The 43,915-nt window shown below is 70.9% G+C and carries 43 protein-coding genes, 4 tRNA genes and 2 pseudogenes; 12 read left to right on the top strand and 37 right to left on the bottom strand.

Annotated features, from left to right (window positions below; genetic code table 11):
• Positions 1-122: 122 nt before the first annotated feature.
• The 7 genes from rplJ to SZN_RS02095 all read right to left on the bottom strand — a co-directional run bounded on the left by rplJ (position 123) and on the right by SZN_RS02095 (position 4,667).
• Complete coding sequence (gene rplJ, locus SZN_RS02125; RefSeq protein ID WP_007491033.1) at positions 123-653, bottom strand: 50S ribosomal protein L10; 531 nt, start codon at positions 651-653, stop codon at positions 123-125.
• Positions 654-942: 289 nt separating this feature from the next.
• The gene (locus tag SZN_RS02120; RefSeq protein WP_007491031.1) at positions 943-1,749 is read right to left on the bottom strand and encodes an SCO4651 family lipoprotein; all 807 of its coding nucleotides are present in this window, start codon (positions 1,747-1,749) and stop codon (positions 943-945) included.
• A gap of 130 nt (positions 1,750-1,879) precedes the next feature.
• Positions 1,880-2,605: a 50S ribosomal protein L1 gene (gene rplA, locus SZN_RS02115; protein WP_007491030.1), complete on the bottom strand. Its 726-nt coding sequence runs from the start codon at positions 2,603-2,605 to the stop codon at positions 1,880-1,882.
• An 83-nt stretch (positions 2,606-2,688) separates the two neighbouring features.
• Complete coding sequence (rplK, locus tag SZN_RS02110) at positions 2,689-3,123, bottom strand: 50S ribosomal protein L11 (protein ID WP_007491029.1); 435 nt, start codon at positions 3,121-3,123, stop codon at positions 2,689-2,691.
• Between the two features lie 166 nt (positions 3,124-3,289).
• Complete coding sequence (gene nusG / locus SZN_RS02105; protein ID WP_007491028.1) at positions 3,290-4,126, bottom strand: transcription termination/antitermination protein NusG; 837 nt, start codon at positions 4,124-4,126, stop codon at positions 3,290-3,292.
• Positions 4,127-4,206: 80 nt separating this feature from the next.
• A complete protein-coding gene (gene secE / locus SZN_RS02100) occupies positions 4,207-4,488 on the bottom strand; it encodes a preprotein translocase subunit SecE (protein WP_007491027.1) in 282 nt (93 codons plus the stop codon).
• Between the two features lie 106 nt (positions 4,489-4,594).
• Positions 4,595-4,667 (bottom strand) — tRNA-Trp (locus tag SZN_RS02095).
• A 282-nt stretch (positions 4,668-4,949) separates the two neighbouring features.
• Between SZN_RS02095 and SZN_RS02090 the strand changes: the two genes are divergently transcribed.
• Together SZN_RS02090 and SZN_RS02085 are read left to right on the top strand one after the other, a co-directional pair.
• Positions 4,950-6,176, top strand: coding sequence for a pyridoxal phosphate-dependent aminotransferase (locus SZN_RS02090; protein ID WP_007491026.1), 1,227 nt, complete (start codon positions 4,950-4,952; stop codon positions 6,174-6,176).
• Between the two features lie 132 nt (positions 6,177-6,308).
• Entirely contained in the window at positions 6,309-7,340 is a 1,032-nt protein-coding gene (locus tag SZN_RS02085) for an adenosine deaminase (protein ID WP_007491025.1), read from the top strand.
• Positions 7,341-7,429: 89 nt separating this feature from the next.
• Here SZN_RS02085 and SZN_RS02080 read toward each other — a convergent pair.
• The 9 genes and pseudogenes from SZN_RS02080 to SZN_RS42225 all read right to left on the bottom strand — a co-directional run.
• A pseudogene (locus SZN_RS02080) lies at positions 7,430-8,503 on the bottom strand (UDP-N-acetylmuramate dehydrogenase); the annotation flags it as partial.
• Between the two features lie 377 nt (positions 8,504-8,880).
• Complete coding sequence (locus SZN_RS02075) at positions 8,881-10,332, bottom strand: DHA2 family efflux MFS transporter permease subunit (protein WP_007491022.1); 1,452 nt, start codon at positions 10,330-10,332, stop codon at positions 8,881-8,883.
• Positions 10,333-10,415: 83 nt separating this feature from the next.
• Positions 10,416-10,967, bottom strand: coding sequence for a TetR/AcrR family transcriptional regulator (locus SZN_RS02070; protein WP_208865746.1), 552 nt, complete (start codon positions 10,965-10,967; stop codon positions 10,416-10,418).
• Positions 10,968-11,078: 111 nt separating this feature from the next.
• Positions 11,079-11,507 carry a MaoC family dehydratase gene (locus SZN_RS02065; RefSeq protein ID WP_007491018.1) on the bottom strand — a complete coding sequence of 143 codons (429 nt, stop codon included), beginning with the start codon at positions 11,505-11,507 and terminating at the stop codon, positions 11,079-11,081.
• 5 nt (positions 11,508-11,512) lie between these two features.
• Entirely contained in the window at positions 11,513-11,974 is a 462-nt protein-coding gene (locus tag SZN_RS02060) for a MaoC family dehydratase N-terminal domain-containing protein (protein ID WP_007491015.1), read from the bottom strand.
• Positions 11,975-12,130: 156 nt separating this feature from the next.
• Positions 12,131-12,295 (bottom strand): 50S ribosomal protein L33, encoded by a 165-nt coding sequence (gene rpmG, locus SZN_RS02055; protein ID WP_003948671.1) that lies wholly within the window; start codon positions 12,293-12,295, stop codon positions 12,131-12,133.
• A gap of 89 nt (positions 12,296-12,384) precedes the next feature.
• Positions 12,385-12,457 (bottom strand) — tRNA-Met (locus tag SZN_RS02050).
• Between the two features lie 46 nt (positions 12,458-12,503).
• Positions 12,504-12,576 (bottom strand) — tRNA-Thr (locus tag SZN_RS02045).
• Positions 12,577-12,764: 188 nt separating this feature from the next.
• Positions 12,765-13,163: a hypothetical protein gene (locus SZN_RS42225; RefSeq protein ID WP_007491013.1), complete on the bottom strand. Its 399-nt coding sequence runs from the start codon at positions 13,161-13,163 to the stop codon at positions 12,765-12,767.
• Here SZN_RS42225 and SZN_RS02040 point away from each other — a divergent pair.
• Positions 13,081-14,283: an amidohydrolase family protein gene (locus SZN_RS02040; protein WP_244313270.1), complete on the top strand. Its 1,203-nt coding sequence runs from the start codon at positions 13,081-13,083 to the stop codon at positions 14,281-14,283. The genes SZN_RS42225 and SZN_RS02040 overlap by 83 nt on opposite strands.
• A gap of 375 nt (positions 14,284-14,658) precedes the next feature.
• Positions 14,659-15,315 carry an NAD(P)H-binding protein gene (locus SZN_RS02035; RefSeq protein WP_043727505.1) on the top strand — a complete coding sequence of 219 codons (657 nt, stop codon included), beginning with the start codon at positions 14,659-14,661 and terminating at the stop codon, positions 15,313-15,315.
• Positions 15,316-15,459: 144 nt separating this feature from the next.
• Here the strand turns inward: SZN_RS02035 and SZN_RS42220 are convergent, their stop codons facing one another.
• Positions 15,460-15,672: a hypothetical protein gene (locus tag SZN_RS42220; protein ID WP_078508376.1), complete on the bottom strand. Its 213-nt coding sequence runs from the start codon at positions 15,670-15,672 to the stop codon at positions 15,460-15,462.
• An 86-nt stretch (positions 15,673-15,758) separates the two neighbouring features.
• Positions 15,759-15,840, bottom strand: a tRNA-Tyr gene (locus tag SZN_RS02030).
• Positions 15,841-16,055: 215 nt separating this feature from the next.
• Between SZN_RS02030 and SZN_RS02025 the strand changes: the two genes are divergently transcribed.
• The gene (locus SZN_RS02025; protein WP_007491008.1) at positions 16,056-16,544 is read left to right on the top strand and encodes a YajQ family cyclic di-GMP-binding protein; all 489 of its coding nucleotides are present in this window, start codon (positions 16,056-16,058) and stop codon (positions 16,542-16,544) included.
• Positions 16,545-16,718: 174 nt separating this feature from the next.
• Here SZN_RS02025 and SZN_RS02020 read toward each other — a convergent pair whose 3' ends face one another.
• Entirely contained in the window at positions 16,719-16,985 is a 267-nt protein-coding gene (locus tag SZN_RS02020) for a GlsB/YeaQ/YmgE family stress response membrane protein (protein WP_007491006.1), read from the bottom strand.
• 136 nt (positions 16,986-17,121) lie between these two features.
• On the opposite strand from SZN_RS02020, the gene SZN_RS02015 reads away from it, so the two are divergent.
• Positions 17,122-18,396 (top strand): APC family permease, encoded by a 1,275-nt coding sequence (locus SZN_RS02015; RefSeq protein ID WP_007491004.1) that lies wholly within the window; start codon positions 17,122-17,124, stop codon positions 18,394-18,396.
• 109 nt (positions 18,397-18,505) lie between these two features.
• Here SZN_RS02015 and SZN_RS02010 read toward each other — a convergent pair whose 3' ends face one another.
• The 15 genes and pseudogenes from SZN_RS02010 to SZN_RS01940 form a co-directional block, all read right to left on the bottom strand.
• Positions 18,506-19,072, bottom strand: coding sequence for an SMI1/KNR4 family protein (locus tag SZN_RS02010; RefSeq protein WP_007491003.1), 567 nt, complete (start codon positions 19,070-19,072; stop codon positions 18,506-18,508).
• A 229-nt stretch (positions 19,073-19,301) separates the two neighbouring features.
• A complete protein-coding gene (locus SZN_RS02005) occupies positions 19,302-20,225 on the bottom strand; it encodes an aminoglycoside phosphotransferase family protein (protein ID WP_007491002.1) in 924 nt (307 codons plus the stop codon).
• Between the two features lie 57 nt (positions 20,226-20,282).
• Positions 20,283-21,153 (bottom strand): annotated as a pseudogene (locus SZN_RS02000) (IS110 family transposase).
• 312 nt (positions 21,154-21,465) lie between these two features.
• A complete protein-coding gene (locus tag SZN_RS01995; protein ID WP_007491000.1) occupies positions 21,466-21,861 on the bottom strand; it encodes a YccF domain-containing protein in 396 nt (131 codons plus the stop codon).
• The gene (htpX, locus tag SZN_RS01990) at positions 21,858-22,718 is read right to left on the bottom strand and encodes a zinc metalloprotease HtpX (protein WP_007490999.1); all 861 of its coding nucleotides are present in this window, start codon (positions 22,716-22,718) and stop codon (positions 21,858-21,860) included. The genes SZN_RS01995 and htpX overlap by 4 nt, the downstream gene beginning before the upstream one ends.
• A 241-nt stretch (positions 22,719-22,959) precedes the next feature.
• On the bottom strand, positions 22,960-24,483 hold the full coding sequence (locus SZN_RS01985) for an NADH-quinone oxidoreductase subunit N (RefSeq protein WP_007490997.1): 1,524 nt from the start codon (positions 24,481-24,483) through the stop codon (positions 22,960-22,962).
• On the bottom strand, positions 24,480-26,054 hold the full coding sequence (locus SZN_RS01980; protein ID WP_007490995.1) for a complex I subunit 4 family protein: 1,575 nt from the start codon (positions 26,052-26,054) through the stop codon (positions 24,480-24,482). Before SZN_RS01980 ends, SZN_RS01985 begins: the two co-directional genes overlap by 4 nt.
• A gap of 6 nt (positions 26,055-26,060) precedes the next feature.
• Positions 26,061-28,055, bottom strand: a complete 1,995-nt coding sequence (locus SZN_RS01975) for an NADH-quinone oxidoreductase subunit 5 family protein (protein ID WP_007490994.1) — start codon at positions 28,053-28,055, stop codon at positions 26,061-26,063.
• The gene (nuoK, locus tag SZN_RS01970; protein ID WP_007490993.1) at positions 28,052-28,441 is read right to left on the bottom strand and encodes an NADH-quinone oxidoreductase subunit NuoK; all 390 of its coding nucleotides are present in this window, start codon (positions 28,439-28,441) and stop codon (positions 28,052-28,054) included. Before nuoK ends, SZN_RS01975 begins: the two co-directional genes overlap by 4 nt.
• Positions 28,441-29,049 carry an NADH-quinone oxidoreductase subunit J family protein gene (locus tag SZN_RS01965; protein ID WP_007490992.1) on the bottom strand — a complete coding sequence of 203 codons (609 nt, stop codon included), beginning with the start codon at positions 29,047-29,049 and terminating at the stop codon, positions 28,441-28,443. Before SZN_RS01965 ends, nuoK begins: the two co-directional genes overlap by 1 nt.
• The gene (locus SZN_RS01960) at positions 29,046-29,597 is read right to left on the bottom strand and encodes a NuoI/complex I 23 kDa subunit family protein (RefSeq protein WP_007490991.1); all 552 of its coding nucleotides are present in this window, start codon (positions 29,595-29,597) and stop codon (positions 29,046-29,048) included. The genes SZN_RS01965 and SZN_RS01960 overlap by 4 nt, the downstream gene beginning before the upstream one ends.
• 2 nt (positions 29,598-29,599) lie before the next feature.
• The gene (locus tag SZN_RS01955; protein ID WP_007490990.1) at positions 29,600-30,568 is read right to left on the bottom strand and encodes a complex I subunit 1/NuoH family protein; all 969 of its coding nucleotides are present in this window, start codon (positions 30,566-30,568) and stop codon (positions 29,600-29,602) included.
• Positions 30,565-32,310, bottom strand: a complete 1,746-nt coding sequence (locus SZN_RS01950; protein WP_007490989.1) for an NADH-quinone oxidoreductase subunit C — start codon at positions 32,308-32,310, stop codon at positions 30,565-30,567. The genes SZN_RS01955 and SZN_RS01950 overlap by 4 nt, the downstream gene beginning before the upstream one ends.
• A complete protein-coding gene (locus tag SZN_RS01945; protein ID WP_007490988.1) occupies positions 32,307-32,963 on the bottom strand; it encodes an NADH-quinone oxidoreductase subunit B in 657 nt (218 codons plus the stop codon). The genes SZN_RS01950 and SZN_RS01945 overlap by 4 nt, the downstream gene beginning before the upstream one ends.
• Entirely contained in the window at positions 32,954-33,376 is a 423-nt protein-coding gene (locus tag SZN_RS01940; protein WP_007490987.1) for an NADH-quinone oxidoreductase subunit A, read from the bottom strand. Before SZN_RS01940 ends, SZN_RS01945 begins: the two co-directional genes overlap by 10 nt.
• 573 nt (positions 33,377-33,949) lie before the next feature.
• Here SZN_RS01940 and SZN_RS01935 point away from each other — a divergent pair.
• From SZN_RS01935 to SZN_RS01910, 5 genes are all read left to right on the top strand, one after another.
• Positions 33,950-35,158 (top strand): sensor histidine kinase, encoded by a 1,209-nt coding sequence (locus tag SZN_RS01935; RefSeq protein WP_007490986.1) that lies wholly within the window; start codon positions 33,950-33,952, stop codon positions 35,156-35,158.
• A gap of 122 nt (positions 35,159-35,280) precedes the next feature.
• Complete coding sequence (locus SZN_RS01930; RefSeq protein WP_007490985.1) at positions 35,281-36,663, top strand: sensor histidine kinase; 1,383 nt, start codon at positions 35,281-35,283, stop codon at positions 36,661-36,663.
• Positions 36,664-36,970: 307 nt separating this feature from the next.
• Positions 36,971-37,642, top strand: coding sequence for a response regulator transcription factor (locus tag SZN_RS01920; RefSeq protein WP_043727496.1), 672 nt, complete (start codon positions 36,971-36,973; stop codon positions 37,640-37,642).
• A gap of 322 nt (positions 37,643-37,964) precedes the next feature.
• The gene (locus tag SZN_RS01915) at positions 37,965-39,896 is read left to right on the top strand and encodes a 2-oxoacid:acceptor oxidoreductase subunit alpha (protein WP_043727492.1); all 1,932 of its coding nucleotides are present in this window, start codon (positions 37,965-37,967) and stop codon (positions 39,894-39,896) included.
• Positions 39,889-40,968, top strand: coding sequence for a 2-oxoacid:ferredoxin oxidoreductase subunit beta (locus tag SZN_RS01910; protein ID WP_007490982.1), 1,080 nt, complete (start codon positions 39,889-39,891; stop codon positions 40,966-40,968). The genes SZN_RS01915 and SZN_RS01910 overlap by 8 nt, the downstream gene beginning before the upstream one ends.
• A gap of 285 nt (positions 40,969-41,253) precedes the next feature.
• On the opposite strand, the gene SZN_RS01905 is transcribed toward SZN_RS01910, so the two are convergent.
• The 3 genes from SZN_RS01905 to SZN_RS01895 form a co-directional block, all read right to left on the bottom strand.
• Positions 41,254-41,436 (bottom strand): hypothetical protein, encoded by a 183-nt coding sequence (locus SZN_RS01905; protein WP_007490981.1) that lies wholly within the window; start codon positions 41,434-41,436, stop codon positions 41,254-41,256.
• Positions 41,437-41,591: 155 nt separating this feature from the next.
• Positions 41,592-42,206: a DUF6082 family protein gene (locus tag SZN_RS01900; RefSeq protein WP_007490978.1), complete on the bottom strand. Its 615-nt coding sequence runs from the start codon at positions 42,204-42,206 to the stop codon at positions 41,592-41,594.
• Positions 42,207-42,436: 230 nt separating this feature from the next.
• The gene (locus tag SZN_RS01895) at positions 42,437-42,844 is read right to left on the bottom strand and encodes a winged helix-turn-helix transcriptional regulator (RefSeq protein ID WP_043727484.1); all 408 of its coding nucleotides are present in this window, start codon (positions 42,842-42,844) and stop codon (positions 42,437-42,439) included.
• 91 nt (positions 42,845-42,935) lie between these two features.
• Here SZN_RS01895 and SZN_RS01890 point away from each other — a divergent pair, with 91 nt between their 5' ends.
• Positions 42,936-43,793 (top strand): NAD(P)H-binding protein, encoded by an 858-nt coding sequence (locus tag SZN_RS01890; protein ID WP_007490974.1) that lies wholly within the window; start codon positions 42,936-42,938, stop codon positions 43,791-43,793.
• Positions 43,794-43,915: the final 122 nt, after the last annotated feature.

Here is a 43,915-nt window from a genome sequence, read left to right as displayed (position 1 = left end):
GGGTGAGAGCCACGATGGCTTTCCTTCCACTAATTCGGCTGGTGCCGGATGTACATGTATGGCGGGCGTACGTTGGCCCGCTACGACCGTCGCCTCAGGCGGCGGTCATGATGCGAGCCGAATTACTCGGCACCGCCCTGCTCGTCCTGCTTGGCACGAAGCGCGTCCACGGTGCGGACGAGCTTCGACGGGAGCGCCTGGAAGACCTGAGCAGCCTGCGTCTGCTTGCCCTTCATGGCGCCCGCCAGCTTGGCGAGCAGAACCTCGCGGGACTCGAGGTCCGCAAGCTTCTTGATCTCGTCGGCGGACAGCGCCTTGCCGTCAAGGACACCGCCCTTGATGACGAGATTCGGGTTGTCCTTGGCAAAGTCGCGCAGACCCTTCGCCGACACCACCGGATCACCGGTGACGAAGGCGACAGCCGTCGGACCGTTGAACAGGTCGTCCAGCGTCGAGATCCCGGCCTCGTTGGCCGCAATCTTGGTCAGCGTGTTCTTCACCACGGCGTACTGGGCGTTCTCACCGAGCGAACGACGCAGCGTCTTGAGCTGCGCCACGGTGAGACCGCGGTACTCGGTCAGCACGGCAGCGCTGGAGTTGCGGAACTGCTCCGTCAACTCGGCCACTGCGGCAGCCTTGTCGGGCCTCGCCATAGAGTCTCGGCCTCCTTCCGGGTGATTCGGACCGCGCGGACCCGAAGGAGGACTGGGGAAAACGAAACGCCCCGGGCGCAGGAGCTCGGGGCGGACTCGACCGGCCGCACACGCTGGACGCGTCTGCTCCGGGAGTTCTTCCACACTCACCTGCGCGGGTCGTCCGCATTTCAGCGGATCCTTCGGCCACCGCACCCTCTTGCGAACGTGCGGCAACGACCAGCGGTCTTTGGCTTCTGTAGGAGAGTACGGGACGCGGTCCCGTCGAGCAAATCCGCCCGTACGGGGCTCAGCTCCCCTTCTTCTCCAGCAGGTCCTTGAGGTCCGCGGTGTCCGCAGCCGGCGGTCTGGCGGCGACGACCTTCACGCCGTAGTCGCGGTAGTACGCGGTCTGGGTCAGCCGGCCGGTGGCCGTGAGGCCCTTCTCGACCTTCTTCACCAGCAGGCTCCGGCCGTCGACCCATATGTCGACGGACTGCTCGGTGGCGCCCGCGCCGGGCACCGTGCCGGAGTAGTGCGTGGTCCGCGTGCCCCGGACCGCCTCCACGTCGACCCGGCGGACGTCCGAGGCGGACAGCAGGCGCTTCACCGAGGTGTGCGGGGCGGTGCCCCGCATCTGGGCGGCGAGGTCGGCTCCGGAGCTGCCGGCGAGGCGCTCCAGGTCGTCGTAGGCGTACTTGATCCAGTGTTTGCCGCCGGTCCTGCGGGCGAACGCGTCTCCCATGCGGGCGTAGTACGCGTCGGGAAGGTAGCGGGCCTCCATGGACGTGGCGCCGAGCGCGCGCATCGTCTCGGCCGTCGTGCCGCCCGTGTACCGGATCCGCAGGGTGCCGGTGAGGCCGTCCCGCCAGGCGAGGGCGCCGCCGGACGTCATGGACAGCGTCGAGCCGACCGTGGTCGTGGACTCGACCCGGGCCGACTCGGCGCGGGCGGTGGAGCGCTCGACGGCGCGCAGGGCCTCGGTCACCGCGCGGGCGGGGGCCTTGCGGTCCGGCTCGGCGGGCGCACCGGAGGTGGCGGTGCAGCCGGCCAGGGCGGCCAGCGCGGCCGGCAGGGCGATCCGGAGCGCGGACCCGCGTGCCCTCGTCCTCGTCATGCGTCCCCCTGTCACCCGTCCCGTGAGTGAACGTTAACCCAGGGCACGGGCGAAACGACGGGAGAAAGGGGACGGACCCCGCACCCGTGAGGGGTGCGGGGCCCGTCGTCGAGCCTGGTGAGCCGGTGGCTCAGACCGCGGCCGGGTCCTCCTCGACGAGGAGGTTGCGGGTGCGGTTCGGGTCGACGGGAACGCCGGGGCCCATCGTGGTGGCGATGGCGGCCTTCTTGATGTAGCGACCCTTGGCGGCGGACGGCTTCAGACGGAGGATCTCCTCCAGCGCGGCGCCGTAGTTCTCCACCAGCTTGTCGTCGTCGAAGGACGCCTTGCCGATGATGAAGTGCAGGTTCGAGTGCTTGTCGACGCGGAACTCGATCTTGCCGCCCTTGATCTCGGTGACGGCCTTGGCCACGTCGGGGGTGACGGTGCCGGTCTTCGGGTTCGGCATCAGACCACGCGGGCCCAGGACGCGGCCGAGGCGGCCGACCTTGCCCATGAGGTCCGGGGTGGCGACGACGGAGTCGAAGTCCAGGCGGCCCTTCGAGACCTCGTCGATCAGCTCGTCGGCGCCGACGATGTCGGCGCCCGCGGCACGCGCGGCCTCGGCACGGTCACCGGTCGCGAAGACCAGGACCCGGGCGGTCTTACCGGTGCCGTGCGGAAGGTTCACGGTGCCACGGACCATCTGGTCGGCCTTGCGCGGGTCGACACCCAGACGGAAGGCGACCTCGACGGTGCCGTCGAACTTGGTCGTGGACGTCTCCTTGGCGAGACGGACGGCCTCGAGCGGGGCGTAGAGCTTCTCCCGGTCGATCTTGGCGTCCGCAGCGCGGAGAGTCTTGCTGCGCTTGCTCACTACTGCTCCTGTGTGTCTCTAGGAGTCGTGGTCGGGGCCGAGCAGGCCCTCCCACGTATCTGCCGGTTGTGCGGGGGGTGAGGTCAGCCCTCGACCGTGACGCCCATGGAACGCGCGGTGCCGGCGATGATCTTCGCGGCGGCGTCCAGGTCGTTGGCGTTGAGGTCGGGCAGCTTGGTCTGGGCGATCTCGCGGACCTGCGCCTGGGTGATCTTGGCGACCTTGGTCTTGTGCGGCTCGCCGGAGCCCTTCTCGATGCCCGCGGCCTTGAGGATCATCTTGGCGGCCGGCGGCGTCTTGGTGATGAAGGTGAAGGAGCGGTCCTCGTAGACCGTGATCTCCACCGGGATGACCCAGCCGCGCTGCGACTCGGTCGCGGCGTTGTAGGCCTTGCAGAACTCCATGATGTTGACGCCGTGCTGACCCAGCGCGGGGCCGACCGGCGGAGCCGGGTTCGCGGCACCGGCCTGGATCTGGAGCTTGATGAGCCCCGTGACCTTCTTCTTCTTGGGAGGCATTGCTCTCCGGTTCCTCTCTTCGGGTCCTACCCGCGCCCGGATGGCTCCACCGGACGCAGGCATACCGCACAACGATAACGGGTATGGATGCGCGGCCAAAAACCGAGCAGGTCAGACAAGCTGTGACAGCTCGTCTGACCTGCTCGGAAGCTCGTTCCTGAAGACGCTAGTTCTTCTGGATCTGGTCGAAGCTCAGCTCGACCGGGGTCTCGCGGCCGAAGATCTCCACCAGGCCCTTGACCTTCTTGGAGTCGGCGTTGATCTCGTTGATCGTGGCCTGGAGCGTGGCGAACGGGCCGTCGGTGACGGTGACCGAGTCGCCGACCTCGAAGTCCAGCACCTGGACCTCGACCTTGCGCTGCGGCGCCGGCTTGCCCTCGGCCTCGGCTGCCTCGCGGGCGGCCTTCTCCTCGGCCTCCGGGGCGAGCATCTTGACGATCTCGTCCAGGGTCAGCGGGTACGGGTCGTAGGCGTTGCCCACGAAGCCGGTGACGCCCGGGGTGTTGCGGACGACGCCCCAGGACTCGTTCGTCAGGTCCATGCGGACCAGGACGTAACCCGGGAGCTTGTTCTGCCGGATGGTCTTGCGGTCGCCGTTCTTGATCTGGACGACCTCTTCCTGCGGCACCTCGGCCTGGAAGATGTAGTCCTCGACGTTCAGCGAGACGGCGCGCTGCTCCAGGTTGGTCTTCACGCGGTTCTCGTAGCCGGCGTAGGTGTGGATGACGTACCACTCGCCGGGCAGCGTGCGCAGTTCCTCGCGCAGGGCGGCGACGGGGTCGACCGGCTCGGCCTCCTCGACGGCCGCTTCTTCGGCGTCCTCGGTCTCCTCGGCGTCTTCCGCGTCCTCCACCCGCAGCGCGGCCTCCTCGGCCGGCTCCCCCGCCTCGGCGTCGGCAGCCTCGACCTCGTCCAGGTCCTCGTCCGCGCCCTCGACGATGTCGAGCTCGTCTTCCACGGACTCGTCCGGCCCGACGGTGTCGTTCAGGTTCTGGTCAGACACGGTGGCTGCTTCTTCCTGGATACATAGGGGTGGAACATGCGAAAGGGGCGCCCGTTGACACGGCGCCCTTCGCTCTTGGCTCAGCCGAAGACGTACTTGGCGACCTTGTCAAGCCCATAGTCAATCACGGTCACCAGGCCGATCATGATGACGACGAAAATGATCACCACAGTGGTGTACGTCGTCAGCTGGTTGCGTGTCGGCCAGACGACCTTCCGGAGTTCCGCGACGATCTGGCGGTAGAACAGCGCGAGCCGCTTCAGCGGGCCCTTCTTGCCGCGCTTGCCACCCTTGCGCGTCTTCTTCTCCGGAGCCTCGTCCTGGGCATCAGGCATGTCGATGGAGCCCACGGCGTCCGTCACTCGTCCTCACCTGATTCCGGGTCGTGGCCGTGCCGCGCCCGGTCTGAGCCGCACGGCGATGCATTGCTGTACGTACAAACGCACTCCTGGCGAAGGGAGTGTCTAGCAGGGCCGGAGGGACTTGAACCCCCAACCGCTGGTTTTGGAGACCAGTGCTCTACCAATTGAGCTACGACCCTTTGTGTGTCCCCCAACGTACCGCATCCGGACGAGTGCTCGGTGTGCACCGTCCGTCGGCGGGCTGCCGAAGGCCAACGAGGTGTGAGTGTACGTGGTCCGGGGCCGCCCGTCGAACAGAAAGCGGCCGATGGGGGCTCGGGTGGCGGGAGATCGCCGGTGCGCGGTGGGCGGGTGGCGCAAGATCGCCCTGGCCGAGGCCCGGATCCGGACGGGTGTTCAGGGATGTTCAGTCCGTGAAACCCGTGTGCCGGGCGCGTTTCCTGTCTGAAACGATGGGTGCCATGAGCGCTGCAACCCCTCCGACCGAGCGCCGGGTCTCCGCCCGAGTCGGCGCGATCTCCGAGTCCGCCACCCTCGCCGTGGACGCCAAGGCCAAGGCCCTCAAGGCCGCCGGGCGTCCGGTGATCGGCTTCGGCGCCGGTGAGCCCGACTTCCCGACCCCGGACTACATCGTCGAGGCCGCGATCGAGGCCTGCAAGAACCCCAAGTACCACCGCTACACGCCCGCCGGTGGTCTTCCCGAGCTGAAGGCCGCGATCGCCGCGAAGACGCTGCGCGACTCGGGCTACGAGCCCGACGTCTCGCAGATCCTCGTCACCAACGGCGGCAAGCAGGCGATCTACGAGGCCTTCGCCGCGATCCTCGATCCGGGCGACGAGGTCATCGTCCCGGCCCCCTACTGGACCACCTACCCGGAGTCGATCCGCCTCGCCGGCGGTGTGCCGGTGGAGGTCGTCGCCGACGAGACGACCGGCTACCGGGTCTCCGTCGAGCAGTTGGAGGCCGCCCGCACGGAGCGGACGAAGGTCGTCCTCTTCGTGTCGCCCTCCAACCCCACCGGCGCCGTCTACAGCGAGGCCGAGACCGAGGCGATCGGCCGCTGGGCCCTGGAGCACGGGCTGTGGGTGCTGACGGACGAGATCTACGAGCACCTGGTCTACGGCGAGGCCGCCGCGGTCTCCCTGCCGGGCCTGTTCCCCGAGCTGCGCGACAAGTGCGTCGTGGTCAACGGCGTCGCCAAGACGTACGCCATGACGGGCTGGCGGGTCGGCTGGGTCATCGGCCCGAAGGACGTGGTGAAGGCCGCGACCAACCTCCAGTCGCACGCGACGTCCAACGTGTCCAACGTGGCGCAGGTGGCCGCCCTCGCCGCCGTCTCCGGCGACCTGGACGCCGTCGCGAAGATGGGCGAGGCGTTCGACCGCCGCCGCAGGACGATCGTGCGCATGCTCAACGAGATCGACGGCGTGCTCTGCCCCGAGCCCGAGGGCGCCTTCTACGCCTACCCGTCGGTGAAGGCCCTGCTCGGCAAGGAGATCCGCGGCAGGCGCCCGCAGAGCAGCGTGGAGCTGGCCGAACTGATCCTGGAGGAGGCCGAGGTCGCGGTCGTCCCGGGTGAGGCGTTCGGCACGCCGGGCTACCTGCGGCTGTCGTACGCGCTCGGTGACGAGGACCTCGTCGAGGGCGTCAGCCGGATCCAGAAGCTGCTGGCGGAGGCGCGGGACTGACGTCCTGAGCCGCTGCACGCGCGGGTGCGGGCCGTCTCCCTTCCGGGGAGGCGGCCCGCTTCTTCGTGCGAGCAAGACCACGAAAGGCGAAACGGCTACCGGGACGCCGGGCCCGTGCGGCAGGATCCTGGGATGGAGCGTGTACGTGATGTCTCTGAGCTGCCGAAAGCCCATCTGCACCTGCACTTCACCGGGTCGATGCGGCCGGCGACCGTGCTGGAACTGGCCGACAAGTACGGGGTGCGTCTGCCCGACGCCCTGACCGAGGCCCTGACCAGCGGTGAGCCGCCGAGGCTGCGGGCGACCGACGAGCGGGGCTGGTTCCGCTTCCAGCGCCTGTACGACGCGGCGCGCTCGTGCCTGCGGCAGCCGGAGGACATCCGGCGGCTGGTCAGGGAGGCCGCGGAGGAGGACATCAGCGACGGCTCGGGCTGGCTGGAGATCCAGGTCGACCCGACGTCGTACGCGCCCCGGCTGGGCGGTCTGATCCCGGCGCTGGAGATCATCCTGGACGCGGTGGAGACGACGTCGCGGGAGACCGGACTCGGGATGCGGGTGCTGGTCGCCGCGAACCGGATGAAGCACCCCCTGGACGCGCGGACCCTGGCGCGTCTGGCGGTCCGCTACGCCGATCGGGGCGTGGTCGGCTTCGGGCTGTCCAACGACGAACGCCGGGGCATGGCACGGGATTTCGACCGCGCGTTCGCCATCGCGCGCGAGGGGGGCCTGCTGTCGGCGCCGCACGGGGGTGAGCTGACGGGGCCGTCCTCGGTGCGGGACTGTCTGGACGACCTGGACGCGCACCGGATCGGCCACGGGGTGCGTGCCGCGGAGGACCCGCGGCTGCTGAAGCGGCTCGCGGACCGGGGCGTGACCTGCGAGGTGTGTCCCGCGTCGAACGTCGCCCTGGGGGTGTACGAGAAGCCCGAGGACGTGCCGCTGCGAACCCTGTTCGAGGCCGGTGTCCCGATGGCGCTGGGCGCCGACGACCCCCTCCTCTTCGGGGCGCGGCTGGCGGCGCAGTACGACATCGCGCGCCGGCACCACGGGTTCAGCGATCAGGAGCTGGCGGAGCTGGCCCGGCAGTCGATCCGTGCGTCCGCCGCTCCCGAGGGGACCAAGGGGAAGCTGCTGGCCGGCGTGGACGACTGGCTGACCGGCTGAGGGGGTGAGAGGTCGACTGGTTGCGGGGTCCGCGTGGGCTGAGTGGTCCGCGTGGTCTGAGTGGTGAGGGGTCTCAGTGCTTTTCGCGGCTACAGGCTTACGCCTACCGTCACCGGCTCGTTGACCAGTGTGATGCCGAAGGCCGCGTGGACGCCCTCGACCACCTCGCGGGCCAGCGCGAGGAGGTCCTCGGTGGTCGCCGCACCGCGGTTGGTGAGGGCGAGGGTGTGCTTCGTCGAGATGCGGGCGGGGCCGGTGCCGTATCCCTTGGTGAAGCCCGCCTTGTCGATGAGCCAGGCCGCGGAGGTCTTGGTGTGCCCCTCCCCCGCCGGGTACGCCGGCGGTTCGACGCCCTTGCCGAGGCGCTCCTCCACGCGCGCGCGGAACGCGGCGAACTGCTCCGCCGTGAGGATCGGGTTGGTGAAGAACGAGCCGGCCGACCAGGTGTCGTGGTCCTCGGGGTCGAGGACCATGCCCTTGCCCGCACGCAGCCTGAGCACCGTCTCGCGGGCGGCGGTCAGCGGTACGCGCTCGCCTGCCTCGACGCCCAGGACACGTGCCGTCTCCGCGTAGCGGATCGGCGCGGAGAGGCCGTCGGCGTCCTCCAGCCGGAAGCGGACGCGCAGGACGACGTAGCGGTCGGGGTCGGACTTGAAGCGGCTGTGGCGGTAGGAGAAGGCGCAGTCGGCGTTGGGGATGACGACCGTCTCGCCCGAGCCCCGGTCGTAGGCGATCACCTCGGTGATCGTGGAGGAGACCTCCTGACCGTACGCGCCGACGTTCTGGATCGGGGTGGCGCCCGCGGAGCCGGGGATGCCGGCCAGGCACTCGATGCCGGCCAGCCCGGCTTCCACTGTGCGGGCGACGGCGTCGGTCCATACCTCGCCGGCCGCCAGTTCGAGGGTGGTGCCGTCCAGTTCTACGCCCTTGGTGGCGATGACCAGTGCGGTGCCCTCGAAGCCCTTGTCGCCGATGACGAGGTTGGAGCCGCCGCCGATGAGGAGCAGCGGGGTGTCCGTGGCGTCGGCCTCGCGTACGGCTTCGATCACCTCGGCGTCGGTGGTGGCCGTCACGAGGCGGGTGGCGGGGCCGCCCAGGCGGAAGGTGGTGAGGGGGGCCAGGGGGGCGTCGTGGAGTTCCTGCACGGGCTCAAGAGTACGAGACGGGGTCGCTGCCGCTGGGGGGTGAGGGGTGGGGCGGGGAGGTGGGGGCGCCTGTGCGGGTCGCGTGCGGTGCGGTGGTTGCGCGTGCGGTGTGTTGTGGTGCGGGGCCGTGGCGGGCGGGGTGTCCGTCCTCGGTCCGGCGGTTCCGTGGCTTGGGGAGTGCGGCCCCTTTTGACGCCGGACGCTGCGGGCGGGCACCCCCAGGCACGTCCCCTCCTCGCCGGCCGCGGGCGCCTGCGCCTCCGGGCCGGGTGCCTCCTCGCCGCACGCGGGCGCCTGCGCCTCCCCCAGTGCCGTTCCCTCTCGGGGGATGCGGCCGGCGCCCGGCGCGCGCGGTGTACGTGCGTGCCGGGGGTCCGGGTGTGCGGGTGTGCGGGTCAGGCCGCTGTCTGTACGGGATTCCGCCGGGGGTGATCGGCCCTTGGGCGGGCGGTGGGGTTGCGGCGGGGGGCCGCCAGGGTGGCCAGGGCGGCTGCGGCCACTACGGCCGCTCCGGTGATCAGGGCTGGGCGCAGGCCGTCCACGAAGGTCTGGCCGGTCTCGTAGCCGCCCTGCGCGGCGAAGATCGAGGACATCACGGCGATGCCGAGCGCGCCGCCGACCTCGCGCAGGGCGTTGTTGGCGCCGGAGGCGATGCCCTGTTCGGAGGGGCGGACGCTGGACATGACCAGGTTGGAGGCCGGGGCGAAGAACAGGGCCATGCCTACGCCGCTGATGATAAGGGCGGGCAGCTGGGCGGCGTAGGAGACGTCGACGGTGACCACGGAGGCCATGTAGGCGAGGCCGGCCGCCTGGAGGAAGAGGCCGGTGGCCACTACGGGGCGGCCGCCGATGCGGTCGGAGAGGATGCCGGCGATCGGCGCCACGAGCATCGGCATGCCGGTCCACGGGAGCATGCGCAGGCCCGCCTCGGTGGGCGAGTAGCCGAGTACGCCCTGCATGTACTGGCTGAGCAGGAAGATCGACCCGAACATGCCGAGGAACATCAGCATGCTCGCGGCGTTGATCCCGGCGAAGGCCCGGGAGCGGAACAGGCGCATCGGCAGCATCGGGTTCTTGGCGCGGATGCTGTGGAGGACGAAGCCGGCCAGCAGGGCGCCGCCGGCGAACAGGGCGGTCAGGACGAGGTTCGAGGTCCAGCCGTCGGCGGGGCCGCGTACCAGGCCGTACACGACCCCGAACAGGCCGCCGCTGGCCAGGAGGGTGCCCACGAGGTCGAGCGGAGCGCCGGTGCCGTGCGACTCGGAGAGGCGCAGCCGGGCGAGCGGGAGGAGGGCGACGCCGAGCGGAACGTTCAGCCAGAAGATCCACTGCCAGGAGATGTGTTCGGTGAGGCTGCCGCCGATGAGGGGGCCGGAGGCGATCGCGAGGCCGTTGACGGCGCCCCAGATGCCGTACGCCATGCCGCGTTTGGCCGCGGGTACGGCCGCCGTCAGCAGGGTCAGCGTCAGCGGCATCATGACCGCGGCGCCGGCGCCCTGCACGGCGCGGGCGGCGATGAGGGAGTCGATGCCGGGGGCGAGGGCCGCCGCGGCGGACGCGGCGGTGAAGATCGTGATGCCGACCAGGAAGAGCCGGCGGCGGCCGAACCGGTCGCCCAGGGCCGCGCCGAACATCAGCAGGACGGCGAAGGTCAGCGTGTAGGCGCTGACCGTCCACTCCAGGTCGTCCAGTGCGCCGCCCAGATCCTCGCGGATCGAGGGCAGGGCGGTGGTGACGACGAGGTTGTCGAGTGCCGCCATGAATCCGGCGACGCTGGTGATGACCAGGGCCCATACGGCTCCGCCCGGCCGTGGTGTCCGTGTGTCGTGCTGCTCGTGGTGTGGCATCGGTCCCCCTGCGCAGTGAGTAGTTATTGATCACTAACTTTTGTGGTCATGCGTGAGCGCCACGGGATGCTCCGCGTGTCTTCCTACGGGCGCGTCGGCGGCTGCATGCCTGCCCAGACCCGGTGGTCGGGCGGAAAGCCCATGGCCACCAGGCAGTTGATGAGCATTCCGTACGCCATGAAGGTCGTCGTCTCGCCGTCGTCCGCCCCCAGCGGCAGGTGGACGGTGTCCCACAGCCGCATCCAGCCGGCCCGGACGGCCTCGCCGAACTCGTGGTCGCCCTCCTGCTCCGCGGCCGACACGGCGAGGTACATCTGCATCTGCATCATCAGCCGCTCGGGCTGCTCGGAGACGACCTTCCGGTACGCGTCCCCCATGGCATGCAGGGCCGCCTCGCCCTCCAGCCCTTCGCAGGCGTCCGCGAACATCCTGATGATGTCCTCCACGCAGCGCTCCGACGCCGCGAGGAAGATCGCCTTCTTGCCCGGGAAGAGCCGGAAGAGATACGGCTGCGAGACACCGACGCGCCTCGCGATCACCTCGGTCGACGTGCCGTGGTAGCCGCCGAGGGCGAACTCGGCCATCGCCGCGCGGACGACGCTCTCACGCCTCTCTTCTGCGCTCATCCTGACCATGGTGGGTAAGTTAGTACGCAATCACTAATCTGGCAAGGGGGCGGCCGGACGCGCGTGAGGGGCGCTCCCCGGGCAGGGAGCGCCCCTCACGTCCGCACAGGGGTGTGGCGGTCAGCCGAGCCGGACGACCGCTCTCGACATCCCGAGCACCTTCTGACCCGCGTTGGTCACGGTCAGGTCCACGCGGACCTTGTTGTCGTCGAGCTTGGCGCCGATCTTGCCGCTGACCTCGATCACGGTTCCCCGGTCGTCGTTCGGGACGACGACGGGCTTGGTGAAGCGGACGCCGTACTCCACGACCGCGGCCGGGTCGCCGATCCAGTCGGTCACGACCCGGATCGCCTCGGCCATGGTGAACATGCCGTGGGCGATGACGTCCGGGAGCCCGACCTCCTTGGCGAACTTCTCGTTCCAGTGGATCGGGTTGAAGTCACCGGAGGCGCCTGCGTACCGCACGAGGGTGGCGCGGGTCACGGGGAAGCTCCGGCCGGGCAGTTCGGTGCCGACCTCGACATCGCCGTACGCGATCTTCGCCGTCATCGGTCTCACGCCTTCCCTTCCTCGGCCGCCCCACGGGCCACGAGCTTCGTCCAGGCGGTCACGACGTGCTCGCCCGCCTCGTCGTGGACCTCGCCTCGGACGTCCAGGATGTCGTTGCCCGCCATGGACTTGATCGCCTCGATGGTCGAGGTGACGGACAGCCGGTCACCGGCGCGCACCGGGCGGCTGTAGGCGAACTTCTGGTCGCCGTGCACCACCCGGTCGTAGTCCAGGCCCAGCTGAGGGTCGGCGATGACCTGGCCGGCCGCCGCGAAGGTGATCGCGAAGACGAAGGTCGGCGGGGCGATCACGTCGGAGTGGCCCAGCGCCTTGGCGGCCTCCGGGTCCGTGTACACCGGGTTGGCGTCCCCCACGGCCACCGCGAACTCACGGATCTTCTCCCGGCCCACCTCGTAGGGGTCGGTGGGCGGGTACGTCCGCCCCACGAAGGACTGGTCGAGCGCCATGGCCCGGCACCTCCTGGTGTCAGCTGTGGTTGTCCGGATGGTGCGACCGGCCGGCCGGAACCGACCGGCGACCGGCGACCGGCGACCGGCGACCGGATGGGAAACGACGCGAGGCCGCCCCCCGACTGTGGGGGCGGCCTCGTGTACGAGCCTGATTTATCGCGTTTCGCGGTGCGCGGTGTGCGCGTTGCAACGCGGGCAGTGCTTCTTCATCTCAAGACGGTCCGGGTTGTTACGCCGGTTCTTCTTGGTGATGTAGTTCCGCTCCTTGCACTCCACGCAGGCCAGCGTGATCTTCGGGCGGACGTCGGTGGCAGCCACGTGAGTGCTCCTTGACGAACGGATTGACTGTATTAACGCAAGAAAGAGTAGCCGATCGGAGGACCGACCCTGCAATCGGCTACTGTCCGTAGCGGTGACCGGACTTGAACCGGTGACACAGCGATTATGAGCCGCTTGCTCTACCGACTGAGCTACACCGCTGAGATGCGATCAGAACCCGCCTCGCGACGAGAACCGTTCACACCAGAGCCCCAAAACGGAATCGAACCGTTGACCTTCTCCTTACCATGGAGACGCTCTGCCGACTGAGCTATTGGGGCGAGCGATGAAGACATTACACGCTCAGCGCCCGTTCGCCCAAATCCGTTTCGCGGCCCGGCACCGGGCCCGAACAGCGGTGCGTACCGAGGTCTCGCGGGCCTCCGAGGCCCCGCGCGGGCGGCTCCCGCACGACGGGCCACACCGGTACGACTATTGCGCTCCTGCGCGTCGGCACCGGATCCCCGTCCTAGGCTCGACTCACTCTGCGTGATCTTGCGTGCCAGGCGCAGTGCCCCAGGGCGGTCCCGCGGCGCCGACGCGCAGCCCCGAGCCTCTGGAGCGCGATGCCCGACAGCCACCCCCAGCCGCCCCACTCGTCGTCGTCCTCATCCGGTTCGCCGGGCTCCTCATCCGGTTCGTCGGGCTCGCCTTCCTCGCCAGGGTCCGGCTCGGCGTCCGCGGCGGGCTCCTCTTCCAAGTCCGGGTCCGGCTCCTCTTCCGGGTCGGGGGAGGCGTCCGCGGCGGGCCCGTCGGGGTCCCCGGGTCCGGCCGAGCCGGGCGTCCTGCTGCTGTGCGGGGCGCGGCTCTCCGACGGCAGGACCGTGGACGTACGGCTGGGCGGTGGCCGCATCGAGGCGGTCGGCACGGCCGGGAGCCTTGCCGGGAGTTCCACCGGGGACGGCACGCGCGCGTGTGGGGCGCGTGTGGACCTGGACGGTTATCTGCTGCTGCCCGCCCCGGCCGAGCCGCACTCCCACGCCGACACCGCGCTCTCCGCCGACGGGAGCGGCCCGGTCTCCTGCGGCCCGGAGGACGTCCAGCGCCGGGCCACCGAGGCGGCCCTGCTCCAGCTCGGCCACGGCGCGACCGTGTCGCGGGCACACGTGCGCGTGGGCGACGTCCAGGAGCTCGGCGCCCTGGCGGCCGTACTCCAGGCCCGCCGATCCCTGCGCGGGCTCACGGAGTTGACGACGGTGGCGATGCCGCGGCTGCTGACCGGCGTGGCCGGTGCGGACGGGCTCGCGATGCTGCGGGACGCGATGAAGATGGGCGCGTCGGTGGTCGGCGGCTGTCCGGATCTGGACCCCGACCCGACGGGCTACGCCGAGACGGTCCTGGAGCTCGCCTCCGAGCACGGCTGCCCCGTCGACCTGCACACGGACGCCGCGGACCCGGCCCGCCTGTCCCGGCTGGCCGCCATGGCCGGCGGACTGCGCCCCGGGGTCACGCTGGGCCCGTGCGGCGGTCTGGGACGGCTGCCAGCCCCGGCGGCCGCCCGCGTCGCCGACCAGCTCGCCGCGGCCGGGGTGACGGTGGTCTGCCTGCCGCAGGGCGGCTGCGGCAGCGCGGAACGACGCGGCACGGCCCCTCTGCGGCTGCTGCGCTCCGCCGGGGTACGGGTCGCGGCCGGCAGCGGCGCCCTGAGGGACGTGGCGAACCCGGTGGGCCGCGGCGACCCCCTGGAGGCCGCCTACCTGCTCGCCTCCCGTCACGGGCTGCGCCCCGAGGACGCGTACGACGCCGTCAGCGCGTCGGCTCGTGCGGTGCTGGGGCTGCCCGAGGTGCGGGTGGAGGCGGGTTTCCCGGCCGAGTTGCTGGCCGTGCGCGGGGACCGGCTCGCGGGGGCGCTGTCCCTGTCGTACAGCCGGATCGTGGTGCACCGGGGGCGTGTGGTGGCACGCACGAGCGCGGTCCGGGAGTACTGCGACTCGGCCGCGGCACCGGAACTGGGGCTGCCCCGACAGGGGCGGGGGGAGGGGCCCTGAGGGGTGCTGGCGGGTGAGGGGTGCTGGTGCGAGGGCGGGTGAGGGGTGCTGATTGCGAGGGTGCGTGAGGGTGCTGGCGTGAGGGGCGGACGCGGGGCTGAGGGCGGGCGCGGGGTGCCGGGGAAAGGGCGGACGCGAGGCTGAGGGGCTGGCCTTCTGGGGGAGGTGCGGGGACTTGCTTGAGTGGGGCTGTCGGGTGGATTGTCTGCCGGGTGGGCCGGCTGCCGGATGGGCCGGTTGCCGTGCGTGTCCTCGCGGGCAGCGGGGCGCGTGGCCCGCGGGCGGGACCACTGGGGCGTGCGCCCGCGCTCAGGGCAGCGGGGTGTCGCCGAACCCGTGCGGCGGACGGATGCGTCCGGGCGTACGGTCGAAGACATGCGTATTGTCATCGCTGGTGGTCATGGTCAGATCGCGCTGCGGCTGGAGGCGTTGCTCGCCGCGCGTGGTGACGAGGTCGCGGGGATCATCCGCAAGGCCGAACAGGGCGACGCCCTGCGGGCGGCGGGCGCCGAACCCGTCGTGCTGGACCTGGAGTCGGCCACGGTCGAGGAGGTCGCGGCCCGCCTCCAGGGCGCGGACGCGGCGGTCTTCGCGGCCGGAGCGGGGCCCGGCAGCGGGACGGCCCGCAAGGACACCGTGGACAAGGGCGCCGCGGTCCTGTTCGCCGACGCGGCCGTCCGGGCGGGCGTACGGCGCTTCGTGATCGTGTCGTCGATGGGCGCCGACGCCGGGCACGAGGGTGACGAGATCTTCGACGTCTACCTGCGTGCCAAGGGCGCCGCCGACGACCACGTCCGCGGCCAGGAGGGGCTGGACTGGACGGTCCTGCGCCCAGGCCAGTTGACGGACGACGCCGGGAACGGCCTGGTGCGCCTGGAGGCCCGGACCGGCCGGGGCCCGATCCCGCGCGACGATGTGGCCGCCGTGCTCGCGGAGTTGCTCGACACCCCGGCGACCACGGGCCTGACCCTCGAACTGATCAGCGGCTCGGCCCCGGTGACGGTGGCGGTGAAGTCGGTGGCCGGAAACTGAGGTCTCGGCTGGGAGGGGCGGAGGGGGCGAGCGGGAACGGGAGTTCATGGCGGTCGCGAGTTCGTGACGGGCTCTGTGCGCCTTGCCAGCGCGGCAGTTGGGGCCCCGGAGCCTCTCGTTGTCCCGTGTCGCCGGCTGCCGTTGCTAGAACAGGGACATCTGTCCGGGGAAGTCGGGCACGACATAGCCGTCCAACGAGGGTTGCGTCGCGCCCAGTTGAACATGGCGCCGCGACCCCGGACACGACACGAGTTCCGCGGTCTCACGCGCGCCGGGCGGATCGTGCCGCGCGAGGCGACCGGCGACGACGGCGATCTCACGGCGGCATTCGGGACAGCTTCTACGAGGCGTGGCCATGGCATCAGTCTGCCTGCCCGACACCCGCCGAACGCGAAAGCCCCTTCGCACCACGTTTCCGTGATGCGAAGGGGCTTCTCTCAGCGTGGCGGCGCCAGGATTCGAACCTGGGAAGGCTGAGCCGGCAGATTTACAGTCTGCTCCCTTTGGCCGCTCGGGCACACCGCCGGGGTTTTGCCGCCGATCACACCACTTATGGGCGGTGCTCCCTGGCAACGACGTAAACAATACCCGATGCGCAGGGGTGCTTCGCCACCCGATTGATCGCCTCCCGCGGCACTAGGCTTGTCCGGATGCGGACCGGGCCTGCCCGGCGCTCGGCGGCCTCCCCCACGCCCGCCGGCACGCACCCCTACACACCCCGATACAAGGAGCCACAGGACATGGCCGACTCCAGTTTCGACATCGTCTCGAAGGTCGAGCGGCAGGAGGTCGACAACGCCCTCAACCAGGCCGGCAAGGAGATCTCCCAGCGCTACGACTTCAAGGGCGTGGGAGCCTCGATCTCGTGGTCCGGCGAGAAGATCCTGATGGAGGCCAACTCGGAGGACCGCGTGAAGGCCGTCCTCGACGTCTTCCAGTCCAAGCTGGTCAAGCGCGGGATCTCACTCAAGGCGCTGGACGCCGGCGAGCCCCAGCTCTCGGGCAAGGAGTACAAGATCTTCGCCACGATCCAGGAGGGCATCTCCCAGGAGAACGCCAAGAAGGTGGCGAAGCTCATTCGCGACGAGGGCCCCAAGGGCGTCAAGGCGCAGGTGCAGGGCGAGGAGCTGCGCGTCAGCTCCAAGAGCCGCGACGACCTTCAGGACGTGATCGCCCTGCTGAAGGGCCAGGACTTCGACTTCGCACTGCAGTTCGTGAACTACCGGTGATCCGTGACCCCCGCGCGTGATCGCGAGGGCAGCTGATCCGCCGGGGTCGGTGAGAGGGGCGGGCACTCCGTCCGGCGGTTTCCCGGGATGCCCGCCCCTCTCACCGGGCCGCCGCGGTGGCCGGCCGGTGCCCGGCCTGTGGGCGACCTGCGTCCTCGCGCGACCACCTCGCCCTCAGTCGCGGGAGTGGCCGAATAGGATGCGGTAGAGGATCAGCAGGACGAGGGAGCCGCCGATCGCGGCCGCCCAGGTCGCGCCGTCGTAGAAGTCCTGGGTGATGGGGCGGTCTAGCCAGCGGGCCGAGATCCAGCCTCCGATGAACGCGCCCGCGACACCGATGACCGTGGTGCCGATGAAGCCGCCGGGGTCCCGGCCCGGCAGCAGGATCTTGGCAATGGCTCCGGCCAGCAGTCCGAGAATGATCCAGCTGATGATCGTCATGCCTTGAACCTGCCCCTTCGTGCTCTTCGTGCACACCGCCGGTGCTGTGAATTCCGGCGCGTCCGTTCCCGTTCCGTTGCCCTGAAGGACGTCACGGCGCCACGCGTCGGTTGCGGCGATCAGTAGGGTGCGGGCCATGACCCCGCCCGGCCCCACCTCCCCCGAACTGCGGCGCACCCTCGGTGTCGGGGACGCCGTCGTCATCGGGCTCGGCTCGATGATCGGGGCCGGGATCTTCGCCGCGCTGGCTCCCGCCGCGCGCGCGGCCGGATCCGGACTGCTGATCGGTCTCGCCCTCGCGGCCCTGGTCGCCTACTGCAACGCCGCGTCGTCCGCGCGCCTCGCCGCCCGCTATCCGGCCTCGGGCGGCACATACGTGTACGGGCGTGAGCGTCTCGGGGAGTTCTGGGGGTACCTCGCGGGCTGGTCGTTCGTCGTCGGCAAGACGGCCTCCTGTGCGGCGATGGCGCTCACTGTGGGCGCGTACGTCTGGCCGGGGCAGGCGCACGCGGTGGCGGTCGCGGCCGTGGTGGCGCTGACCGCGGTGAACTACGGCGGCGTCCAGAAGTCCGCCTGGCTGACTCGGGTGATCGTGGCGGTCGTGCTGGCCGTCCTCGCCTGTGTCGTGGTGGTGTGCCTGGGGTCGGGTACGGCAGATGCCGGGCGGCTGGGCGTCGGCGCCCCGGGTGGCTTCGGCGGGGTGCTGCAGGCCGCGGGGCTGCTGTTCTTCGCGTTCGCCGGGTACGCGCGGATCGCGACGCTCGGTGAGGAGGTGCGTGATCCGGCGCGGACCATTCCGCGGGCGATTCCGCTGGCCCTGGGGATCGCGCTGGTGGTGTACGCGGGTGTGGCGGTGGCTGTCCTTTCCGTGCTGGGGCCGGACGGTCTCGGTCTCGCGGGCGCTCCACTGGCCGACGCGGTCCGGGCCGCGGGTGTGCCGGGGCTGGCACCCGTGGTGCGGGTGGGCGCGGCCGTCGCTGCTCTGGGCTCGCTGCTCGCCCTGATCCTGGGTGTCTCCCGGACGACGCTGGCCATGGCGCGCGACCGGCATCTGCCGGGTGCCCTGGCCGTGGTGCATCCGCGCTTCCAGGTGCCGCACCGGGCCGAACTGGCCGTGGGGGCGGTCGTCGCGGTACTGGCGGCGACCGTGGACGTGCGAGGTGCTATCGGCTTCTCCTCCTTCGGTGTGCTGGCCTACTACGCGGTCGCCAACGCCTCGGCCTGGACGCTCGACCCGGCACCGCGCCGACGGATCGTGCCGGTCGTGGGGCTGCTCGGATGCGCGGTGCTGGCGTTCTCCCTTCCGGGTGTCTCTGTGGCGGCCGGGGCGGGGGTGCTCATGGCGGGGATCGTGGTCTACGGGGTGCGGCGGTTGGTGTCACGGTCGGGCGGAGGCGGCCGAGTCGTTTAGCGGCGCCGGGAGCCACGGCGGTGGCCGGCCGGCCCCGCCCAGCGGCTGAGAGAGCGATGGTGTGGGAGGGCGACTGCCGGCGTCGGGCAGGGCGCGAGTCCGGGCCGGGTCAGGGGGTCGCGGCCTGTGCCGTGCGGGTGCGGAAGTCGGGCCAGGGGGCGAGATCCATGTCCTCGCTCGTCTCCTCGTACCAGCCGGTGCCGTCGATCCAGGCGTGGAGCCAGTGGGTGAGGCTGGGGGCGTCCACGTACCAGGCGTGGTCGGCGTCGTCGGCGTTCGGCTCGAAGAGCAGGACGGTGGACCGGGGGCTGCGGCAGTCCACACAGGCGTACATCGCGCAGCCCCAGTGGGATATCGGCAGGACGCCCTCGGGCCAGGGCCAGTCGGGGTCCTTGCGCGCGCTCTCGCGGTTGGCGAGGTACTGGGTGACGGCGGCGGGCTCGCCGGACGGGGAGCTGTCCAGGAGGGGCAGCAGTCCGTACTCGGGGCCGAATCCGCCGTCTCCCACCCGGAGGTAGAGGCTGGCGAGCAGCGGCGGCAGGGTGAAGCCCAGGGCGGCTTCGGCGCGGGTGACGGCGGCCGGCTCCACGGGCTCGGGCAGTGAAGTCCAGCCCCACGGATGAATGTTGCGGGCCTTGTCCGCCACCCTGGTCAGCAACTGCTCGATCTCGGTCATGCATTCATGATGCAGGGCGCCACTGACATCGGATCCGGCCTGTGGACAACCAGCCCGTTGTGGATAACCGAGGCGGTTGTGAGGGCGGGGGCCTGTTGTGGACAACCAGGTCGGGCGGGGATGACGCGGACGACCGGGTACGCCGTGGGGGGCCTCTGTGTCTTTCGGCAAGGCGTCCGTGTTGGCTTTGGGGTGGTTTGGGGATGTGTCGCGTTGGGTGGTGAAGTGTTCAGTGGCGGGGCAGCGCCTCGGCCACGGCGGTCTGGGAGGGGTCGATGGCGGTCCGCCCGTCGTCGATGTCCCACAGTGTGTTCTGCAGCAGCCGGGCCAGGGTCCAGCCGGCCGCGCGCTGGCGGTCCAGCCCGAGGGCCTGGGTCAGCAGGTCGAAGCGGCGCCGCACCACCCGGGGAGCGTCCCCGGTGGTGTGGAGTTTCTCCCAGCCGGTGTCCAGTGCCGGCCACAGGTCGAAGCCCGGGTCGCCGACGAGGGGTTCGGGGTCGATGGCCAGCCACGGCTCGCGCTCGCCGGCGAGCACGTTGTCGTAGTGCAGGTCCCAGTGCAGCATCCGGTCGCCGGGCTCGCCGACCAGCTCGGTGACTGCCGACGCCCAGCCGTTCAGCCGCCCCTGGTCCTCGGGGTCCGGCAGGGCGGCGACGGCCGCAGGCACGGACGCCAGCATGTCGCGTGCGATGTCACCGAGGCCGCGCAGGCCCTCGGGCGCCGGGACGCAGTGCAGCCGGGCCATGAGTTGGGCCAAGGCGCTCATGGCCACGTCGTCGTCCTCGACGCAAGCCAGGGTGCGCGAGCCGTCCAGGCGTTCCAGCAGCACGGCGCCGCTCTGCGGATCGTGGTCGAGCAGCCGCACGATGCCGTCGCCGTTCCACGCCCGCAGCCCGATCAGCGCGGCGGTCGTCTCCTCGCGGGGCATCTGGAGTTTGAGCGCGGCGCGGGTGCCGTCCGTGCGGCGTACCGGTGCCACCAGTGAGGCCTCACCGGATCTGATGCCGCCGTCGCGCTCCAGTTCCCATCGGTCGAGCAGTTCCGCCACCAGCGCGGGCAGCCGGGCGATCCAGGTCTGTTCCTTGTCACCACCGTTCCTCGTGTAGGACGCGACCAGGGCGTCAGGGACTTCGATACCTTGCGGCGAACTCATGGGGGGTGTCCTTCGAGGGAGTGGGCTTCCCGCCGCGACCACAGGTGATGCCGAGGGTCATGCGGCGGCTGTGCCGGGGGCACGGGGTTCGTAGAGGGTGCCGTCGCGGAGCATGGCGAACAGGACGCTGATGCGCTGACGGGCGAGGCGGAGGAGGGCTTGCGTGTGGGTCTTGCCGCGGGCGCGTTGCTTGTCGTAGTAGGGGAACCACGATCTCGAGGGTGCAGGTGCTGGGGACGACGACGGTCTGTTCGTCCAGTGCGTCGAAGACGTCGTCGATCAGCCGCTGGGCCATGCGCGGGGCCTTGGGGCGGATGAGCTCGACGAGGCGGCGGGCCGGCTTTGCGCAGGGCGGCCGGGGACCCGTAGCGCTCCAGGAGCCAGGTGACGGCCTGGTGGTCGAGGCGGGGCCCGAGGACGCGTTCGAGGCTGGGGGGAACCGGGTGAGCAGGCCGCGTATCCGGTTGGAGGTGCGGGTGGCCTCGGTGGCGAGGTCCTGGTCGGAGCCGACGAGCACGGTGAGCTCGGCGGTGATCTCGTCGGTCAGCTCCAGGGAGCGCAGGGTGTGCGGCATGGTGCGGGCCGCGTCCGCGATGACCGCGGCGTCCCTGGCGTCGGTTTTCGCCTCGCCCGGGTAGACGTCGGCGATCCGCCGCATGGCAAGTCCCGGCAGGTAGACGACCATGCAGCCCGCGTCGCGCGCGACGGTCGGCGGCAGGGCGCCGATCGAGGCGGGCTGGTCCGCGATCACCAGCACGGTGCCGAACTTCGCGGCCGGCTTGTCGAAGACGGCCCGCAGCTTCGGCTCGCTGTTGGGCGGCTGCTCGTCGAAGACCTTCTTCCCGGCCGGGGTCAGCCCGTGGCCGTGATGGGTGCTCGTGCCGACGTCCAGGCCGAGGAACACGCCCACGACTTCGGTGCCCAACACGGCATCCCTCCCGGGGTGTTGATCCGTGCCGGCCTCGGCGTCGGTGTCGTACGCGCGCATCCACGTCATGCAGACCTGCCATCCGCAAGCTGTCCGGCATTGCGCCGGACCGGGTGACGGCCGGACCTCTCATCAGCGTCTCCGACAGCACCTCCCGGGCCGCAGCGACACCACCCCCCAGGTCATACCTTCGACAGGGGGCAAAAGTCATACCGGGCCCGGAGGCCAGCGGCCCTCTTGCAGGACCGCGGAATGCATAACGGGGCGGCCGCGGTCCGGACGCTCCTGTCCGTCAGCGTTTCGTCGCCTCGGCTACCAGGTCGTCGCGAACGGGCGGTCCGTCGGGACGATTTCGCGGCCCAGCGGGAACAGCGACACCGGGATCAGTTTGAAGTTGGCGATGCCGAACGGGATGCCGATGATCGTGACGCACAGCACGAGCCCGGTGACGATGTGGCCGAGGGCGAGCCACCAGCCGGCGAGAACAAGCCACAGGACGTTGCCGACGCAGGAGGGTGCTCCGGCGTCGCGCCGCTCGATCGTGGTGTACCCGAAGGGCCACAGCGCGTAGACGCCGATGCGGAAGGCGGCGACGCCGAACGGGATGCCGATGATCGTGATGCACAGCAGCAGGCCCGCGAGCATGTAGCCGAGGAACAGCCAGAAGCCGCTGAGGACGAGCCAGATGACGTTCAGGATGGTCTTCACTGGGGGCCTGCCATCTTCTCGAGCCGGGCGATACGGTCCGCCATCGGCGGGTGGGTGGAGAACATCTTCGAGAACCCCTGCCCGGGGCGGAAGGGATTCGCGATCATCATGTGGCTGGCGGTCTCGATGCGGGGCTCGGGGGGCAGCGGGAGCTGCTTGGTGCCCAGTTCGAGCTTGCGCAGAGCGCCGGCGAGCGCGAGCGGGTCGCCGGTGAGCTGGGCGCCCGAGGCGTCGGCCTCGTACTCCCGGGAGCGGCTGACGGCCAGCTGGATGAGCGAGGCGGCCAGCGGGCCGAGGATCATGATGAGCAGCACGCCGAGGATGCCGGGGCCGTCGTCGTCGTCCGAGCGGCCGATCGGGATCAGCCAGGCGAAGTTGACCAGGAACATGATCACCGAGGCCAGGGCTCCGGCGACCGACGAGATCAGGATGTCGCGGTTGTAGACATGGCTCAACTCGTGGCCGATGACACCGCGCAGTTCGCGCTCGTCGAGGAGGCGCATGATGCCGTCCGTGCAGCACACGGCGGCGTTGCGCGGGTTGCGGCCCGTCGCGAACGCGTTCGGCGCCTCCGTCGGTGAGATGTAGAGGCGGGGCATGGGCTGGCGGGCCTGGGTGGAGAGCTCGCGGACCATCCGGTAGAGCGCGGGGGCCTCGAACTCGCTGACGGGACGGGCGCGCATCGCGCGCAGTGCCAGCTTGTCGCTGTTCCAGTACGCGTACGCGTTGGTGCCCAGGGCGATCACGACTGCGACGACGAGCCCCGTCCGGCCGAAGAAACTGCCGATGACGACGATGAGTGCGGACAGCCCCCCGAGGAGGACTGCGGTCCTGAGCCCGTTGTGCCGGCGGTGCACGGTACGCCCTCCAAGCGGTGCGGCAGGGGAACCCTTTACTGGTCCGGTCCTCGATGCCACTGGTGTCGTGGTGTCACGTCCAGTGGACCCTTCTGTACTGGTCAACGCCAGGCGAGGGCCGCGGGTTCCCTGGCGCCCGGGGCGGCGGGGGTGCGCCGACCGGGTGAGGGCGCCGGTACGCGCGGGTCGGCGGGGCGGTCCGCGTGCGTGGACCGATGCGCCGGTGGCGCGGCCCCAGGGCTCAGAAGAGGCCGGTGTCGGCGAACCGGAGGATCAGCTGAGGTGCTCCGGAGAGGGCGACGGCGACGACCGCCGTCACCGCCATGGCCGCCGTCACCGGGGCCGGGACGACGTGCCTGACGGGCTCGCCCTCCGGGGCGCGGAACAGCAGTGCCGTCCACTGGAGGTAGTAGAAGAGGGCGATCACGACGTTGACGGCCATGATCACGGCCAGCCAGCCCAGGCCGGCCTCCACGGCGGCCGAGAACACGGTGACCTTGGCGAAGAGGCCGATGATGCCCGGCGGGAGACCGGCGAGGCAGAGCAGGAAGAAGGCCAGGATCAGGGCGGAGAGGGGATTACGTGCGTACAGGCCGCGGTAGTCGCTGATCCGGTTCAGGGAGTGCGTGCGGCCCACGAGGGCGGCGACCGCGAAGGCGCCGAGGTTCACGGCGGCGTACATGAGGGCGTAGGCGAGCGTGGAGCCGATGGCCCGCTCACCGTCGTCGGAGTACGCGGCGGCGGCGATCGGCACCAGGAGGTAGCCGGCCTGCCCGACGGAGGACCAGGCAAGCAGCCGTACGGCGCTGTAAGCGCGCGTGGCCTGCTGGCGCAGGGCGCCGACGTTGCCGACGGTCATGGTGAGGGCGGCCAGGGCGGCGAGCGCCGGGCCCCAGACGTCGGCGTACGAGGGCAGGGCGACGACCGTGACGAGGATCAGGCCGGTGAAGCCGACCGCCTTGCCGACGACCGACAGATAGGCGGCGATCGGCAGGGGCGCTCCCACATACGTGTCCGGCACCCAGAAGTGGAAGGGAACGGCGGCCGTCTTGAAGGCGAAGCCGATCAGGGTGAGGACGACTCCGGTCCGGGTGAGCGTTTCGAGCTGTCCGTCGACGCCTTGGATTCGCTCGGCGATCTGGGTGAGGTACAGGGTGCCGGTGGCGGCGTAGACGAAGCTGATGCCCATCAGGCTGACCGCGGTCGCGGTGACCGAGGACAGGAAGAACTTCAGGGCCGCCTCGGAGGACTTGCGGTCGCCGTACCGGAGCCCCACCAGCGCGAACGCGGGCAGCGAGGCGACTTCGAGGGCGACGACGAGGGTCGCCAGGTCCCGCGCGGCCGGCAGCAGCGCGGCTCCGGCGGCGGAGGCCAGCAGCAGGAACCAGTACTCGCCCTCGGGGAGGTCCTTCCTGGCGTCCTTCAGGGCGGTCACGGAGAGCAGGGCGGTGAGGAGGGCGCCGCCGAGGACCAGGAACTGGATGACGAGGGTGAAGCGGTCGGCGGTGTAGCTGCACACCTGGGAGTCGCCGGGGAGGCAGAAGGTGGCGCGGTCACCGTCGAGCAGGGGCAGCAGCAGGAGCGCGGAGGCCGCGAGACCAGCGACGCAGGCCCAGCCGAGCAGGGGCTTCCTGGCATCCGGGAGGAACAGGTCGGCGACGAGGACCGCGAGGGCGACGACGGCCGCGAGGGTGGGCGGTGCGATGGCGAGCCAGTCGACGGACTGGACCAGCGACTCGGCCGGGGTCTGGGCCGGGGAGCTCATCGGGTGCCTCCTGCGAGGAGCTGCTGGACGGCCGGGTCGGTCAGGCCGAGCAGGGTCTTGGGCCACAGCCCGGCGACGAGGGTGAGGGCGACGAGCGGGGTCCACGCCGCGAACTCGTAGCTCTGGACGTCGGCGAGCTCGGGCGCGTCCCCTCGGGGGGCGCCCATGCAGACGCGCCGGACCACCACGAGGAGGTAGGCGGCGGTGAGCAGGGTGCCGAACGCGCCGATGACCATGAAGGTGAGGAAGGCCGGCCGGCTGAGTCCGGGTGCCGGGTCGAACGCCCCGAACAGCGCGAGCATCTCGCCCCAGAATCCGGCGAGTCCGGGGAGGCCGAGCGAGGCGACGGCGGCGAAGGCGAGGAGGCCGCCGAGACGCGGGGCCTTGCCGTACAGGGCTGCGCCCGTCCCCTGGGCGAGCGCGTCGAGGTCGGTGGTGCCCGTGCGGTCCTTCAGCGCGCCGACCAGGAAGAAGAGCAGGCCGGTGATGAGGCCGTGGGCGATGTTGGCGAACAGGGCGCCGTTCACGCCGGTCGGGGTCATCGTGGCGATGCCGAGCAGGACGAAGCCCATGTGTCCGACGGAGGAGTAGGCGATGAGCCGCTTGAGATCACCTTTCGCGCCTCGTCCGGCCAGGGCGAGGCAGGCCAGCGATCCGTAGATGATGCCGACCACGGCGAACGCCGCGAGGTACGGGGCGAAGATCGCGAAGCCGTCGGGCGCGGCCGGAAGGAGAATGCGGACGAACCCGTACGTTCCCATCTTCAGCAGGACACCCGCCAGCAGAACCGATCCGACCGTCGGGGCGGAGGTGTGGGCGTCCGGCAGCCAGCTGTGCAGCGGCCACATCGGGGTCTTGACCGCGAGCCCGATCCCGATCGACAGAACGGCGATGACCTGCACTGATGTGGTCAGTGACCGGCCGTTGTCAGTGGCGAGTGCCACCATGTCGAATGTGCCCGCCTTGATTCCGATCAGGAGCAGGCCGAGCAGCATGACCACCGAGCCGAGCAGGGTGTAGAGGATGAACTTCCACGCGGCCCCGGCCCTGCCCTCACCGCCCCAGCGGGCGATGAGGAAGTACATCGGGACGAGGACCGTCTCGAAGGCCAGGAAGAACAGGATCAGGTCGAGGACGGCGAAGGTGGCGAGGGTGCCGGACTCCAGGACGAGAAGCAGCGCGACGAAGGCTTTCGGGCTCGGGCCCGAAGGCATCTTGAAGTACGAGTAGAGCGCGCACAGGAAGGTCAGCAGCGCGGTCAGCACCAGAAGGGGGAGGGAGATGCCGTCGATGCCGAGGTGGATGCGCACACCGAGTGCGGGGATCCAGCTGATGTCCGTGCTGGCCTGCATCTTCGACGGCTGGTCGTGGTCGAAGCCGAGCGCGAGGACGATCGTGGCCAGAAGGATCGCACCGGTGACGGTCACACCGTGCCGGAGCACGGCTTGGTCCGGCGACTTCCCCTTCAGTCCGGGCGGCGCGGGCAGCAGAGCGGTGACCGCGCCGAGGAGTGGGCCGACGACGGCCAACGCCAGAAGGAACTGCATCACGGACTCGTTGATATCGATCACGCCTGCTCACGCTCCCGTGGCGAAGAGGACGGCGGCGACCGCGAGGACGACGGTGCCGGCGAGCAGCGCGCTCACATAGGTCTGCACATTGCCGGTCTGGGCGCGCCGCACGGCGATGCCGAGCCAGCGGGGCAGCGCGCCCGCGCCGCGTACGTAGGTGTCGACGACCTCGCGGTCGAGGAAGCGGACCAGACCCGCCGCCGCCTGGACCGGGCGGACGAACAGGGCCCGGTAGACGCCGTCGAGGTGGAATCCGACGGCCGCGTGGCGGTGCAGCGGCCCGAGGAGCAGTCGGCCGGGGTCCGCGGGATCGGGCGCGGCGGCCACTCCTCCGTAGGCGGGCGCGTGGCTGGCGATGGCCTCCGCCTCGACCTGGGCGGCGTCGGCCTCGGGGTGGGCCGCGACGGCGCCCAGCGGGATCCGGGCCGCCGGCGAGGTGGTGTGACGCCAGGCCGCGTAGGTGACGATGCCGCCGACGAGGCTCACTCCCGTGCCGAGGACGGAGGTGGCCACGGTCGGGGCGAGGTCGCCTCCGCCGAACCAGTCGGGCAGGACACGGTAGGCGAAGGCGCCGAAGGCGAGGGAGGGGACGGCGAGCACCCACAGCACCACGGTCATCGTCCGCGGCTGCCTGCCGTGGTCGGGCGCCTCGGTACCGCGTCCGTTGAAGGCGAGCAGCCACAGGCGCATCGCGTAGGCGGCGGTGAGCAGGGCCGTGACCAGGCCGGCGACGAGGACGATCCAGCCCGCGGCGCCGGGGACGCCCTGGGCGTGGCCGGTGATGGCCTGTTCGGCGGCGCCGAGGACGGACTCCTTGGAGAAGAACCCGCTGAACGGCGGGATCGCGGCGAGCGCGAGGAGCGCCACGGTCATCGTCCAGAAGGCGTCGGGGACGCGGGCGCGCAGGCCGCCCATGCGGGACATGGCGGCCAGTGAGTTGGTGCCGGCGGCGTGGATGATCACGCCGGCGGCGAGGAACAGCAGCGCCTTGAAGGCGCCGTGGGAGATGAGGTGGAAGACGGCGGCCCCGCGGTCGGCGACGGCCAGGGCGCCGGTCATGTAGCCGAGCTGGCCGATCGTCGAATAGGCGAGGACGCGTTTGATGTCGTCCTGGGCGAGCGCTGCGAGGCCGGACCCGGTCATCGTGACGGCGGCCATGACGGCGAGGACGACCATCGCGGCCTGGGATGCCTCGAAGACCGGGAGGAGGCGGGCGACGAAGTAGACGCCGGCGGCGACCATCGTCGCGGCGTGGATCAGCGCGGAGACGGGGGTCGGGCCCGCCATCGCGTCGGGGAGCCAGGTGTGCAGCGGGAACTGCGCCGACTTGCCCGCCACGCCCGCGAGGAGCAGCAGCGCGATGAGGGTCGGCTGGTCGAGACCGCCGTCGGCGACGGTGCTGAGGATCCGTGTGATGCGGAACGATCCGGCGTCGGCGGCCAGGGCGAACAGGCCGATGAGGAAGGGGACGTCACCGAGCTTGGTCACCAGGAATGCCTTGAGGGAGGCGGCGCGCGCCTCCGGGGTCTCCCAGTAGTGGCCGACCAGGAAGTACGAGCAGATGCCCATGATCTCCCACCCGACCAGCAGCACCATGAGGTCGCCGGAGTAGACGACGAGCAGCATCGCGGAGGTGAACAGGGAGACGAGCGCGGCGTAGGAGGGATAGCGCGAGTCGTCGCGGAGGTAGCCGGTCGAGTAGATCTGCACGCAGGTGGCGACGACGCCGACGAGTACGGCGACGAGCGCGGCGAACCCGTCGATGTGCAGGGCGAGGTCGATCGGAACCGAACCGGTCGGCGTGAGTTCGGTGGCGGCGTCGATCGCCTTGCCCCCGCCCTGCCGCACGGCCACAACGGCGGCGAGCACGAGGGACGCCAGGGTCGGCAGGACGGCGAGCGGGCGGACGAAGCCGGGCGCCGTACGTCCCAGGAGCAGACCGGCGGCGGCGCCGAGGAAGGGAAGGAGGGGGACGAGTGCGGCGAGGGTGGTCGTGGTCACGCGGTGGCCTCGGCCTTCTCGGACGGCGTGGCCGCGAGGGCGTCGCTGTCGGGGCTGTCGAGGTCGTGGCTCTCGGCGGTGTCGCGGAGTCTGTCGATGTCGGCGGTGCCGCGGTTGCGGTGGACGGCGAGCACGATCGCCAGGCCGATGCCGATCTCGGCGGCGGCGATGGTGATCGTGAAGAGGGTCAGGGCCTGACCGGAGTGCAGGGTCTCCTCGGCGGCTCTGCTGAGCCAGACGTCGAAGGCGACCAGGTTGAGATTGACCGCGTTCAGCATCAGCTCGACCGACATCAGCACCAGGATCGCGTTGCGCCGGGCGAGGACGCCGTACAGACCGGTGCAGAAGAGGAGGGCGGAGAGGACGGCGGGATAGGCCAGGTGCATCAGCGCGTCTCCTTCTCGCCCTGTTCGCCGGAGTGGGGGGCGGCGGGGTCGGGGCCGGCGGCGGGATCGGTCTCCTTCGCCTTGCGGGACAGGACGATCGCGCCGACCAGGGCGGCGAGGAGGAGGACGGACAGGCCCTCGAAGGGGAGGACCCAGTTCTGGAAGAGGCTCTGGCCGGTGGCCTTGGTGGAGCCGGCGGCGGGGCCGTCGAGGTCGATCCAGGTCGTGCGGAACGCGTCGACGACCACCCAGATCAGGGTGCCAGCGGAGGCCACGGCGACAGCGAGCGCGGCCCAGCGGTTGCCGGAGTCGGCGTCCGGGGAGCGGCCGATGGGGGCTCTGGTGAGCATCAGACCGAACAACAGGAGGACGACGACGGAACCGACGTAGATGAGGACCTGCACCCAGGCGATGAACTCAGCCGTGAGCAGGAGGTATTCGACGGCGAGTCCGCCGAGGGCGACGACCAGCCACAGGGCGGCGTGCACCAGCTGCCGGGTGGTGACCGTGACCAGGGCGGCGCCGAAGGTGACCAGGCCGACGAGGACGAAGGTGATCTCCACGCCGGTCGGCGAGAGGAAGCCGGGGGTGTCCGCGGCGAGGCTCACGAGTCTCCCTCCTGGGCGTCAGCCTGGGCGGCCGCGAGCTTCTCGGCGGTCTTGCGGGCGGCGGCGATCTCCTTGGGCTCCTCCGCGGCGGGATCCAGCGCGGGCGGCGCCGGGACGGTCCACATCCACTCGCGCAGCTTGTCCCGCTCGTGGGTGAGTTCGCGGATGTCGGTCTCGGCGTACTCGAACTCAGGTGACCAGAACAGGGCGTCGAAAGGACACACCTCGATGCAGATACCGCAGTACATGCACAGGGAGAAGTCGATGGCGAAGCGGTCCAGGACGTTGCGGCTGCGCTCGCGGCCACCGGGGGCGGTCGGCGGGACGGTCTCCTTGTGCGAGTCGATGTAGATGCACCAGTCCGGGCACTCGCGGGCGCAGAGCATGCAGACCGTGCAGTTCTCCTCGAACAGGCCGATCACGCCGCGGGTGCGGGGCGGGAGGTCGGGCTGGGTCTCCGGGTACTGCGCGGTGACGGACTTCCTCGTCATCGTGCGGAGGGTGACGGCCAGGCCCTTGGCCAGGCCGCTGCCGGGAATGGGGGCCACGGTTACCGGATCACCACCTTGACGACGCCGGTGAGGGCGATCTGGGCGAGGGAGAGAGGGACGAGGAGGGTCCAGGAGAGCTTCTGGAGCTGGTCCTCGCGCAGCCGGGGGTAGGTGACGCGCAACCAGATCACGATGAAGGCGAGGACGGCCGTCTTGAGCAGGGTCCACACCCAGCCGAGGCCGTCGTCGTCCCAGGGCCCGTGCCAGCCGCCCAGGAACAGGACGGTGGTCAGACCGCACAGGACGACGATCCCCGCGTACTCGGCGAGGAGGAAGAGGGCGAAGCGCAGACCCGTGTACTCGGTGTAGGCGCCGAAGATGATCTCCGAGTCGGCCACCGGCATGTCGAAGGGCGGCCGCTGGAGTTCGGCGAGCCCGGCGACGAAGAAGACGATCGCTCCGACGATCTGCCAGGGCAGCCACCACCACTCGAACGCGTCGAGGATGCCGGGCAGCGAGACGGTGCCGGCCGCCATCGCGACGGAGGCCGCGGTGAGCAGCATCGGGAGTTCGTAGGCGAGGAGTTGGGCGGCGGTGCGCAGGCCGCCGAGGAGGGAGAACTTGTTGGCGGAGGCCCACCCGGCCATGAGGGAGCCCAGGACGCCGACGCCCATGACCGCCAGGACGAAGAAGATGCCCGCGTCGACGACCTGGCCGACCGCGCCCTCACCGGGCCCGACCGGGATGGCAAGGAGGACCAGCAGATAGGGGAGGAGGGCGACGGCGGGCGCGAGCTGGAAGATGCGCCGGTCCGCACCGGCCGGGACGATGTCCTCCTTCTGCGCGAACTTCACGCCGTCGGCGACGAGTTGGGCCCAGCCGTGGAAGCCGCCGGCGTACATCGGGCCGAGGCGGCCCTGCATATGGGCCATGACCTTGTGCTCGGTCTGGCCGACGAGCAGGGGGAACGTGAGGAAGACGACGAAGACGATGAGGAGTCGCAGGGTGACGTCGAGCACGTCGTTCACTGCGGGCCTCCTGCGGGGTCGCTGCGGTTGCCGTGGTCCGGGCGGTCCGGGCGGTCGTCGTCCAGTCGGGCGCCGTCAGGGTGGTCGTCGTCGTCCGGCTGGTCGCCGTCCGGGCGCTTGTCGTGGTCCGGGCGGTCGCCGGTCGGCCGGGGGGCGGCGGGCTCGGGCGCGGAGTCGGCGGGCTCAGGCACGGAGTCCGTGTGGTCCGTGGCATCCGTGGAGTGCGTGGAGTGCGTGGAGTCCGGGTCGGCGTCGGTGGGGTCGGCCCGGGTGCCGGTGGGCTGTGTCCCGGTGGCGGCGGGCTCGTCGGCCGTTCCGGGCGGGGCTGGGGCGGCCGGGGGACGTCGCTCCGGCGCCGCGGGCCCCGGTGGCCGCCGCGGGCCCGGCTCAGCCGTCTCTGTTTCGGACGTCTGGTCCGGCTCGTCGTAGGCCGGGCGAGCGTGGTGCCAGGGGGCGTCGGAACTGCGGGGCGGCGTCGGAGCCGCGGGCTTGGCGGTGCCTGCGGGTGAAGCGTCGGTGTGGGCGGCGTCCGGACCGGCGTCGGACGTGCCGCGGACGCCCGGATCGGCGTCAGGCGTGCCGGAGGCGTCCGGGGTGGACCCACTCTCGCTGCCCTTCGCTGCCCCGGCTTCCGCCCGCTGGCTCGCCGAGCCCTGTGAGGCACTCCGCGCGCGACGTGGCCCGGCTGCCGGGGGCGTCGTCCCCGGTGCCGGACGCTGGGACGCCGAGCCCTCACTCGCGCTCCGTGAACGGCGAGCAGCCGGTGTGCCCGCCCCCTGCCCAGCCGCCGTACCGGTCCCCGAACCGGTGTCAGGACCGGCAGCTCCAGCGGTCGCCGAAGCATCGGAGACCTGCGGGCCCCCGGCCGGTGCCCCGGCAGCCGCCTGATCGACAGCACGTGCTTCAGCAGTCTTCGCCCCGGCGGGCTTCCCGTCCGCAGCCTGCGCGCCGGCGACCCGGCCCCCGGCGTCCGGGGACTCCGCCCGTCCCTGCTGGCTCGCGGACCCCTCCGCCGCGGTGCGGGCCCGCCGCACGGGTCGCTCTCCGACGGCCCCCGCCGGACGCTCTCCAGCAGCCCGCGCGGGTCGCCCTCCGGCAGCCCGCGCCGGACTCTCCCCCGCCGCCCCCGTGCCCGCCGCGCGCCCCCTTGCCGGGCGGGACGGGGCAGGCGGGAGCTGGCCCTTCAGAGGGCCCCACTCGTTCGGGTCGGGTACGCCGGGCGGCAGCATCTGGCGGCGCTTGGGCCCGCCGTGTTCGGACTCGCCCGGCTCCTTGGCACCCGGCCATGCCTTGGCGACGCGGGCCGCCAGGACGAAGTCCTTGCGCAGGGGGTGGCCCTCGAAGGTGTCCGGGAGAAGCAGGTGGTCCAGGCCGGGGTGGCCGGAGAAGTCGACGCCGAACATCTCGTGCGTCTCGCGCTCGTGCCAGGCGGCGCCCGCGTAGACGCCGACCGCGGAGGGCAGGGACGGTGCCGCGTGCGGCACGGTCGTACGGACCAGCAGGCGGCGTACGGGAGCGAGGGCGGCGACGTGGGCCGCGACACGGAAGCCCGTGCCGGGTTCGTCGACCGCGCTGAGCCAGTCGAAATAGGTGCAGCCGAGGGTGTCGCGGGCCGCCTCCAGCGCCGCGATCCAGGAGGCCGGGGGCACGTCGACCGTGAGGACGTCGTACGCCTCCTCGGCCGTGGCCTCCGGGCCGAACAGGTCCTCGACGGGCGCGGGCAGCCAGCCGGTGGTCGTCATCGCCCGGCCTCCCCCGCACGGTCGGCCGCGCCGGGCGTGCGCGGCGCACGCACCAGTCCGCTCTGCAGGGCGGCGGCGGACGGCCTGTCCGAGGCGGAACCGTACCGCTCGCCCAGCGACTCGCGGGCGATCTTCTCCTGGAGCTTGAGGATCCCCTGAAGCAACGCCTCGGGGCGCGGCGGGCAGCCGGGGACGTAGACGTCGACCGGGATGATCTGGTCGACGCCCTTGGTGACGGAGTAGGAGTCCCAGTACGGGCCGCCGCAGTTCGAACAAGCCCCGAAGGAGATGACGTACTTCGGCTCGGGCATCTGTTCGTACAGCCGCTTCACGGCGGGAGCCATCTTGTCCGTCACGGTGCCCGAGACGACCATGAGATCGGCCTGGCGGGGACCGGGGGCGAAGGGGATCACCCCGAGGCGGATGAAGTCGTGGCGCGCCATGGACGCGGCGATGAACTCGATCGCGCAGCAGGCGAGCCCGAAGTTGAAGACCCAGAGCGAGTAGCGGCGGCCCCAGTTGAGGATCACCTTCATCGGCTCGGGCGCGAGACGGGCGAGGGCACCGAGCCGCTGGGGCTCCGGGAGCAGCACGGGCTCCGGTGCGGCCGCGGCCGCGCGCTCCGGCGGATTCGTTTCCGGCGTCACGTCCATGCCAGGACGCCCTTCTTGTATGCGTAGAGCAGGCCCACGGCGAGGAAGCCGAGGAAGACGAACATCTCGACGAGCGTGGTCGCGCCGTAGCCGGGGTCGGCGAAGACCGTCGCCCAGGGGAAGAGGAAGATCGAGTCGATGGCGAAGATCACGTAGAGGAAGGCGTAGACGTAGTAGCGGACCTGGGTGTGGGCCCAGCCCTCTCCGACGGGGTCGACGCCGCACTCGTACGTCAGGAGCTTCTCGGGCGTGGGCACCACCGGGCGCAGCAGGCGGCCCGCCCCGAACGCGACGGCGACGAACAGCACCCCTACGACGGCCAGCAGCCCGACCACCGAGTAGGACTGGAAGTAGTCCGCCGAGACGACGACGCCATGGCCGTCCGCCGCCGCGACGACGGTCTGTTCCGACACGTCCGCCCCTCGCTCCCTGACCTAGTGACCGACGTCCCAGGACCGGCCCCCGCCCCGCCCTCGGACCACCCTGGATCCAGTGTCCCGCGACGGGTGATCGCATGACCACGGTTGTGCCCCGCGGACACCGCCGGATCTTGTGAACACCGCTGTCCGACGATCTGTACGCACGGGAGTCTAGGCCCTGCTAAAGAGACCGTAAGCAGCCCGTCACACCTTGAGATCCCGTCGATACGCGCGCGGGCCGCCGGCGGACGCGGAGCCGACCGCCAGGACGCCGCTCCGGACGGCGACCGGACGGCCGTCGGGATATCGGGCCATGGGGCCATGGGGCCATGGGGCCATGGGGCATGGGGCCATCGGGACATCGGCGAGCCGACTGCCAGGCTGTCCACGGGGTATCCCGCCGGCTGTCCACGGGTATCCCACCGGGTATCCCACGGGTGTCCCCGGCGTGATCCCGGCACCAGGAACGTCCGGCCGCCGACGGGTCCCGGGGGTGGGGTTTTCCCCCGGACACGAGGGCGGCCCGCCTCATGGCGTGACGGCCGCCGGCCCGGCACGCTAGCCCATATGACCGAACGCCCCCGCTCTTCTCGGGACGCCTCCGGGCGGTCCGAGGCCGAGCAGCCACCGCTGCCGCCGGCCCGTTTCGCCTACGACCGGCACACCTGGAAGGAGATCGCGCACCTTCTGGCGAACCTTCCGATGTCCCTGTTCGGCTTCGTCTACGTCGTGACAGTGCTGTCCACCAGTGCCTTCCTGACCGTGACGGTGATCGGCTTCCCGCTGCTCGCGGCCGGCCTGATGGGCGCGCGGCAGTTGGGCAAGCTGGAACGCGCACGCGCGCGGGCGCTGCTCGGGGTGCGGGTGGACGAGCCGAGCCGGCTGCCGCTGCGTGGCGGCAAGCACGGCTTCTTCCCTCAGTTGTGGCAGACCCTGAAGGACCCGGTGGGCTGGCGCACGACCCTGTACGACTTCATCCGCCTGCCCTGGGGCATTCTGACCTTCACCATCACGCTGACGTCGCTGTTCGTGCTGTGGCCGGTGCTGCCGTTCATCGCGCGGGGCCTCACCAACGCGGACCGGGCCATGGTGCGCGGTCTGCTGTCGCCCTCCGACGAGTTGGAGCGCCGCATCGCCGAACTGGAGTCGGACCGCGGAGTCGTCGTGGACACGGCAGCGGCCGACCTGCGCCGCATCGAGCGCGACCTGCACGACGGCGCACAGGCCCGGCTGGTGAACCTCGCCATGGGGCTCGGTCTGGCAAAGGAGAAGCTGCTGGAGGATCCCGACGCGGCGGCGGCGATGGTGGACGAGGCGCACGGCGAGGTGAAGCTCGCGCTGCAGGAGTTGCGCGATCTCGCGCGCGGGATCCATCCGGCCGTGCTGACGGACCGCGGCCTGGATGCCGCCCTGTCGGCGGTCGCCTCGCGCTGCACGGTGCCGGTGAAGGTGACGGTCGACCTGCCGTCCCGGCCGGTCGCGGCCATCGAGGGCATCGCCTACTTCACCGTCTCCGAGCTGCTGCAGAACGTCAGCAAGCACAGCCGGGCGAGGTCGGCGTCGGTGGAGGTCTGGCGCACGGAGGACCGCCTGCTCATCCAGGTGTGGGACGACGGCCAGGGGGGCGCGCGTCTCGACGGCGGTTCGGGCATACGCGGGCTGGCCGACCGGATGGACGCCGTGGACGGCCTGTTCGTCGTCGAGTCACCGCTCGGCGGTCCTACGACCGTGACGGCGGAGCTGCCCTGGCGGAACCGCTCGGAGGACCGGGGGTAGGGAAAACCCCCCGTCGAAGAGGCCGACGACCTCCATGTTCCGCTGACCAGCGGTCCAGGAGGGTGGAGGTACGACGGACAGCCCCGCCGGGGCAGACGCGACGAGGAGAACGGACGACGCCGATGGCCACGGACTACGGACAGGGCTACAGGCAGGACTACGGACCGGACCACGGACTCGGCCTCCCCGAGCGCGGCCTTCCCGAGCACGACGGCGGGCGGCGGCACCGGCTGCCGGCCGGACTGCGGGCACCGTTCGAGGCACGCAGCTGGCGTGAGTTCGGCTATGTGCTGCTGAGCCTGCCGATCGGCATCATGCTCTTCGTCTACGCCCTCACGATGGTGTCGCTGGGCCTGGGCCTGCTGGTGACGTTCCTCGGCATCCCGGTGCTGGCGGCCGCCCTGGTCGGCTGCCGCGGATTCGGGGCGCTGGAGCGGGTTCGCGCGCGTGCCCTGCTGGGCCTTGAGGTGGCCGAGCCCGAGCCGTTGCGGATGCGCCGGAGCGGGTTCATGGCATGGATCGGTGCCGTGCTGAAGAGCGGCACGTCCTGGCGGACCCTGCTGTACGCGATCATCCAGTTCCCCTGGTCGCTGTTCTCCTTCGTGGTGGCGCTGAACGTCTGGGTGTACGGCTGGGCGCTGCTGACGTATCCGCTGTGGTTCTGGGTCTTCCCGATGTGGGCCGGCCAGGACGGCCTCCAGGTGTACGGCGACGAGACGCGTCGCCTGTATCTCGACAGCCCCTTCGAGATCACGATGACCGCGCTGGTGGGCCTGCTGTTCACGCTGGCCTCACCCTGGATCGTGCGGGCGCTGACGACGGTGGACCGGGTGATGGTGCACGGGCTGCTCGGACCGTCGCGGCTGGCCACGCGCGTGGTGGAGCTGGAGTCGGACCGCGGGGCCGTGGTCGACACGGCGGCGGCCGACCTGCGCCGCATCGAGCGCGACCTGCACGACGGCGCGCAGGCCCGGCTGGTGGCGCTGGCCATGGATCTCGGTCTGGCCAAGGAAAAGCTCTCGGAGGACCCTCAGGCCGCGGCCCGCATGGTCGACGAGGCGCACGGCGAGGTCAAGACGGCCTTGCAGGAACTGCGTGACCTGGCACGCGGCATACATCCGGCGGTCCTGACCGACCGAGGACTGGACGCGGCCCTGTCGGCGGTGGCCTCGCGGTGCACCGTGCCGGTGGAGGTGCAGGTCGACCTGGCGGAGCGTCCGGTGCCGGCAATCGAGGGGATCGCGTACTTCACGGTGTCGGAGCTGCTGCAGAACATCAGCAAGCACGCGCGGGCCACCCGGGCGGCCGTGGACGTCTGGCGGGTGGAGAACCGTCTGATGCTCCAGGTCGTGGACAACGGCGTGGGCGGCGCGGCCACCTCCGGCGGCTCGGGACTGTCGGGGCTGGCGGAGAGGCTGGACGCGGTGGACGGCATCCTCGTGGTGGACTCACCGGTGGGGGGTCCGACCCGGGTCACGGCGGAACTGCCCTGGCGAAGGGCGTAGCCCCCGCCCCGCAGGTCAGGGCCTGCCGCGACACCCCTTCCCGCTCGCGCGGCCGGCACCGCCACACACCCCCCGGCCATCGCCCGAGTAACGGGCCCCGCGGCCCCCTCGAACCCCCGCTTCAGGCCGGGCATCCCCCCTCCTACCGCCCCCTCCTCCCCTGCGTCGCAACGCGCTCCTGCGACTTTCCCTGGAGTTATCCACAGGCCCGGTGGGGACGACCCGATCGCGGGATACTGAGATCGCGAAGGGACGTCAGGGCCGGGGGGAGACTCGGCCGAACGCCGAGGCTCGGGGGCCGAAGATCGTGGAGAACAGGGTGCGGGTGGTCATCGCCGAGGATTCGGTGCTGCTCAGGGAGGGGCTGACCCGGCTGTTGACGGACCGAGGGCATGAGGTCGTGGCGGGGGTCGGGGACGGCGAAGCGCTGGTCAAGACCATCACGGAGCTGGACGGGCTGGGCGAGCTGCCGGACGTGGTGGTCGCGGACGTGCGGATGCCGCCCACGCACACCGACGAGGGCGTTCGCGCGGCGGTGCAGCTGCGCCGAGCACATCCGGGACTCGGGGTGCTGGTGCTCTCGCAGTACGTGGAGGAGCGGTACGCCACCGAGTTGCTGGCCGGCTCCAGTCGCGGGGTGGGGTATCTGCTCAAGGACCGGGTGGCCGAGGTCCGTGAGTTCGTGGACGCGGTGGTGCGGGTGGCCCAGGGGGGCACGGCCCTGGACCCGGAGGTCGTCGCCCAGCTGCTGGGCCGCAGCCGCAAGCAGGACGTGCTGGCCCGGCTCACCCCGCGCGAGCTGGAGGTCCTGGGGCTGATGGCCGAGGGGCGGACCAACTCCGCGATCGCGCGGCAGCTCGTGGTGAGCGACGGCGCCGTCGAGAAGCACGTCAGCAACATCTTCCTCAAGCTCGGGCTCTCCCCGAGCGACGGCGATCACCGGCGCGTGCTCGCGGTGCTCACGTACCTGAACTCTTGATGGACCGACACCGTGTCAGTCGAGGGAGGACTGCCCATCAGCGGACGGCACCGGCCGGCTCGCGTGAACACGACATCCATGTCGCGGCTCGCGTGTACCCGGCCGTGGGGGAATCGGCAACCGAACAAAGAACGCGGAGCGTCTTCACGACCAGCGACGGGGGCGTGGGCAACGTGAGAATCCAGGGTGGGGCGCGGTCCCGGATTGATGTCCGTCATGCGAATGGCCCCGGGAGGGCGACCTTTACGGACGTAGGGTTGATCCTGGGAAGGCTTGCGGGAAGGCCATGCCCAGACAGCCGCCTCGAAGGAGGTCCAGTTCAGTGACCAGCCAGGTCAGTAGCCCAACGGAGCAGGCCGACGAACCCGTCGTGGGAGAGCAGCGCAAACCGGCAGGGACGGCGAAGGACGTTCGCCGGCTGGACCGGGTGATCATTCGTTTCGCCGGCGACTCGGGCGACGGTATGCAACTCACCGGCGACCGGTTCACCTCGGAAACGGCGACTTTCGGCAACGACCTGTCGACGCTGCCGAACTTCCCCGCCGAGATCCGCGCACCCGCCGGAACCCTTCCGGGTGTCTCGTCATTTCAGCTGCATTTTGCGGATCACGACATCCTGACCCCGGGCGACGCCCCGAACGTGCTGGTCGCGATGAACCCGGCGGCCCTGAAGGCCAACATCGGCGATCTGCCGAGGGGCGCGGAGATCATCGTCAACACGGACGAGTTCACCAAGCGGGCGATGCAGAAGGTGGGCTACGGGACCTCGCCGCTGGAGGACGGATCGCTCGACGGCTACAGCCTCCACCCGGTGCCGCTGACCACGCTGACCGTGGAGGCGCTGAAGGAGTTCGACCTCAGCCGCAAGGAGGCCGAGCGCAGCAAGAACATGTTCGCACTGGGCCTGCTGAGCTGGATGTACCACCGTCCCACGGAGGGCACCGAGAGGTTCCTGCGATCGAAGTTCGCCAAGAAGCCCGACATCGCGGCTGCGAACATCGCCGCCTTCCACGCGGGCTGGAACTTCGGGGAGACGACCGAGGACTTCGCGGTCTCCTACGAGATCGCCCCGGCGACCACGGCGTTCCCGGTCGGCACCTACCGGAACATCTCGGGGAACCTGGCGCTGTCCTACGGGCTGATCGCCGCGTCCCGTCAGGCGGACCTGCCGCTGTACCTGGGCTCGTACCCGATCACCCCGGCGTCGGACATCCTGCACGAGCTGAGCCGCCACAAGAACTTCGGTGTGCGGACGTTCCAGGCCGAGGACGAGATCGCCGGTATCGGGGCGGCGCTGGGCGCGGCCTTCGGCGGCTCGCTCGCGGTGACGACGACCTCAGGGCCGGGTGTGGCGCTGAAGTCGGAGACGATCGGCCTCGCCGTCTCGCTGGAACTGCCGCTGCTGGTGATCGACATCCAGCGCGGCGGCCCGTCCACCGGTCTGCCCACCAAGACCGAGCAGGCGGACCTTCTCCAGGCGATGTTCGGCCGCAACGGCGAGGCGCCGGTACCGGTGATCGCGCCCTGCACGCCGGCGGACTGCTTCGACGCTGCGCTGGAGGCGGCACGGATCGCGCTGACCTACCGCACGCCGGTCATGCTCCTGTCGGACGGTTACCTGGCCAACGGCTCCGAGCCGTGGCGGATCCCGGAACTGGACGAGCTGCCGGACCTGACCGTGCAGTTCGCGCAGGGTCCGAACCACACGCTGGAGGACGGCAGCGAGGTCTTCTGGCCGTACAAGCGGGACCCCCAGACGCTCGCCCGGCCCTGGGCGGTGCCGGGGACGCCGGGCCTGGAGCACCGTATCGGCGGCATCGAGAAGGAGGACGGCACGGGGAACATCTCCTACGCCCCGGCCAACCACGACTTCATGGTCCGCACCCGCCAGGCCAAGATCGACGGCGTCGAGGTGCCGGAGCTGGAGGTCGACGACCCGCACGGCGCGCGGACGCTGGTGCTGGGGTGGGGGTCGACGTACGGGCCGATCACCGCGGCGGTGCGGCGGCTGCGCAATGCCGGGGAGTCCATCGCGCAGGCGCATCTGCGCCACCTGAACCCGTTCCCGCGCAACCTGGGCGTGGTGCTCGGCCGCTACGACAAGGTGGTGATCCCCGAGATGAACCTCGGCCAGCTCGCCACCCTCATCCGGGCGAAGTACCTGGTGGACGCGCACTCGTACAACCAGGTCAACGGCATGCCGTTCAAGGCGGAACAGCTCGCCAAGGCTCTCAAGGAGGCCATCGATGCCTGAGACGTCCAGGGAAGGCACGGCCACGATCGAGGCGCTCTCCCTCGTCCCCAAGGCCGAGGCCCGCCAGTCCATGAAGGACTTCAAGTCCGATCAGGAAGTGCGCTGGTGCCCCGGCTGCGGTGACTACGCGATCCTGGCCGCCGTGCAGGGCTTCATGCCGGAGCTGGGCCTGGCCAAGGAGAACATCGTCTTCGTCTCGGGCATCGGCTGCTCGTCCCGTTTCCCGTACTACATGAACACCTACGGGATGCACTCCATCCACGGCCGTGCCCCCGCGATCGCGACGGGGCTCGCGACCTCGCGCCGGGATCTGTCGGTGTGGGTGGTCACGGGAGACGGTGACGCGCTGTCGATCGGCGGAAACCACCTGATCCACGCCCTGCGGCGCAACGTCAACCTCAAGATCCTGCTGTTCAACAACAGGATCTACGGGCTGACGAAGGGGCAGTACTCCCCCACGTCGGAGGTCGGCAAAATCACCAAGTCGACGCCGATGGGCTCCCTGGACGCGCCCTTCAACCCGGTGTCCCTCGCGATCGGTGCCGAGGCGTCCTTCGTGGCGCGAACGGTCGACTCCGACCGCAAGCACCTGACGCAGGTGCTGCGGGAGGCCGCCGCCCACAAGGGGACGGCACTGATCGAGATCTACCAGAACTGCAACATCTTCAACGACGGCGCCTTCGAGGTCCTGAAGGACAAGCAGCAGGCGGAGGAGGCGGTGATCCGCCTGGAGCACGGGCAGCCGATCCGCTTCGGGACGGACGGCTCACGCGGCGTCGTGCGGGACGTGCGCACCGGCGACCTGGAGGTCGTCACCGTCACGCCGGAGAACGAGTCGCAGATCCTGGTCCACGACGCCCACGCGGCGTCCCCGACCACGGCCTTCGCCCTGTCCCGGCTGGCCGACCCGGACACCCTGCACCACACGCCGATCGGCGTGTTCCGTTCGGTGGAGCGGCCGGTGTACGACACGTTGATGGCCGACCAACTGGACGGCGCGATCGAGCAGAACGGCAAGGGCGACCTGTCGGCGCTGCTGGCGGGCGGCGACACCTGGACGGTCGTCGGCTGACGGCCTGCCCTCGGCGAAGGGCCAGCCGTCAGAGGGTGGGCTTGCCGTGAGGTGAGGGCACGGACGGCGGACGGGTGACGAGCGGGTCGGCCGGCAGGTACGGAGCGGTCCGGCCGGCAGGTGAGGGCCTGGACAGTCGGAGCGTCCGGGCCTCATCGCACAGATGTCCGACGAGTCCCGCCCCGCAGGCGTCCGGCAGCCCTGCCACGCAGATGCCCGTCGGGACCTGTCGGACACCCGTCCGTCAGGTCCTGTCGGCCAGGGGTCGGTCCAGGTCCCGTGGGGTCAGGCGTCGGGGAGGTCCCGTTTGGCGCGGACGAGGGTGTCGCGGGTGATGACGACGATGCGCTCGTCGGCGCCGCGGGCGGCGTCCGCCGGGAGCAGCGGCTCCAGGTCGGCGGTGGCTTCCGTACCGATGACGGCGAAGTTCCCGTCACTCAGTTCGAAGATGTCCGGACAAGTCTCCATCGTGCCGCTTCCCCTCAGCCGGGGAGGGTCGCCGATACGGCGCACGACGCTGAGGGCAGCGAATCTTGACACGCGCCGATCATGCCATCCCAAGCGGGGGACGACCTAATCCGGCGCACCCGAATACAGCCCGCGGCAACGGCTGTGACGTTCCGTCAGCTCTGGTGGCCGCCGGGCGGGCCGGACTCGCCCGCGCCAGGGCGAGGGGGCGGACCGGAGGAGGACGGCCCCACGACCCACCACTCCTCGGGATCGTCCGCCAGCTCCTCGATCATGACGTCGACGACGGCCCCGACCTTCGCCTCGACCGACCCCTCGGGCAGCGAGCGGCGGTGTTCGGCGGTGCGGTCCCAGTATTCGGCGAAGAGCTTGTTGCGGCAGAGCACCCGGAGGTGTCCGAGCAGTTCGTCCCAGTCGTACAGGCCCACGCGGTAGGACATGAGGAGGCTGCCGTACTCGCGGTTGGCGAAGATCATCTGCCGTCGTTTGGCGACCGGGAGGCCGGTCAGCGTGCTGCCCGCGTCGGCCAGCGCGGGGTCGTCGATGGCCCGGTCCATCTGGTCGAGGGTCAGGCGGTACTGCTGGATCAGATTCGCCCGGTGGATCTCCTCGGTCATCAGTGTGAGCTGGCGGAGCAGGTCTCCCAGGATCTCCTCCTGGCGTCGGCGCCGGGTACCGGCACGGGTGAAGAGGGTGCGTATCAGGCCGAGTCCCGCCGCTAACGCAGAACCGATCCTGCTGGCCCGCGCCGCCGGAATCTGTGTGGCCATGTCAAATAGTCCCCCTGGATCAGGTAACCGCGCACCGCTGGGCGGGATCGTGGGCGGATGCACGGTGGGTATGACACTCCGCATCCAGCGTGCCCGTCCACTCAAGGCTGCGCGGGAGGCGGAGAGGGGGCGCATGGAAGGACGTGTCGCTCCGGCCGGCCGACGCCCTGACTCATGTGTGCCCCCGGGCGACCGTCGGCATGCCTGAGGAGCGGCGCACGGCCGGCGCGTCAGCCCAGTTCAGCGGCGCCCTTGCGGGCGTCGTACGCCTCCCGCGCCTTCTGCACCTCGTCCATCCGCCGCTCGGTCCACAGCGCGAGGGCGCGCACCTGCTCGGCCGCCTCGCGGCCGAGGCCGGTGAGGGAGTAGTCGACCCGCGGCGGGATGACCGGCTTGGCGTCGCGGTGGATCAGGCCGTCGCGCTCCAGGGTCTGCAGGGTCTGGGCCAGCATCTTCTCGCTGACCCGGCCGATCGCCCGGCGCAGCTCGCTGAAGCGGTAGGGGCGGTCGAGCAGCTCGATCAGGACCAGGACGCCCCAGCGGCTGGTGACGTGCTCGACGACCAGGCGATGCGGGCACATCTGCTCACCGACGGTGTACCGGCCGGGCACCGTGCTCTCCGCGCTGCTTACTGTCATGCCAGTACCTTACTTCAAAGTGGTTACTTTCGTTCAGTTAGCGCTCCTTTTAGGGTGAGTGGCATCCCCACCCCCGCGAGGAGTTCTGATCATGAGCATCGTCGTCACCGGAGCCACCGGACACCTGGGCCGCCATGTCGTGGAGCAGTTGCTGGAGAAGGTGCCGGCCGACCAGGTCACCGCCGTCGTCCGCAACCCCGGGAAGGCCGCCGGCCTCGCCGGACTCGGCGTACGGATCACCACCGCCGACTACAGCGTCCCCGGGGCCTTCGACACCGTGTTCACCGCCGGCGACAAGGTGCTGCTCATCTCCGGCAGCGAGGTCGGCAACGACCGGGTCGGCCAGCACAAGGCCGTCATCGACGCCGCCGCGGCCGCCGGAGTCGCCCTGCTCGCCTACACCAGCGCGCCCGGCAGCCTGACCGCCGCCCTCGCCGACGACCACCGGGGCACCGAGGCCGTGCTGACCGAGTCCGGCGTGCCGTACGTGCTGCTGCGCAACGGCTGGTACCACGAGAACTACACGGAGAACCTCGCGCCGGTCCTCGCCCACGGCGCGGTCACCCATGCCGCGGGAGCCGGCCGGGTCTCCTCCGCCTCGCGGGCCGACTACGCGGCCGCCGCCGTCGCGGTGCTGACCGGCGAGGGGCACGAGGGCAGGACGTACGAACTGGGCGGTGACGCCGCCTGGAGCTTCGGCGAGTACGCGGCGGAGCTGAGCCGGCAGACCGGGCGGGACATCGCCGAGCACCCCGTCTCCGCGCGGGAGCTCACCGGAATCCTGACGGGGGCCGGAGTGCCCGAGGCGTTCGCCGTGATCCTCGCGGGCGTGGACGCCTCCATCGCCGAGGGCGAACTCGTGGTCGACAGCGGCGACCTGTCGCGGCTCGCGGGCCGCCCCACGACCCCGCTCGCCGACGCGGTGGCTGCGGCACTCAAGGCGGCCTGACCGGCGCAGAGCCACCCCACCCCGCCTGTCATGACCGTATGGCGATACGGGCATGACAGGCGGGGCTCTTCGGCGTTACCTTCGTCCCGGTCGCCGCAGGGGCGCGGCCGGGTGAGGGCGTG

The organism is Streptomyces zinciresistens K42, assembly GCF_000225525.1.
GTDB lineage: Bacteria > Actinomycetota > Actinomycetes > Streptomycetales > Streptomycetaceae > Streptomyces > Streptomyces zinciresistens.
This window is presented reverse-complemented; position numbering and strand designations above follow the sequence as displayed.

What these genes read in the sequence shown, in the direction of transcription:
- rplJ (WP_007491033.1), bottom strand. Translation starts at nt 653, where the DNA reads ATGGCGAGGCCCGACAAGGCTGCCGCAGTGGCCGAGTTGACGGAGCAG.
- SZN_RS02120 (WP_007491031.1), bottom strand. Translation starts at nt 1,749, where the DNA reads ATGACGAGGACGAGGGCACGCGGGTCCGCGCTCCGGATCGCCCTGCCG.
- rplK (WP_007491029.1), bottom strand. Translation starts at nt 3,123, where the DNA reads ATGCCTCCCAAGAAGAAGAAGGTCACGGGGCTCATCAAGCTCCAGATC.
- SZN_RS02090 (WP_007491026.1), top strand. Translation starts at nt 4,950, where the DNA reads ATGAGCGCTGCAACCCCTCCGACCGAGCGCCGGGTCTCCGCCCGAGTC.
- SZN_RS02085 (WP_007491025.1), top strand. Translation starts at nt 6,309, where the DNA reads ATGGAGCGTGTACGTGATGTCTCTGAGCTGCCGAAAGCCCATCTGCAC.
- SZN_RS02075 (WP_007491022.1), bottom strand. Translation starts at nt 10,332, where the DNA reads ATGCCACACCACGAGCAGCACGACACACGGACACCACGGCCGGGCGGA.
- SZN_RS02070 (WP_208865746.1), bottom strand. Translation starts at nt 10,967, where the DNA reads ATGGTCAGGATGAGCGCAGAAGAGAGGCGTGAGAGCGTCGTCCGCGCG.
- SZN_RS02065 (WP_007491018.1), bottom strand. Translation starts at nt 11,507, where the DNA reads ATGACGGCGAAGATCGCGTACGGCGATGTCGAGGTCGGCACCGAACTG.
- SZN_RS02060 (WP_007491015.1), bottom strand. Translation starts at nt 11,974, where the DNA reads ATGGCGCTCGACCAGTCCTTCGTGGGGCGGACGTACCCGCCCACCGAC.
- SZN_RS02035 (WP_043727505.1), top strand. Translation starts at nt 14,659, where the DNA reads ATGCGTATTGTCATCGCTGGTGGTCATGGTCAGATCGCGCTGCGGCTG.
- SZN_RS42220 (WP_078508376.1), bottom strand. Translation starts at nt 15,672, where the DNA reads ATGGCCACGCCTCGTAGAAGCTGTCCCGAATGCCGCCGTGAGATCGCC.
- SZN_RS02025 (WP_007491008.1), top strand. Translation starts at nt 16,056, where the DNA reads ATGGCCGACTCCAGTTTCGACATCGTCTCGAAGGTCGAGCGGCAGGAG.
- SZN_RS02020 (WP_007491006.1), bottom strand. Translation starts at nt 16,985, where the DNA reads ATGACGATCATCAGCTGGATCATTCTCGGACTGCTGGCCGGAGCCATT.
- SZN_RS02015 (WP_007491004.1), top strand. Translation starts at nt 17,122, where the DNA reads ATGACCCCGCCCGGCCCCACCTCCCCCGAACTGCGGCGCACCCTCGGT.
- SZN_RS02010 (WP_007491003.1), bottom strand. Translation starts at nt 19,072, where the DNA reads ATGACCGAGATCGAGCAGTTGCTGACCAGGGTGGCGGACAAGGCCCGC.
- SZN_RS02005 (WP_007491002.1), bottom strand. Translation starts at nt 20,225, where the DNA reads ATGAGTTCGCCGCAAGGTATCGAAGTCCCTGACGCCCTGGTCGCGTCC.
- SZN_RS01985 (WP_007490997.1), bottom strand. Translation starts at nt 24,483, where the DNA reads ATGAGCTCCCCGGCCCAGACCCCGGCCGAGTCGCTGGTCCAGTCCGTC.
- nuoK (WP_007490993.1), bottom strand. Translation starts at nt 28,441, where the DNA reads ATGCACCTGGCCTATCCCGCCGTCCTCTCCGCCCTCCTCTTCTGCACC.
- SZN_RS01950 (WP_007490989.1), bottom strand. Translation starts at nt 32,310, where the DNA reads ATGACGACCACCGGCTGGCTGCCCGCGCCCGTCGAGGACCTGTTCGGC.
- SZN_RS01945 (WP_007490988.1), bottom strand. Translation starts at nt 32,963, where the DNA reads ATGGACGTGACGCCGGAAACGAATCCGCCGGAGCGCGCGGCCGCGGCC.
- SZN_RS01935 (WP_007490986.1), top strand. Translation starts at nt 33,950, where the DNA reads ATGACCGAACGCCCCCGCTCTTCTCGGGACGCCTCCGGGCGGTCCGAG.
- SZN_RS01930 (WP_007490985.1), top strand. Translation starts at nt 35,281, where the DNA reads ATGGCCACGGACTACGGACAGGGCTACAGGCAGGACTACGGACCGGAC.
- SZN_RS01910 (WP_007490982.1), top strand. Translation starts at nt 39,889, where the DNA reads ATGCCTGAGACGTCCAGGGAAGGCACGGCCACGATCGAGGCGCTCTCC.
- SZN_RS01905 (WP_007490981.1), bottom strand. Translation starts at nt 41,436, where the DNA reads ATGGAGACTTGTCCGGACATCTTCGAACTGAGTGACGGGAACTTCGCC.
- SZN_RS01900 (WP_007490978.1), bottom strand. Translation starts at nt 42,206, where the DNA reads ATGGCCACACAGATTCCGGCGGCGCGGGCCAGCAGGATCGGTTCTGCG.
- SZN_RS01895 (WP_043727484.1), bottom strand. Translation starts at nt 42,844, where the DNA reads ATGACAGTAAGCAGCGCGGAGAGCACGGTGCCCGGCCGGTACACCGTC.
- SZN_RS01890 (WP_007490974.1), top strand. Translation starts at nt 42,936, where the DNA reads ATGAGCATCGTCGTCACCGGAGCCACCGGACACCTGGGCCGCCATGTC.